The sequence below is a fragment of the Phascolarctobacterium faecium DSM 14760 genome, assembly GCF_003269275.1.
In the GTDB taxonomy this organism is placed as follows: Bacteria; Bacillota; Negativicutes; order Acidaminococcales; family Acidaminococcaceae; genus Phascolarctobacterium; species Phascolarctobacterium faecium.
The window spans coordinates 1-57,671 of the sequence record NZ_QLTS01000010.1 but is presented as its reverse complement, the minus strand read 5'-3'; the positions used below and the strand labels follow the sequence as shown (position 1 = coordinate 57,671).

General features: G+C 42.4%; 58 protein-coding genes and 1 rRNA gene (1 of these 59 running past the window's edge). 12 read left to right on the top strand and 47 right to left on the bottom strand.

Annotation, left to right across the window (positions count from 1 at the left end; all coding sequences use genetic code 11):
* From C8D73_RS09985 to C8D73_RS09915, 14 genes are all read right to left on the bottom strand, one after another.
* Positions 1-912 carry the 5' portion of a 3'-5' exoribonuclease YhaM family protein gene (locus tag C8D73_RS09985; RefSeq protein WP_021717398.1) on the bottom strand. Its footprint begins 12 nt before the window's first position, so the window shows 912 of its 924 coding nt (coding positions 1-912); it begins with the start codon at positions 910-912; its stop codon lies beyond the left edge, outside the window.
* Positions 913-941: 29 nt separating this feature from the next.
* Entirely contained in the window at positions 942-1,736 is a 795-nt protein-coding gene (locus tag C8D73_RS09980; protein ID WP_046430728.1) for a Nif3-like dinuclear metal center hexameric protein, read from the bottom strand.
* Entirely contained in the window at positions 1,717-2,415 is a 699-nt protein-coding gene (locus C8D73_RS09975) for a tRNA (adenine(22)-N(1))-methyltransferase (protein ID WP_113078102.1), read from the bottom strand. The genes C8D73_RS09980 and C8D73_RS09975 overlap by 20 nt, the downstream gene beginning before the upstream one ends.
* Before the next feature lie 126 nt (positions 2,416-2,541).
* Positions 2,542-3,789 (bottom strand): peptidase T, encoded by a 1,248-nt coding sequence (gene pepT / locus C8D73_RS09970; protein ID WP_113078101.1) that lies wholly within the window; start codon positions 3,787-3,789, stop codon positions 2,542-2,544.
* A gap of 22 nt (positions 3,790-3,811) precedes the next feature.
* Positions 3,812-5,362: an AbgT family transporter gene (locus C8D73_RS09965; protein ID WP_113078100.1), complete on the bottom strand. Its 1,551-nt coding sequence runs from the start codon at positions 5,360-5,362 to the stop codon at positions 3,812-3,814.
* Positions 5,363-5,524: 162 nt separating this feature from the next.
* On the bottom strand, positions 5,525-6,304 hold the full coding sequence (gene trpA / locus C8D73_RS09960; protein ID WP_113078099.1) for a tryptophan synthase subunit alpha: 780 nt from the start codon (positions 6,302-6,304) through the stop codon (positions 5,525-5,527).
* On the bottom strand, positions 6,297-7,481 hold the full coding sequence (gene trpB, locus C8D73_RS09955; protein ID WP_113078098.1) for a tryptophan synthase subunit beta: 1,185 nt from the start codon (positions 7,479-7,481) through the stop codon (positions 6,297-6,299). Before trpB ends, trpA begins: the two co-directional genes overlap by 8 nt.
* Positions 7,474-8,100: a phosphoribosylanthranilate isomerase gene (locus C8D73_RS09950; RefSeq protein ID WP_113078097.1), complete on the bottom strand. Its 627-nt coding sequence runs from the start codon at positions 8,098-8,100 to the stop codon at positions 7,474-7,476. Before C8D73_RS09950 ends, trpB begins: the two co-directional genes overlap by 8 nt.
* Positions 8,093-8,881, bottom strand: coding sequence for an indole-3-glycerol phosphate synthase TrpC (gene trpC / locus C8D73_RS09945; protein ID WP_227203001.1), 789 nt, complete (start codon positions 8,879-8,881; stop codon positions 8,093-8,095). Before trpC ends, C8D73_RS09950 begins: the two co-directional genes overlap by 8 nt.
* Before the next feature lie 5 nt (positions 8,882-8,886).
* On the bottom strand, positions 8,887-9,894 hold the full coding sequence (gene trpD, locus C8D73_RS09940; protein WP_021717406.1) for an anthranilate phosphoribosyltransferase: 1,008 nt from the start codon (positions 9,892-9,894) through the stop codon (positions 8,887-8,889).
* A gap of 15 nt (positions 9,895-9,909) precedes the next feature.
* Positions 9,910-10,476, bottom strand: coding sequence for an anthranilate synthase component II (locus C8D73_RS09935; RefSeq protein WP_021717407.1), 567 nt, complete (start codon positions 10,474-10,476; stop codon positions 9,910-9,912).
* A 14-nt stretch (positions 10,477-10,490) separates the two neighbouring features.
* Complete coding sequence (trpE, locus tag C8D73_RS09930; RefSeq protein WP_231997898.1) at positions 10,491-11,951, bottom strand: anthranilate synthase component I; 1,461 nt, start codon at positions 11,949-11,951, stop codon at positions 10,491-10,493.
* A 466-nt stretch (positions 11,952-12,417) separates the two neighbouring features.
* Positions 12,418-13,170 (bottom strand): SH3 domain-containing protein, encoded by a 753-nt coding sequence (locus C8D73_RS09920; RefSeq protein ID WP_113078095.1) that lies wholly within the window; start codon positions 13,168-13,170, stop codon positions 12,418-12,420.
* 120 nt (positions 13,171-13,290) lie between these two features.
* The gene (locus tag C8D73_RS09915) at positions 13,291-14,082 is read right to left on the bottom strand and encodes a transporter substrate-binding domain-containing protein (protein ID WP_113078094.1); all 792 of its coding nucleotides are present in this window, start codon (positions 14,080-14,082) and stop codon (positions 13,291-13,293) included.
* Positions 14,083-14,242: 160 nt separating this feature from the next.
* On the opposite strand from C8D73_RS09915, the gene C8D73_RS11505 reads away from it, so the two are divergent.
* From C8D73_RS11505 to C8D73_RS09900, 3 genes are all read left to right on the top strand, one after another.
* Positions 14,243-14,365, top strand: coding sequence for a CD1871A family CXXC motif-containing protein (locus C8D73_RS11505; protein ID WP_262406354.1), 123 nt, complete (start codon positions 14,243-14,245; stop codon positions 14,363-14,365).
* Positions 14,358-15,215: a 4Fe-4S binding protein gene (locus C8D73_RS11500; protein ID WP_113078093.1), complete on the top strand. Its 858-nt coding sequence runs from the start codon at positions 14,358-14,360 to the stop codon at positions 15,213-15,215. Before C8D73_RS11505 ends, C8D73_RS11500 begins: the two co-directional genes overlap by 8 nt.
* Positions 15,216-15,327: 112 nt before the next feature.
* A complete protein-coding gene (locus C8D73_RS09900; protein ID WP_113078092.1) occupies positions 15,328-15,834 on the top strand; it encodes a TlpA family protein disulfide reductase in 507 nt (168 codons plus the stop codon).
* A 57-nt stretch (positions 15,835-15,891) separates the two neighbouring features.
* Here C8D73_RS09900 and C8D73_RS09895 read toward each other — a convergent pair whose 3' ends face one another.
* From C8D73_RS09895 to C8D73_RS09885, 3 genes are all read right to left on the bottom strand, one after another.
* Entirely contained in the window at positions 15,892-17,370 is a 1,479-nt protein-coding gene (locus C8D73_RS09895; RefSeq protein WP_113078108.1) for an aldehyde dehydrogenase family protein, read from the bottom strand.
* A gap of 202 nt (positions 17,371-17,572) precedes the next feature.
* Positions 17,573-18,712 carry a DNA polymerase IV gene (locus C8D73_RS09890; protein WP_113078091.1) on the bottom strand — a complete coding sequence of 380 codons (1,140 nt, stop codon included), beginning with the start codon at positions 18,710-18,712 and terminating at the stop codon, positions 17,573-17,575.
* Between the two features lie 11 nt (positions 18,713-18,723).
* Positions 18,724-19,845, bottom strand: coding sequence for an SLC13 family permease (locus tag C8D73_RS09885; RefSeq protein ID WP_170123207.1), 1,122 nt, complete (start codon positions 19,843-19,845; stop codon positions 18,724-18,726).
* Between the two features lie 148 nt (positions 19,846-19,993).
* Between C8D73_RS09885 and C8D73_RS09880 the strand changes: the two genes are divergently transcribed.
* Both C8D73_RS09880 and C8D73_RS09875 read left to right on the top strand, forming a co-directional pair.
* Positions 19,994-20,353, top strand: coding sequence for a DUF134 domain-containing protein (locus C8D73_RS09880; protein WP_021717416.1), 360 nt, complete (start codon positions 19,994-19,996; stop codon positions 20,351-20,353).
* Positions 20,354-20,375: 22 nt separating this feature from the next.
* Positions 20,376-21,221, top strand: a complete 846-nt coding sequence (locus C8D73_RS09875; RefSeq protein ID WP_113078089.1) for an Mrp/NBP35 family ATP-binding protein — start codon at positions 20,376-20,378, stop codon at positions 21,219-21,221.
* Between the two features lie 39 nt (positions 21,222-21,260).
* On the opposite strand, the gene C8D73_RS09870 is transcribed toward C8D73_RS09875, so the two are convergent.
* Positions 21,261-21,485, bottom strand: a complete 225-nt coding sequence (locus tag C8D73_RS09870) for a hypothetical protein (protein WP_021717418.1) — start codon at positions 21,483-21,485, stop codon at positions 21,261-21,263.
* A gap of 240 nt (positions 21,486-21,725) precedes the next feature.
* On the opposite strand from C8D73_RS09870, the gene C8D73_RS09865 reads away from it, so the two are divergent.
* The 3 genes from C8D73_RS09865 to C8D73_RS09855 are packed head-to-tail and all read left to right on the top strand — an operon-like array spanning position 21,726 to position 24,189.
* Positions 21,726-22,493: an ABC transporter permease gene (locus C8D73_RS09865; RefSeq protein WP_021717419.1), complete on the top strand. Its 768-nt coding sequence runs from the start codon at positions 21,726-21,728 to the stop codon at positions 22,491-22,493.
* Positions 22,483-23,190 carry an ABC transporter ATP-binding protein gene (locus C8D73_RS09860; RefSeq protein WP_021717420.1) on the top strand — a complete coding sequence of 236 codons (708 nt, stop codon included), beginning with the start codon at positions 22,483-22,485 and terminating at the stop codon, positions 23,188-23,190. The genes C8D73_RS09865 and C8D73_RS09860 overlap by 11 nt, the downstream gene beginning before the upstream one ends.
* 21 nt (positions 23,191-23,211) lie before the next feature.
* On the top strand, positions 23,212-24,189 hold the full coding sequence (locus C8D73_RS09855) for an ABC transporter substrate-binding protein (protein ID WP_021717421.1): 978 nt from the start codon (positions 23,212-23,214) through the stop codon (positions 24,187-24,189).
* 59 nt (positions 24,190-24,248) lie between these two features.
* Here C8D73_RS09855 and C8D73_RS09850 read toward each other — a convergent pair whose 3' ends face one another.
* The 20 genes from C8D73_RS09850 to C8D73_RS09755 all read right to left on the bottom strand — a co-directional run bounded on the left by C8D73_RS09850 (position 24,249) and on the right by C8D73_RS09755 (position 42,657).
* Positions 24,249-24,656: a C-GCAxxG-C-C family (seleno)protein gene (locus C8D73_RS09850; RefSeq protein ID WP_021717422.1), complete on the bottom strand. Its 408-nt coding sequence runs from the start codon at positions 24,654-24,656 to the stop codon at positions 24,249-24,251.
* Between the two features lie 20 nt (positions 24,657-24,676).
* Positions 24,677-25,165, bottom strand: coding sequence for an anaerobic ribonucleoside-triphosphate reductase activating protein (gene nrdG / locus C8D73_RS09845; RefSeq protein WP_021717423.1), 489 nt, complete (start codon positions 25,163-25,165; stop codon positions 24,677-24,679).
* Between the two features lie 16 nt (positions 25,166-25,181).
* Positions 25,182-27,122, bottom strand: a complete 1,941-nt coding sequence (nrdD, locus tag C8D73_RS09840) for an anaerobic ribonucleoside-triphosphate reductase (RefSeq protein ID WP_113078088.1) — start codon at positions 27,120-27,122, stop codon at positions 25,182-25,184.
* A complete protein-coding gene (nrdR, locus tag C8D73_RS09835) occupies positions 27,119-27,601 on the bottom strand; it encodes a transcriptional regulator NrdR (protein WP_021717425.1) in 483 nt (160 codons plus the stop codon). Before nrdR ends, nrdD begins: the two co-directional genes overlap by 4 nt.
* Before the next feature lie 167 nt (positions 27,602-27,768).
* Positions 27,769-28,914, bottom strand: a complete 1,146-nt coding sequence (ftsZ, locus tag C8D73_RS09830) for a cell division protein FtsZ (protein ID WP_021717426.1) — start codon at positions 28,912-28,914, stop codon at positions 27,769-27,771.
* 108 nt (positions 28,915-29,022) lie between these two features.
* Positions 29,023-29,355, bottom strand: coding sequence for a small basic family protein (locus tag C8D73_RS09825; protein ID WP_021717427.1), 333 nt, complete (start codon positions 29,353-29,355; stop codon positions 29,023-29,025).
* Entirely contained in the window at positions 29,352-30,068 is a 717-nt protein-coding gene (locus tag C8D73_RS09820; protein ID WP_021717428.1) for a DUF881 domain-containing protein, read from the bottom strand. The genes C8D73_RS09825 and C8D73_RS09820 overlap by 4 nt, the downstream gene beginning before the upstream one ends.
* A 27-nt stretch (positions 30,069-30,095) precedes the next feature.
* The gene (locus C8D73_RS09815) at positions 30,096-30,857 is read right to left on the bottom strand and encodes a cell division protein FtsQ/DivIB (RefSeq protein ID WP_021717429.1); all 762 of its coding nucleotides are present in this window, start codon (positions 30,855-30,857) and stop codon (positions 30,096-30,098) included.
* A 42-nt stretch (positions 30,858-30,899) separates the two neighbouring features.
* Positions 30,900-31,844 (bottom strand): D-alanine--D-alanine ligase, encoded by a 945-nt coding sequence (locus C8D73_RS09810; RefSeq protein ID WP_113078106.1) that lies wholly within the window; start codon positions 31,842-31,844, stop codon positions 30,900-30,902.
* Positions 31,845-31,846: 2 nt separating this feature from the next.
* Positions 31,847-33,226 (bottom strand): UDP-N-acetylmuramate--L-alanine ligase, encoded by a 1,380-nt coding sequence (gene murC, locus C8D73_RS09805; protein ID WP_021717431.1) that lies wholly within the window; start codon positions 33,224-33,226, stop codon positions 31,847-31,849.
* A 16-nt stretch (positions 33,227-33,242) separates the two neighbouring features.
* Positions 33,243-34,346 (bottom strand): undecaprenyldiphospho-muramoylpentapeptide beta-N-acetylglucosaminyltransferase, encoded by a 1,104-nt coding sequence (gene murG, locus C8D73_RS09800; protein WP_021717432.1) that lies wholly within the window; start codon positions 34,344-34,346, stop codon positions 33,243-33,245.
* A gap of 18 nt (positions 34,347-34,364) precedes the next feature.
* Entirely contained in the window at positions 34,365-35,711 is a 1,347-nt protein-coding gene (murD, locus tag C8D73_RS09795) for a UDP-N-acetylmuramoyl-L-alanine--D-glutamate ligase (protein WP_113078086.1), read from the bottom strand.
* Positions 35,711-36,691: a phospho-N-acetylmuramoyl-pentapeptide-transferase gene (gene mraY / locus C8D73_RS09790; protein ID WP_113078085.1), complete on the bottom strand. Its 981-nt coding sequence runs from the start codon at positions 36,689-36,691 to the stop codon at positions 35,711-35,713. Before mraY ends, murD begins: the two co-directional genes overlap by 1 nt.
* 26 nt (positions 36,692-36,717) lie before the next feature.
* Complete coding sequence (locus C8D73_RS09785) at positions 36,718-38,103, bottom strand: UDP-N-acetylmuramoyl-tripeptide--D-alanyl-D-alanine ligase (protein ID WP_113078084.1); 1,386 nt, start codon at positions 38,101-38,103, stop codon at positions 36,718-36,720.
* Positions 38,104-38,107: 4 nt separating this feature from the next.
* On the bottom strand, positions 38,108-39,589 hold the full coding sequence (locus C8D73_RS09780) for a UDP-N-acetylmuramoyl-L-alanyl-D-glutamate--2,6-diaminopimelate ligase (protein WP_021717436.1): 1,482 nt from the start codon (positions 39,587-39,589) through the stop codon (positions 38,108-38,110).
* 100 nt (positions 39,590-39,689) lie between these two features.
* Positions 39,690-40,085, bottom strand: coding sequence for a septum formation initiator family protein (locus tag C8D73_RS09775; RefSeq protein ID WP_021717437.1), 396 nt, complete (start codon positions 40,083-40,085; stop codon positions 39,690-39,692).
* 15 nt (positions 40,086-40,100) lie between these two features.
* Complete coding sequence (gene rsmH / locus C8D73_RS09770; protein WP_021717438.1) at positions 40,101-41,030, bottom strand: 16S rRNA (cytosine(1402)-N(4))-methyltransferase RsmH; 930 nt, start codon at positions 41,028-41,030, stop codon at positions 40,101-40,103.
* Positions 41,031-41,048: 18 nt separating this feature from the next.
* On the bottom strand, positions 41,049-41,486 hold the full coding sequence (mraZ, locus tag C8D73_RS09765; protein ID WP_021717439.1) for a division/cell wall cluster transcriptional repressor MraZ: 438 nt from the start codon (positions 41,484-41,486) through the stop codon (positions 41,049-41,051).
* Positions 41,487-41,636: 150 nt separating this feature from the next.
* On the bottom strand, positions 41,637-42,191 hold the full coding sequence (gene rbr / locus C8D73_RS09760; protein ID WP_021717440.1) for a rubrerythrin: 555 nt from the start codon (positions 42,189-42,191) through the stop codon (positions 41,637-41,639).
* Positions 42,192-42,252: 61 nt separating this feature from the next.
* Entirely contained in the window at positions 42,253-42,657 is a 405-nt protein-coding gene (locus C8D73_RS09755) for a Fur family transcriptional regulator (protein ID WP_021717441.1), read from the bottom strand.
* 308 nt (positions 42,658-42,965) lie between these two features.
* Between C8D73_RS09755 and C8D73_RS09750 the strand changes: the two genes are divergently transcribed.
* Positions 42,966-43,205 carry a FeoA family protein gene (locus C8D73_RS09750; protein WP_021717442.1) on the top strand — a complete coding sequence of 80 codons (240 nt, stop codon included), beginning with the start codon at positions 42,966-42,968 and terminating at the stop codon, positions 43,203-43,205.
* Positions 43,202-45,217, top strand: a complete 2,016-nt coding sequence (feoB, locus tag C8D73_RS09745) for a ferrous iron transport protein B (RefSeq protein WP_113078082.1) — start codon at positions 43,202-43,204, stop codon at positions 45,215-45,217. Before C8D73_RS09750 ends, feoB begins: the two co-directional genes overlap by 4 nt.
* Positions 45,218-45,529: 312 nt before the next feature.
* On the opposite strand, the gene C8D73_RS09740 is transcribed toward feoB, so the two are convergent.
* From C8D73_RS09740 to C8D73_RS09715, 6 genes are all read right to left on the bottom strand, one after another.
* Entirely contained in the window at positions 45,530-48,784 is a 3,255-nt protein-coding gene (locus C8D73_RS09740; RefSeq protein WP_113078081.1) for an autotransporter outer membrane beta-barrel domain-containing protein, read from the bottom strand.
* A gap of 376 nt (positions 48,785-49,160) precedes the next feature.
* The gene (locus C8D73_RS09735) at positions 49,161-50,243 is read right to left on the bottom strand and encodes a copper amine oxidase (RefSeq protein ID WP_113078080.1); all 1,083 of its coding nucleotides are present in this window, start codon (positions 50,241-50,243) and stop codon (positions 49,161-49,163) included.
* Between the two features lie 25 nt (positions 50,244-50,268).
* A complete protein-coding gene (fsa, locus tag C8D73_RS09730; RefSeq protein ID WP_113078079.1) occupies positions 50,269-50,910 on the bottom strand; it encodes a fructose-6-phosphate aldolase in 642 nt (213 codons plus the stop codon).
* Positions 50,911-50,945: 35 nt separating this feature from the next.
* A complete protein-coding gene (locus C8D73_RS09725) occupies positions 50,946-51,536 on the bottom strand; it encodes a DUF3221 domain-containing protein (protein ID WP_021717448.1) in 591 nt (196 codons plus the stop codon).
* Positions 51,537-51,670: 134 nt separating this feature from the next.
* Positions 51,671-52,972: an amidohydrolase gene (locus C8D73_RS09720; RefSeq protein WP_021717449.1), complete on the bottom strand. Its 1,302-nt coding sequence runs from the start codon at positions 52,970-52,972 to the stop codon at positions 51,671-51,673.
* 26 nt (positions 52,973-52,998) lie between these two features.
* Positions 52,999-53,196 (bottom strand): TFIIB-type zinc ribbon-containing protein, encoded by a 198-nt coding sequence (locus C8D73_RS09715; protein WP_113078077.1) that lies wholly within the window; start codon positions 53,194-53,196, stop codon positions 52,999-53,001.
* 161 nt (positions 53,197-53,357) lie between these two features.
* Between C8D73_RS09715 and C8D73_RS09710 the strand changes: the two genes are divergently transcribed.
* Positions 53,358-53,684 carry a hypothetical protein gene (locus C8D73_RS09710; protein ID WP_113078076.1) on the top strand — a complete coding sequence of 109 codons (327 nt, stop codon included), beginning with the start codon at positions 53,358-53,360 and terminating at the stop codon, positions 53,682-53,684.
* Between the two features lie 43 nt (positions 53,685-53,727).
* Here the strand turns inward: C8D73_RS09710 and C8D73_RS09705 are convergent, their stop codons facing one another.
* A complete protein-coding gene (locus tag C8D73_RS09705) occupies positions 53,728-54,441 on the bottom strand; it encodes an SIMPL domain-containing protein (protein WP_021717452.1) in 714 nt (237 codons plus the stop codon).
* 182 nt (positions 54,442-54,623) lie between these two features.
* Between C8D73_RS09705 and uraA the strand changes: the two genes are divergently transcribed.
* Positions 54,624-55,874: a uracil permease gene (uraA, locus tag C8D73_RS09700; protein WP_021717453.1), complete on the top strand. Its 1,251-nt coding sequence runs from the start codon at positions 54,624-54,626 to the stop codon at positions 55,872-55,874.
* A gap of 59 nt (positions 55,875-55,933) precedes the next feature.
* Here uraA and C8D73_RS09695 read toward each other — a convergent pair whose 3' ends face one another.
* Together C8D73_RS09695 and rrf are read right to left on the bottom strand one after the other, a co-directional pair.
* Entirely contained in the window at positions 55,934-57,424 is a 1,491-nt protein-coding gene (locus C8D73_RS09695) for a 4Fe-4S dicluster domain-containing protein (RefSeq protein ID WP_113078075.1), read from the bottom strand.
* Positions 57,425-57,577: 153 nt separating this feature from the next.
* A 5S ribosomal RNA gene (gene rrf / locus C8D73_RS09690) occupies positions 57,578-57,671 on the bottom strand; the annotation flags it as partial.

Sequence of the window (57,671 nt, the reverse complement as noted above, 5' to 3'; positions counted from 1 at the left end):
CAATAAAAAACGCTGCAGCATTTTATTGTATTCCCAAGGATTTTTTCCTTCATTTTTACTGAACTGATTCATAATCGCATCAATTTCATCAGCATAATGCACAATAAAGCTTTCTTTCGTTGCACATGCAACCGGCGAACCTTTTTCCTGTTCACCATGGTGTGATAAAACAATATGCAACAGCTGCTGCAGCTTAGGTCCTGTTACTTTTGCCTTGCCAGCTGCCTCCTGCACCATCACCGCCGACATAGACACATGCCCCAGCAATCTTCCTTCCATCGTATATGGAAAACCTATATCCGAAGAAATTTCTCTAATCTTGCCAATATCATGCAGCAATGCTCCTGCAACGATCAAATCCTTATCCACGCCACCAATACGATCTGCCAACGACTGAGCAATACCGGCAACATCAACAGAATGCTGCAGCAAACCTCCGATATAAGCATGATGTAAACGCATTCCCGCCGGATTGATCAAAAATTTATCATATAAAGTCCCGCTGAAAATATTTTCCAAAATCAATCTTATTCCCGGGGTCATAACTCCTTTGATAAGTTTTTGCAGCTTATTTTCATATTCCTGATGATCAAAATCACCATTAGGCAGCAAATGGGTAATATCATCTTCTGGCATAATCTCTTCCATCCGTTGTAAAACCAGCTGCAGCGTCATATCATTAGAAAATTTATTAATATCTACCATGCCGCCAACCATCATTACTTTAGGACCTTCCATAGACCTCATCTTATCTACAATGCCAGCTTCAAAAACAATAAACGGCATTTTGCCGCTGTTATCTTCCAGTAAACCGCGCGCAAACACACCGCCATTAGACGAATTACCAATTTTCTGCACACGCAGCAATACAGCTTGACACACTTTAGTGCCAGCCTTAAAATCACTGATCATATTTGTCACCATCCTCTAAAGCATACCGGTTACAGGTATTGCAAAATTTTGCTTTCCTTCGCTACCAAAACCTGAGCATTGAATCCGCCTGACGTTAGACGCAGTGCAATTCTGTCAGCAAGCGTATTTATCATAGGTAATTCAGTTCCCTGATGTGTAGCATCAATTATATTCAAGCCGCTGTATACTGCGTTCTGTGCAGTATGATATTTCACATCTCCAGTCACAAAGGTATCTGCTCCGGCAGCCAGTGCCTCATCAATGAATTCAGCACCTGCTCCACCACATACAGCAACCTTGCTTACCCTGCGTCCAGCGTCACCTGCAATTATATTGTCTAACTTTAAGACGGTTTTAATTTTTTCACTGAACTCCTGCAGAGTCATCGGCTCATGTAAACATCCAACCCGTCCTAAACCTGCTTCTCCACCGGCAGCAGGAACTAAAACTTCAGTATGCAACAACCCAATTTTCTCTGCCAAAACATCATTAACACCGCCCAATACACTATCAAGGCTGGTATGTGCACTATAAACAGCAATTTTATTTTCAGCACAATCTAGAAGTAATTTATGCTGCCAGCTCCTGTCGGTCATCTTTTTTATTGGATCAAAAATAACCGGATGATGTGTTACAAGCATTTGTACTTTATGTTCAACGGCCTGCTCTACTACTTCAGGTGATACATCCAAAGCAACCATAAGTTTTTTTACCGTATTACTACTGCGCCCAACCAACAATCCAACATTATCCCAAGGTTCTGCTAAATTAGGCGGAGCTATGCCATCCATTACTTTAATGATATCATTTACCGTAGCTTCCATCGCCTAATCCCTCCAGTTCCTGCAATAAAGTGTATATTTCCTGATATTTTTCACTTTGCCTTGCTTCTGCACTGCGGCACATATTCAGCAGCATCTTTTGATATTGACCGCATACTTTAGCAAAATGTTTTTTGAAAAGCGGCGGCCTTTTTTCCAGCAAGCGCGGCCCTATTTCACATTCCAAGGCGGTAAAAGCAGCCTCAGCGCCACGTTCCAGAACAATGATTTCATAAAGATGCCGTCCTTCTTCAACAAGAACTTCATCATCAATACGCCAGCCGTTGGCATTGGCCCAACGCCTTAAAGAGGATGCTCCAGCCATCGGCTGCAATATCAGTTTTCTGGCTTCCTTTGTAGTGTCCCTGGAAGCTTCAAGGATTTCAATCATTGTACCGGCACCCATACCCGCAATTATAATAACATCTGTTTCACCAGGCTCTATAATGCTTAAACCATTACCCATCCTTACTTCTACTTTATCATTCATGCCATACATAGCAACTGTATTACGTGCAGCAGCACAGGGCCCCTCAGTAATATCACCAGCAACTGCTTTGATAATCACTCCACGCTCTGCCAGCCATGTCGGCAGATATGCATGATCTGTTCCTATATCTGCTATGCTTACGTTCTGAGGAACTAATCTTCCAATCGCTTCCAAACGCGCACCAATGTTCATATTGCCTCCCACATCATTACTTTATCATACAAATTATAACATATTCCTGTCTTCCAGTTGGTTATTTCTTTGTGAAACTCAGAATGCCTTCCCTTAAAATCTTTAAGGGAAGGCATTCTGAATAACTTAACCTTTAGCAATCAATTCAATCAGCTTCAATGTCATCTGACAGGATTTTTCTAATGCCAGCAGTGGTAAAAATTCACAGTTAGAATGGAAATTATGTCCTCCGGTAAAATAGTTTGGCGTTAAAATTCCCTGCGTAGAAATATAGGAACCATCAGTACCACCGCGCATGGCAATAGTATTTGGTTTTATTCCCAGCTCTGACATCGCCGTATAAATATAATCTATACATTTTCTATTCTCATCATTGACAGCATCTGCAATATTTCCATAAGTATCCGTTATAGTACATACTATTTCTGCACGAGGATATAGCTTCTGCAAAGATTCAACATTTGTTTTTATCAGATGTTTTCTAGCCTCATAGGTATTTTTATTATGATCGCGTATATCCAGCTGAACTACGGCCTCGCTTTGATTGGAAATAATAGACTTCGCCCAGATGTAACCTTCCGTTCCTTCTGTATGCTCCGGTGTCTGCATCCTGTCAAAGCTGTTTATCAAGTCAACAGCAACCAGAGTTGGATTTACCATTACCCCTTTCGCCGACATAGGATGTGCACTTACACCTTTGATTTTTACTACCGCACTGCCGGCATTGAAAGTTTCATAAACAACTTCGCCCAATTCACAACAGTCAATAGTATAAGCAAAAGCTACCGGAAATTTACTGAAATCCATTTTCTTTGCTCCGCGCAATCCACATTCTTCATCAGGCACAAAGGCTACATAGATATCTCCGTGCTGCAGGTCTTTATTTTGCACCAAAGTTTCCAATGCAACCACTACATTTGCTATGGCAGCCTTGTTATCAGCGCCCAATACACTTGTACCATCAGTGCAAACTATATCCTGACCTTTATATTTTAATAATTCTGGATGTTCTGCCTCGCGAAGATAAATCCCCTTTTTTTCATTCAGACAAATATCCCCGCCGCTATAAGACCGTACCACCTGCGGTTTGATATCAGCTGAAAGATTAACATCCACAGTGTCTAAATGAGCAACAAAACCAACCGCCGGAACTTGTTCACCGCTTCCGGCTGGTAAATTAGCCGGAAGTTTACCTGTAAGAACAGAATATTCACTGATCTCAAGATTAACTAAGCCCAGTTCGTCAAGATCTTTTTTTAATAATTCAGCTAAACTTCTCTGACCTTCTGTAGAAGGAACTACTGCCTGAGAAGCATCGCTTTGACTTGTTACTGCTACATAACGTAAAAAACGTTCTAATAAACGTGTCTGCATTCTTCTGCCCCCTTACTGATCGTTAAAACCGTCTCGGATAAACATAATCTGCCTGGAACCCCAGTGGTATATCCAGCCACCAAAATAAGTATAACATAAAGGTAAGAGAAACCAATAATGCTATAGTATACGGCAGCATCATGGAACTTAATGTACCAATACCAGCATTTTTTACATATTTCTGGCAATACAGAATTATTAAAGGATAAAAAGCAAACATTGGTGTTACAACATTGACCGCAGAATCACTGACTCGGAAAGCAACTTGTGTCAGTTCAGGCGCAATTCCTACCGCCATCAGCATCGGCACAAATATCGGAGCCAGAATAGCCCATTTTGCTGAAGCAGAGGTAATTATAAGATTAAGCAGAGCAACAAAAACAATAATACCGAAAACAGTTACCTGCGGCGGTAAATTCAATGATTTTAAGAATTCTGCACCGGATACAGCAATCAGTGCTCCCATGTTCGATGCGCCAAACGCATATAGGAATTGAGCAGCAAAAAAATAAAATACGATCAGCTGCACTAAAGTTTTCGTAATCTCTTCCATTGCCGCCGTAACATCTTTAGGCGATTTGAATTTACCGCAGGCAATACCATATACTAAACCAACCAAAGCTGCAAAAATAAAAATCAGCGACACTATCGACTGCATTATCGGAGCCTTAAAGCTGGCAATAACGCCATCAGGAGCACGCAGGATAGAATCTGCCGGATACAGTGCTGCGGCAAGCCCGGTCAACATCAACAGCAATACTGCTGTAGCTATTTTAAAAGCCCTGTTCTCCGAAGGCGTAATCGAGCTGTTATTTTCGTTGCCCAAGTCCAGATCGTCATCAAGCGGACAAGCCTTCCAAAGCCATGGGTTAGTAATCTTTTCCGTTACCCACCAGCAAGCACCAATAACTATAAACGTAGAAGCAAACGCATAAAAATAGTTGCATAATACGTTTACCTGATATCCCGGATCAATAATCTGGGCCGCACTTTGAGTAAACCCCTGAATAACAGGATCAATAGCCGAAGGCGTATAGTTGGCAGCAAACGCGCCGGCAATACCTGCAAAAGAAGCAGCAATACCTGCTAAAGGATGCTTACCTACTGCATAAAACATATAAGCGGCTATCGGGATAATGATGACATAACCAGAGTCGGGCCCCAAATGACTGAGCATCCCTACCAGAATAACTACCGGTGTGATCAGAACTTTAGGTGTTATAGAAAGTATCTTTTTCAACCCTGTATTAATGTAACCAGACCCATCGGCAATACCAATACCAAGTGTTGCTACGATAACCATACTTAGCGGTGGGAAATTTGCATAATTAGTGACCATTTTACTCATTAAATCAACTAGCGCCTTACCGCTGAGCATATTAGTTATTTCGATAGGCCTGCCGGTCGCCGGATGCACATAATTGAAATGTATCTGCGCTAAAACTGCCGACACTACACAAACCAAAATAAAGGCACTGATGAAAAGAATCGTAATATCCGGTATTTTATTACCGATACGCTCTATAAATCCTAATATGCCTCCTACCTGCTGTTTACTTTGACTTTGCTGCAATTTTGAAGCCTCCTAACTAATTTTATCTGAGAAATATCATGATTTAATATTATAGCAAAAGTCAGTCGGCAATACCACTTACTGCAGTAACCTTTATAAAAAATTTGTACTCTTTTCATAAAAAACTGCCGCAAGCTTTTCGCTCTTGGCAGATTCTTTTCTTTACGCTTTTCTCACTGCAGCAACCATCTCTTCAACATATTTTTTTACCGGCCCTGCGGCATCTTTTCCATATTGCTCAACAATCTTCACAATCGCGCTGCCAACTATCGCTCCATCACTTAGCCCAGCCATTTTTTCAGCTTGTTCCAGCGTAGCGATCCCAAACCCTACTGCAACAGGAGTATCGGTGACTTCACGAATACGTTTGACTATCGCTCCAATATCTGTAGTTATATTACTGCGGATACCTGTAACTCCCAATGAAGAAACAACATAAATATACCCCATGGCCTCTCTGGCGATCATTTGAATACGGTCATCAGACGTTGGAGCTATCAGTGAAATAAGATCAACATCGTATTTCCTGCAATTAGAAAGCAGTTCATTTTTTTCTTCATAAGGCAAATCAGGTACGATAACGCCATCAATTTCCAGCTGACGGCATTTTTCCATAAACCGCTCAGTTCCGTAAATAAAAATCGGATTGACATAAGTTAAAAATACCAGCGGTACCTGAGTGACATTTCGTACTTCTGCAAGCATATCAAAAAGCTTATCCGTAGTAGTACCTGCATTTAACGCTCTGACATTGCCCCGCTGAATAACTTCTCCTTCTGCAACAGGATCAGAAAAAGGTATGCCTATTTCAATAATATCGGCACCTGCTGCGGCCATTGCCAATATCAGTTCTTTGCTAACTTCAAGATTGGGATCTCCTCCTGTAATAAACGGGATGAAGCATTTCTTTTTATTTTTAAAAGCCTGCCTTATTTTACTCATGTAAATCTACCCCCATATATCTGGCAATCGCCGCTACATCTTTATCTCCACGTCCAGACAAATTGACGACAATGATTTTCTCCTTTGACATTTCAGGCGCAACCTTCATCGCATAAGCCAGCGCATGCGCACTTTCGATAGCAGGGATAATTCCTTCCGTTTCAGATAAATAACTGAATGCCCGTACTGCTTCAGTGTCTGTAATGGCTACATAGCTGGCACGTCCGGTATCATATAAATGTGCATGTTCAGGTCCGATCCCCGGATAATCAAGTCCAGCTGAAATTGAATACACCGGTGCTATCTGACCATACTTATCCTGCATAAAATACGATTTCATCCCGTGAAAAATTCCCAGGCTACCACGATTAATCGTAGCCGCAGTCTCTTCCGTTTCAATGCCGCGCCCTGCAGCTTCAACGCCAATGAGCTGAACATCCGTCTCAGAAATAAAATCATAAAATAAACCCATCGCATTAGAACCGCCGCCGACACAGGCCATCACAATATCGGGTAAACGCCCCTCTTTAGCCAGCATCTGTTCTTTTACTTCTTTTCCTATTACACGCTGAAAATCACGAACTATTTCCGGATAAGGATGCGGCCCCATCACACTGCCTAAAACATAGTACGTATCATTAACATTCGCAGTCCACGAACGCAAGGCTTCATTGACAGCATCTTTCAAAGTCATCGTGCCAGTTTCAACCGGCACTACCTTTGCTCCCAGCAGCTCCATGCGAAAAACATTCAATGCCTGCCGCTCTGTGTCTTCCTTTCCCATATAAACAACACATTCCATATCCATCAAAGCTGCTGCTGTAGCCGTAGCTACACCATGCTGCCCCGCCCCAGTTTCAGCAATCACACGTTTTTTCCCCATTTTTTTAGCCAGCAGCACCTGCCCTAAAACATTATTGATTTTATGAGATCCGGTGTGATTCAAATCTTCACGTTTTAAATATATTTTAGCTCCACCTAAATCACGAGTCATTTTTTCAGCGAAATATAATAATGAAGGCCTGTTAGCATATTCGCGATATAAAGCCTGCAATTCCTCCATAAACTGCGGTTCGTTTTTATAATAATCATATGCACGCTCTAATTCCAAAACCGCATTCATCAGGGTTTCCGGAATATATTGTCCTCCATGCCTGCCATATCTTCCTTTAGTCATTTTCTCTGCTCCCTTTCACTGCGGCAATAAATGCACGCATTTTTTCAAAATCTTTGCTGCCGTCAGTTTCCACCCCGCCGCTCACATCAACCGCATATGGTTTTGCTTCTAAAGCCTCATGTACATTTTTCGCATCCAAGCCACCAGCAAGAAAAAACGGACGCTGCAATTTAATATTTTTTAAAATCTCCAAGTCAAAGCGCTGACCGCTGCCGCCATAGGCAGTCTTTGTATAAGTATCAAGCAGCAGATAATCACATTCATAATCAATCGTACTCTCAAAACTCTCTATATTTCTCACGCGAAGAACTTTTATCACAGGCAAATTTATTTTACGGCGCAGCTCCCTGCAATACTCCTGACTTTCGTCACCGTGCAGCTGCACCACATCAATAATGCGTTCTGCCGCCAGCCTTTTGATAAAATTAATATCTTCTTTTACAAAAACACCTACAGTCCGAACCCTCAAATCCAATTCTGCCCGCAGTTTTGCAGCTTGCTCGGCCGAAACCTGCCTTGGACTGGCCGCAAAAACGAACCCGGCATATTCCGGCAACAGTATGTTGGCAAATTCAATATCTTCTTTACGTTTTAACCCGCATATTTTAACTTTAGTCATTTATCTCACCTGAAAGCCGCTGTAAATCTAAAGTAATATTATTGCTTCTCATCAGCATTTCACCAATCAAAAAACCATTTACACCAGCGGCACGCAGCAGTTTGATGTCTGCTGCACACATGATCCCGCTTTCAGAAACAAATATTTTATCTCGTGGTACAAGCGACCTCAAACGCAGGCTATTCTGTAAATCAACACTGAAATCTTTCAAATTACGGTTATTGACGCCGATGATTTCTGCTCCCGCATTCAGTGCAGACTCCACTTCTGACTCATCATGTGCTTCGACTAAAACATCCAAACCCACACTGGCGGCAATATCTAAAAATTCTCTGATCATGGACGTTTCCAACAGTGCACAAATCAGTAGTACAGCATCAGCACCAATAGTTTTCGCTTCATAAATCTGATATTCACTGATTATAAAATCTTTGCGTAAAACCGGTAATTTCACTGCAGTACTGATCGCCTGTAAATACTCGTCTTTACCTAAAAAAAACTGCGGTTCTGTTAAACACGAAATCGCCGCTGCACCTGCAGCTTCATAATCTCTGGCCAGTCGCAGATAGTCAAACTCTTTGCTAATAATACCTTTAGAGGGTGAAGCCTTCTTGACCTCAGTAATAAAATTCATCCCATCTCTCGACAAACGAGTACGAAACCCACGGTTATTTTTAGGTAAACTCTCAGCGTCAGATCTAATTTTATTTAAATCTTTTATTCTTTGCAGTTGCTCTACTCTGAGCCGTGTAGCCGCTGCAATTTCATCTAAAATCATCATCCACCTCAACCATTGCTCAGAACGATCAGCTGCTGTAATTTCTGCAATGCTTTACCATTGTCAAGCGTTATCCTGGCAAGTTCAATACATTCTTTAATTGAACCTTTGCCTCCCAAATACAAACTCAACCCAGAATTTAAAACTACTGCATCACGTTTTGCGCCTTGTTCCTTACCACTCAAAATATCATAGGTTATACCTGCATTGATTTTTGCATCACCGCCCATAAGATCACTTTTTTTGCATGGGGTAAACCCAAAAGCCTGTGGGTCAAGTGTATAAGTCGTGATTTCACCATCATTAATCTCTGCTATCGTATTCGTTGAAGAAACAGTTACTTCATCAATCCCATCATTGCCGTAAACAACAATGCCACGCTTAACACCCAAGTTAGCAAGTACTTTCGCTAAAGGTTCTACCAACTCTTTTTTGTAAACTCCCAAAAGCTGCAGACTGGCAAAAGCTGGATTTGCCAAGGGGCCAATAATATTGAAAACCGTGCGGATTCCAAGCTCTTTACGCACAGGACCGGCAAATCTCATTGAAGCATGATACGCCTGCGCAAACAAAAAACATAAATCGATTTCCTGCAGCAGCTCTTTATTACGTTCAGCCGAAAGATCTATTTTCACACCCAGTTCTTCCAAAACATCTGCAGCTCCGCTTTTGCTGGAAACGCTGCGATTACCGTGTTTTGCTACAGGAACCCCTGCCGCCGCAATCACAAAAGAACTTGTTGTAGAGATATTAAAGGTATTCGCACAATCGCCTCCAGTACCTACAATATCCAGTACATCTTTACCCGGATCGATATGTGTGCATTTCTCACGCAAAACCTTTGCACATGCCGTTATTTCTTCAATAGTTTCACCTTTCATACGCATAGCCGTAATAAACGCCGCAATTTGAGCATTAGTAGCTTCACCGCTCATTATTTCCCCAAAAGCACCTATGGTCTCTGCTCCAGTAAGATTTTGTTTTTCTGCTAATTTATTTATTGCTTCATTGATCATTATTTTCACTCCTTACTATATTGCTAAAAAATTCTTTAAAATACTTAATCCGTCAGGTGTCATAATAGACTCTGGATGAAACTGGACGCCATAAATATCATAATCGCAATGTTTCACAGCCATAATCTCTCCATCGTTCGTAGTCGCTATGACCTCCAGGCATTCGGGCTTGGAATACTTATCAATTATCAGAGAATGGTACCGTGCGGCAAGTATTGTCTGTGGCAACCCTTCAAATAATCTGCTGTTCTTGTCTATTTCGATCATACTCTGTTTGCCATGTACCAGCTCACGGGCATGCACAATTTTCCCGCCGAACACTTCACCGATCGCCTGATGGCCCAGACACACACCTAAGATCGGCATCTTCCCCTGCAACTTTTCTAAAACAGTTTCGCATATTCCTGCATTTTCAGGAAAACCAGGTCCTGGTGACAGAATAATATGCGAAGGCTGCAAAGCTTCTATAGCTTCCACAGTTATTTGATCGTTACGATATACTTTAACCTCATCAGTCAGCATCCCAATAAACTGAAACAGATTAAATGTAAAACTGTCATAATTATCAATAATAATTACCATTACTTTGCTCCTTATTATTCTTTTGCTGTTTCTCGCAGCGCCTTCATACAGGCCCCTGCTTTATTTACTGTTTCTGCGAACTCATTGTCAATCACAGAATCGGCTACAATCCCACCGCCGGCCTGTATATAAACTTTACCAGCACGTTTTACCATAGTCCTTATCGTGATACAAATATCCATATTACCGCCAAAATCTATATAGCCCATACCACCGCCGTAAATTCCTCGACGCTGAGGTTCCAGCTCATCAATAATCTGGCAGGCCCTGATCTTCGGAGCACCGCTTAAAGTTCCGGCTGGAAATACGGACTGCAAAGCATCCAGGCAATCTTTATCTGCTCTCAATCGTCCAGTAACACGGCTGGTTATATGCATCACATGAGAAAATTTTTTAATTTCCAGATAATCAAGTACTTTAACAGTGCCAAATTCACTTACGCGTCCCACGTCATTTCGGCCTAAATCTACCAGCATATTATGTTCGGCTATTTCTTTGGCATCAGCCAAAAGTTCTTTTTCCAATGCCTGGTCCAGTTCTTCTGTCGCCCCTCTTGGTCTTGTACCTGCAATCGGCATCGTCGTAATCTCGTGTCCATTCACCTTCACAAGAGTTTCCGGCGAACTTCCTGCGATTTCAACATCATCATTTTTCATCAACACCATATATTGAGATGGGTTCGTCGTCCGCAAGATACGATAAGCATTAAAAAGATCCTGATCGTAGTCTGCTGTAAATTTCTGTGAATAAACTATTTGAAATACATCGCCATTCTTGATATATTTTTTGCATTTCTGCACATTAGCTGCATATAGATCCTTACTTTGATTAGATTTTACTTCACCAAGTTTGGCCGCTATAAATGGCCTCTGAGCAACCGAGCTAGACAAAAGCGCTTCAACGGCCGTAATTTCCCGCTCAGCTTTTGCATAATTCACCTCTAAATTATCTGTGCGTACATTCACAATAATAAAAAGTTTCTGTTTTAAGTGATCAAACGCTACTATTTTATCAAACAACATCAAATCAAAATCAGGAAAATCTGTCGCTTTTGTCGGGTCAAATTGCAGACTCGGCTCACAATACTGAACAAAGTCATAACCAAAATAGCCTACAAAACCTCCTGTCAAAGGCGGTATCCCTCCGATTTTAGGAACCCTATATTCTGCCAGCACCTCTTTAATACAATTTACAGGATCCTTGGTCTTGAATTTTACTTTAGCACCGTTAATAACTTCTACAACTTTATCTTTAGCTCTCAGTTTGACGATTGGATCATAGCCGACAAAAGAATAACGTCCCCAGCGCTCACCGCCCTCCAAACTTTCCAGCAGAAAATAATCGTTGCTGCTGTTTTTTACAGCTGCTAAAAATGCCAGCGGCGTTGTCATGTCAGCCAGACATTCTTTCGCAACTGGAACTGCTGTATAGTCTTTTTGATAGGCTTTAACTTCTTCCAGCGTAAGATTAAGCACTGTTTTCACTCCTTCATCGTTAAAATAAATAAAAAACCTGCCCTTGTTATAACAAGGACAGGTTGAAAAAACATATACCTGCGGTACCACCTTGATTCACGAAAATAAATCGTGCACTTAAAGCAGAGTGCCAACACACCCCTCGCCCTTAACGCAGGCGTTGCGTTGCAGAGTACTTTCGGCAAGCCGATTTGACTGCACCCTCAGCGGTCCATTTATCAAACTGCATTTCTATCCGGTTCCCAGCTCCCCGAACTCTCTGTAAGCGCATTTTTTGACTTGATCTCCGCCTCTACGGTTTTGTGGTCGTTATTTAATTGTTGTAAGTTTAGCATCATGTTTAACAAGCGTCAACAAGTTTTTCAAAAATCGCTAAAAAATTTTTTCAAATTTTCAATTTTGTCAATCAGTTTACACTTTTAATAAATTCACAGAAAATTCCTGTTATTTTAATATTTATACAAATTCACTCTTCGCCACTCAAAACAATTCTACACACATCACCATCACTGCTAATATAAAAATCTAAACTTTTCCCGATTTTACTGTTTTTGGGAAAATTATAACCATACATAATCACAGCGCCGTCTTTATCATCTTTCAAATAAACGACCCTTGCCGGAATCCCATACTGGCCTATAACACGGGCACCGTCGTCACCTGTACCAATACCACGCATTGTATAGATTACAGGAGAAGCTGTCATAAGCTCAACGATTTTCTTATTACCACGTCTGGCTTTAACCTGCAGCTGCTGAAAATCATAAACCTGACTGCTCCCATCTTTACTTTCTTTTTTTACTTTTCCCAACGATTTTGCCGCTGAACTGTCAAAAATCTGACCCAAATGCCAATCCCCCAACGAATTATCTTCATCGATCAATTCTTCAGTCTCTGGCTTTTCCAGATACTCGGCAAAAATATAACCATTTTTACCATTCCATTCAACTTTTTGCCACTCCCCGCTTTTACTACCGCTCAAACGCAAAAGTGAATGTCTTGGCAGGCATGCTAAAACATCAGCAGTAGTTGAAGGCCCCGAACGAAAATTCACATCATCATCAGCTAAAACTGCAAATTCACCTTTTTTATAATCAGAAATTTTCTGCGTTGTATAATAAGCTTCGCTTTTTGCAGCCAGTACAGTTCCTGTCTGCAAAAGCAAGCTCGTCCCCATCATAATGCCCAGCGCAACAGCTGCAAACCTTTGTATCAGCATTGCAGTTCCTCCTTCTTAATTCTTACGTTTTATTATATGCTAAAGTTTCTGGGAATACAAATCTGTAAAATTGAAATAAATGTAAAAAGCCTGCCTGTTAAGGCAGGCTTTTTACATTTATTATTTTATATACTTAGCGTCTAAACGGGCAAATGTTCCATTCAACTCCATTTCTTCTATCCACATATTCACATAGTTAAGAAAAATCTGATCACCTTGCTGCATCAGTATGCCAAAGTTGTTTTTTGTAAATGGTTCCTCGATCAAAGGAGCCGCAAGTTTTGCATTATCACGCACATAACGGCGTGCTTCCATCGTCTCTGTAATCATAATATCTGCTTTTCCTTCCGCAATCAAACCTGGGATCTCTGCATTTTGCTGATGTACGATCAATGTACAGTCAGGCAGATTAGCAAGGGCAAATTTTTCATTAGTACCTCCCGGATTAACCATTACACGCACATCTTTTTTATTCATATCCGCCAGTGTTTTAAATTTTTTAGCATCGTCCTTACGACACAGAATAGTTTTACCAAATACCAGATAACCATTGCTTTGCGCCATTTTTTGTTCTCTTGCCAAAGTGCGGGTGATACCGCACATTGCAATATCAAATTTACCAGCTAAAGTATCGGCAGTCAACGTGCTCCAGGTAGTTGGTATAAACTTCACCTGTACCCCAAGCGATTGTGCCAGAAGTTCGCTTGCTTCTGTATCAAAGCCTTCATATCTTCCTGTCTCCCGATTTAAATAACTCATCGGTTTATAATCGCCTGTAGTTCCAACCAAAAGACAGCCCCTACTTTGAACTTCGTCCAGTTTTGAAGCCTCTGCATGGGGGAACAAACCGCCAAGTCCAAGCATCGTTACAGCTACAAGGGTCACCATTACAATTTTCTTTACACTTACCATACTACCATCCTCCAATTTTAAGATCACTACCTTTTAATTGTAACTATAAAAAAGCTTTTTGTCTACGACATATTTTTTTCATTTGTTTTCAAGCTTTCTTTCTGCTATCATATTAAATATAATATCTTTTGTACATATTGAAGAAAGTCTGGTACTGCTTATGAAAAAATATCTATGGCTGATAGCTCTGATTTTTTTAAGCATCGGCATTTGGCAACAACAATATCTTAGCGTGCTTCGTAAAGCAGCTATGATCTGTCTGGAGTGTATCGGCATTGGCTAAACGAACCCTCATTCAAATCCTTACCGCATTTCTTTATAATGGCAATCTGCCGGGATTCCTTAATGGTCGAATCTGGCAGGGTCCAAGTAAAAGTATTTGCGTCCCCGGGCTTAACTGTTATTCTTGCCCAGGTGCTTTAGGAGCCTGCCCTTTAGGAGCGTTACAAAGCTCTTTATCAGGAGTGCTCCTACGCTTTCCGTTCTATGTTTTAGGACTTATGCTTCTCTTTGGGCTACTGTTTGGGCGGACTGTCTGCGGCTGGCTCTGTCCATTTGGATTCATACAGGAACTACTTTATAAAATTCCGTCGCCAAAGTTTACTAAAAATAAAGCAACGCGGACTTTGACAAAGCTTAAATACATTATTGGTTTGCTTTTCGTTATTATTTTGCCAGTAATTTTTTTCTATGTCGTTGGTGTTGGCGCACCAGCCTTTTGTAAATATATTTGTCCTGCCGGTACTTTGGAAGCAGCATTACCGCTTTTAAGCACCAATCCCTTCCTCAAAGAAAATCTTGGTATGCTTTTTAACTGGAAATTATTTCTACTGCTCGTCACTGTTATTGCCAGCATCGTCATCTATCGACCTTTCTGCCGCTTTATCTGCCCTTTAGGAGCCTTTTATAGTTTATTTAATAAACTTTCTTATTTTGGGATCCAGGTAGATAATGTCAAATGCATTGGCTGCGATGCCTGTATACGCAAATGTAAAATGGACTGCGCAAAGGTGGGAGATCGTGAATGTATTAACTGCGGCGAGTGCATCGATACTTGTCCTGTAAACGCAATCTCGCTTGGATCTAAAGTGAAAAAAGCAGATACTAATGTTGCCGAAGCAACAAATAATTAACTTTTGTAACCATTTATAAAATTAGTATAACAAACGTTACAAGTATAAACTTTGTTATACTAAAATAAAGTTTATTATGATATTCTAAAATTTTACAAAGCGAGGTACTGTTATGAGCACACTCAAAAAAGTTCTCTTAGGCGTAATCTTACTTACTGCCGTCGCTGTAAGTGGCGTACATTTTTTCGACCTCCCGCATATTGCCAAAGCAGAAACTAACGCAGCTCCGCCTTTTACTGTAACAGATATGAATGGACAGACTGTTTCCCTTGCTTCTCTAAAAGGTAAGCCTGTTTTTCTTAATTTTTGGGCTACTTGGTGCCCTCCCTGTGTTGGAGAAATGCCTGATATCCAAAGAATGTATGCTAAATATGGAGATAAAGTTCATTTTGTTATCGTCAACATAGACGGCACAAAACCTGATGTAACTGCATTTATGGAAAACCATGCTTTCAGTTTCCCCGTTGCACTTGATACGAACGGTTCAGCTGCTTCAGCCTATGCCGTTCAGGCCATACCAACAAGTTATATCATTGATGCTGATAGCAATGTCGTTGACAGCCATATCGGCGCATTAAGTGCCGGTGATATGGAAAGTTTTGTTACATCAGCTTTTTAAAATCTTAAAACCAAATAAAAAAAACGACTGCTATGCAGTCGTTTTTTTTATCACGCTTTATTCATATAAACCTAAAGTATTTTCTGAAAGATTAATCATAATATTTTTGGTCTGGCTGTAATGATCCAGCATCACCTTATGAGTTTCTCGCCCTATACCAGATTGTTTATATCCTCCAAAAGGCGCCCCTGCCGGAATAGCATTATAGGTATTGACCCAAATTCTACCAGTCTGTACAGCTTTAGCCACGCGCATAGCACGATTGATATCCTGAGTCCAGACAGCACCGCCCAGACCATAGACACTCTCGTTTGCCATACGGATAACATCCGCTTCGTCCTTAAATTTAATCACTACGGCAACAGGTCCAAAAATTTCCTCCTGAGCAACACGCATATTATTAGTAACATTAGTAATCAGAGTCGGAGCAACAAAATTACCCTTCTCTAACCCATTATCAGTCAATTTATAGCCACCGCAGGCTATAGTAGCACCTTCCTGTTTGGCAATATCAATGTAGCTCAAAATCTTTTTGACCTGATTTGCATCAATTTGTGCACCCATTTGTACGCCTTTATCAAGAGGCAGACCTACTTTTACTTTTTCAAAACGTTTAACAGCTTCTTCTACAAATTTATCGTAGATAGCTTCATGTACAAAAACGCGTGATCCAGCACAGCAAACCTGTCCCTGATTGAAAAGAATCCCCAGCAGTAAACCTTCCATAGCCAGGTTCCAGTTGCAGTCGGGGAAGAAAATATTAGCTGATTTGCCACCCAGTTCCAAAGTAGCAGGAATCAATTTCTCAGCGGCAGCCTCGGCAACAGAACGCCCGACTTCAGTAGAACCGGTAAATGCCAGCTTAGCAAAACCAGGATGTTCAAGAATGTCGTTACCAGATTTTGATCCTTTACCGGTAATAATATTCAGAACCCCTTTCGGCAGTACGCCTTCAAGCAATCTTGCCAGTTCAAGAATACTAAGCGATGTCTGGCTGGAAGGTTTAATGACAATAGTATCGCCTGCAGCCAACGCCGGAGCTAATTTCCACGCGGCCATCAAAAAGGGGAAATTCCAGGGAATAATTTGTCCCACAACTCCCAGAGGCTCGTGCAGCACCAAACTCATCGTATTATTATCCAGCATGGTCGCAGTACCTTCCTGCGTTCTGATCGCAGCGGCAAAATAACGGAAATGATCAGCAGACATTGGAATATCGATTCCAGAAGTCTCACGGAAAGGTTTACCGTTATCCATAGATTCAACCTTTGCCAAGTGTACGGCATTTGCGTCAATAATATCAGCTATTTTATTTAAAATCTCAGCTCTTTGCTGTGCAGTGGTATCTTTCCATGTTTCAAAAGCTTTCTGCGCCGCTTTTACTGCATTATCTACATCCACCTTAGTTGCTTCAGCACATACCGCCAAATGTTCGCCAGTCGCAGGATCTGTAGAACTAAACGTAGCTCCATCTGAAGCCGGCCGCCATTCGCCATTAATATATAAACCATATTCTTTCAATAAATTTTCTTGCATCATTTACACTTCCTTTATTGTTTTTTATTGCCGGCAGTTGATTGTCGTCGGCTCTTTTATATATGATTATAGTAGATTTTCGGCATATGTCAATAAACTTTTATGTAACATCTACTACATTTTGTTGTTTTCTAATTTATTTAACAATATATTTTGTATTTTAAAACATATGCCGTTTATCATCATATTATAAAACGCGGTTTTAAAAACCGCGTTTTATAATATCTTCACCAAATTTAGCTTTTAATATATCGACCGCCTGATTACGTTTACCCAATCGCTCATCTTCGGCAAAATTTAGTACAGGCACCGCATCGGCAGGTTCTAAATGCGCTACGCTGACGCCTAATAACCTTACGCCTTCGATCCATTTTACAGACTGCATCAGCTTCTGCGCCAACGCAAAAATTTCTTCATCATAAGCAACAGGACCTTCAGCTGTAATACTGCGGGTAATGATTTTGAACGACGCAAACTTCACCTTTAAAGTTACAGTATAGCCAACAACGCCACTGCGCCGCAGCCGCCAACCAACACGTCCGCATAGATCAAGAACGGCATGACGCCGCTCATCTTCCGTATGAAGATCTTTTTCAAAAGTACATTCTTTCCCAATAGATTTAGCAGCATAATCATTAACAACAGGTCTGTCATCCAAACCATGTGCCAGTTGTTTTACCACAGCAGCATTATTCCCCAGAGCTTTATGCAAAATACCCAAATCAGCATCTGCAATTTGCCCAATAGTCGCTATGCCAAACTGCAGCAGACTTTTTTCAGCACTGCGCCCAATTCCAAAAATACGCCGCACCGACATTGGCTTTAACATGCCTTCAGCCTCTTCTGCCCTTATCACAACCAAACCATCCGGCTTCTGCATATCCGAAGCCAGTTTGGCCAAAAATTTATTGGGAGCGATACCAACTGAAGCAGTTAAACCAGTTTTTTCTTTTATCGATCTTTTTACTTTAAAACCGATATCACGTTCAGAACCAGCCAATAGCTCCATTCCTGAAATATCCAAAAACGCTTCGTCCACCGAAAGCTGTTCAACCAAAGGAGAAAAGCTGTCAAAAATATTCATTATCTGCCGTGATACTTCCTGATACCGCTTCATTCTTCCCGGCAAAAAGACTGCCTGAGGGCATAAACGCCTGGCTTCTATCATAGGCATTGCCGAGTGTACACCATACACACGTGCTTCATAAGAGCAAGTAGATACAACGCCACGATCAGACTGTCCCCCGACAATTACCGGCAGTCCCATCAGATCAGGATTATCAAATTGTTCGACGGATGCAAAAAACGCATCCATATCCACATGCATGATCCATCTCTGCATAAACAACCCTCTCAATACAGCATTAAAAAGTATACCGCCGGCACTAATAAAAACAGACCTATCACATTATAGTACAGAAACATCAGCAAATAATGTCTTACCTGCGCAGGGTACGCCTCTGCAAACAGCTTGTAAGATATCACACTCGCCATCGAAGCGATCAGAGTTCCCAGTCCGCCGACATTGACCCCAAGCAGCAAAGCTTCACGCTGCTGAGAAAACGCAGCCAGCAGCATTGCAGCAGGGACATTGCTGATAAACTGGCTGACAGCAATTGCAGAAAAATATGTACCGGTCGCACTTCCAAAAAAACTGTCTCGGATAATATTTAAAAAATCAAATTGTGTTAAATTACCAATAAAGATAAAAAAACCGGCAAACGTGAACAAAAGAGAATAATCAATTTGCCTGAATAAGCCACGATCAAGCACCAGCATTACCGTTACCGTTATCATCAGCAGCAACCAATGATCAAACCAGTGAAAGACCGTCACCACACACAGCAAAAACAGTAAATTTAAAACTATCAGCCCCCAGCCACGTTCTACATTCACAGAGGTCAAGCTTACTTTTAACTGCCTGTCCTGCTGGCGCATTAAAAATACTGCCAGCAAAGCCACTGCTAAACATGTCGGTATCCATGTGACCTTGAAAAAAGCAATAATATCAAAATTATAACGGGCATATAAAAACAAATTTTGCGGATTTCCCATCGGTGTCAGCATACTGCCAAGATTAGCTGCCAATGTCTGCCAAACAATTATTTTTCCAACATCAACTCCTGCTTCTTTGCCTATAATCAAAGTCAAAGGGACAAAAGTTATTAAAGCCACATCATTTGTTACAAGCATTGAACTGATAAAAGTTATCAGCAGCAGTGCGGCAGTTATCTGACGCAGCGAAATACATCTCTGCAAAAGCCGTACGGCACAGTTATCAAGTACGCGACGCTTTTTAAACCCGCCTACAACTAACATCAGGCAATATAATAAAACTAAAACACGCCAATCTATATACTCTGCCTTAGGAACAACTGCAAGCGAAGAAGCAACAGCCAGAACACAGGCCAGCAATAATATACCTTCACGCTTTACAAAGCTTTTTGAAAACTTCCAAATCTCTTTTGTATCCAAATTTTTCACCATGCCTTTGATATGGTAAATTATAACATAAACACACGTTTTTGAAAATCACTTTGCCGACTGCTTTTATTGACATAAGACAGTAATAACGTTATGATATTCACAATAATAAACCCCTTGAAGAAAGGAGGCTTCTACTATGTCGAGACCTATTAAATGGCGCAAGATCTGCTGTATGCCGCTCAATAAAACTTTTGCTCCCTCCGGCAGCAAACCGCAGGGGAAAATAACCATGACTATTGATGAATACGAAACGATCAGGCTCATGGATCTGGAAAACTGCACACAGGAAACCTGCGCAATGGCAATGAATGTAGCCAGGACCACTGTTCAAAAAATCTACGAAGAAGCACGTTATAAATTAGCGGATGCTCTTATTAACGGCAAGGAATTATCGATCGAAGGCGGGGAATTCCGCCTTTGCGACGGCCATAATCAAAACTGTGTCCGCGCTTCCTGCCGTCTATTGCAGCGCGGAGAACTTTTGCAAAACAAATAATAATCTACCGGAGGCGTATCCCATGTCCGAACAAAACCGTCAATGCTCTGATACTGGCTGTGACAAAACATCCTGCGAAAGTTGCGACCATGCTAATACTGCAATAAATTTTTCCGCTCCACTCCATGAAATGAGTACTGTAAAAAAAGTTATTGGTATTGTCAGCGGTAAAGGAGGTGTCGGAAAATCTATCGTCACTTCGCTTTTGGCTGCAGCCATGCAGAAAGCGGGTAAGAAAACTGCTGTTTTAGATGCCGATATCACCGGCCCATCAATTCCTAAAGCCTTCGGACTGCACGGAAAAGCCAATGCTACAGAAATTGGCCTGCTGCCAATGCAGACAACAAGTGGTATTGAAATCATCTCTACTAATCTTCTCTTGAATAATGAAACTGATCCTGTCGTTTGGCGCGGCCCGATTATTGCCGGTACTGTTAAACAATTCTGGAGCGACGTTATCTGGACGGACATAGAATATATGTTCATCGACATGCCTCCAGGTACCGGTGATGTTCCGCTCACTGTTTTTCAGTCACTTCCCGTCGACGCTATCATCATCGTTACATCTCCTCAGGAATTAGTTTCTATGATCGTCGGTAAAGCTGTAAAAATGGCAGCCATGATGCAAATTCCTATTTTGGGACTGATCGAAAATTATTCTTATTTCCAATGCCCAGACAATGGTAAAAAATATCATATTTTTGGTCCCAGTCACTTACAAGCCGCCGCTGATGCTTATGGACTTAAAATTCTGGCTGAACTTCCCATAGATCCCGATTTAGCTGCAGCCTGTGATTCCGGCAATATTGAAAATTATCAAACAAACATCCTTGATAACGTAATCAATATATTAAAAAATACTAAATAAAATAGAAAACTGGCATCAGGTACTGATGCCAGTTTTCTATCATTCACGTAATTCTTTTATCAATTCCAAAGCTTCAGCTTCACTGATATCTGTCAATTCTCCACGCATATCAAAAAATTCTTTAAAATATTCAGCCCCGACATTATTAAAATAACACCAGCATCGTTCCTTCCGACGCCATAATTCAAAACCATCCCTGTCAGCATGTTTTCTGATCAGCAGCAGGCATTGACCCATACCGGTGGTCAGTTTTTGATAAATCATATTACTACCTCTCTTAACATACTTATTTTTTCTATTTATACAATTATTATAGCACAGCAGTACCCCCCCACAAGACATAACAACTTTAGCGCAACAGTACTTTGGACGTTTTTGCAGCTCAGTTTGATATTCAACTCTGCTAGAACTATAATCTCTCTCTCCTTCTATCCATAAATATTGACAAGCAGGTCAATTTGTCTTAAAGTAAAATCAACAATAGGTATTTATTAGGAGAAATTTATGCGCACATGGAAAAACGGAATACTTTTACCGTTTTTATTAGTTTTACTTTGGTATATTATAAGTAAATTACAGATCTTCAGCTCTTATCTGCTGCCAAGTCCAGCTGCAACAGCCATTACAGCAGGAGAACTGATCCGCAGCGGTATGCTGTGGCAGCATTTACTGATAAGCCTGCAGAGAGTAGCCGGTGGCTTCCTCTGTTCAGTCGTTGTCGCTTTACCTTTGGGTATCCTGTGCGGACGCAGCAACTCTTTTCAGTCCTATTGCTGGCCTATCCTGGAATTCCTGCGTCATGTGCCGCCTTTGGCTGCAATACCGCTGATAATCCTCTGGTTTGGCATTGACGAAGGCTCTAAATTAGTCATTATTTTTCTGGCGTCCTTCTTTCCGCTTTTTCTGAACACCTACAGTGGTATTAAAGGCTGCGACCGTAAGTTGCTGGAAGTCGGCCGTTCACTGCATTTCACTGCCTGGCAACAGGCAAGGCTTATCCAGTTGCCTGCAGCGCTTCCCGCTATTGCCGTAGGTTTGCAGCTTTCGCTGGGTTACAGCTGGCGGGCTCTTATCGGCGCCGAGTTAATAGCTGCTTCGTCCGGGATCGGTTATATGATTTTAGACGCTGAACAAATGTCACGTCCGGATATCGTATTAGTAGGTTTATTCGCCATTGGCATCGTCGGCAGTCTTATCGACTGGCTGTTCTTAGCACTGACTAATAAAATACTGCCCTGGAACACAGAAACAGGTGATAAATATGCTGCTTAATATAACCGCACTCACTAAAACCTATACCATTTCCGGAAAGCTTATTATAGCACTTAACACTGTTGATTTAACTTTCTCTGAAAACAGTTTCACCTGTATCGTCGGAAAAAGCGGCTGCGGTAAAACAACATTACTGAGGTTATTATCCGGCTTGGAACCTGCCACTTCTGGAACCATCGATTATGGCAAAGCTGCCAAAATAGGCTTTGTTTTTCAGGAACCACGGCTGATGCCCTGGCTGACTGTCAATGCCAACATAGCTTTTGCCGCTAAAAATGATCCCAGCCTGCCGGCAGCGCCAGACGAAAAGCTTTTAGAACTCTTGGGTCTTAAAGCATTCCAACATTCTTTTCCGGCGCAACTTTCTGGAGGTATGGCACAGCGCACAGCTTTAGGACGTACTCTGTTTCAAAATCCTGATCTTATTTTGATGGATGAACCGTTCAGCGCTTTAGATTACTTTACACGCCGTAGTCTTCAGCAAATGCTTTTAAACTTATTTCAACAACAGAAAAAAAGCGTTATTTTCGTCACCCATGACGTTGAAGAAGCACTACTGTTAGGGCAGCGTATTTTAGTCATGCAGGAGGGCAGGATAAAAATAGACCAACGCATTGATATGGAATATCCTCGTCAGCAAGCATCTCTTTCTTTCCAGCAACTACGCCTGCAAATACTGAGCGCAATAGAAAATTAATCAGATAAGGTGGTAATAGAAATGCTTTCCAGTAAAATCATCAAAAAAATAACAGCCTGCTGTTGTATGGCGGCTGTTATGCTTGCTGCATCCGGCTGCAGTGACAGCAAATCTTATGTTTCCAATTCCAACGAACCCAAAGAACTTAAGATTACCTATGTTAAATCGCCATTGAACATTCCTTCGATTATTGACAAAAATCTGCAAACTGTCAGCAAAGAATTTGCAAAAACTGATACTAAAATTTCTTATCCTGAAATCAATTCCGGTGCCAAACAAACTGAAGCACTGGCAGCTGGAAGTCTTGATATCTGCAGTGCCCTCGGCGGCACTTCTGCTATTTTGGCAGCTTCCAACGGAGTTGATCTAAAAATTGTCGGTATCTACAGCCGCGCACCCAAAGCCTTCACCATCATGGCCAAAGATCCGAATATCACAACAGTATCAGACCTGACAGGAAAGAAAGTTGCCGGTCCTAAAGGAACAATCCTGCACCAGATACTTGTTGCCGCTTTGGCCAAAAACAATCTAAAGCCAGATAGTGTGGAACTACTCTCCATGGATATTCCTCCCTCTGTCAACGCTATGCTGAACGGAAATGTCGATGCCGCACTCGTAGCAGGCTCAGATGTTCTGCGTGCTCAAAAAGCAGGCGCCCACATCATAATCAGCGGGGAAGGCCTTGTTGACGCCACGATCGTCATCGCCGCACGCGGAGATTTAGTAAAAAACAATCCTGATATTCTTAAACGTTATCTTTCAGCTCATCGTAAAAATATTGACTATATGAATCAGGAGCAAGCTAAGGCATACGATTTTACCGCTCAGGCAACAGGGCTTGCCCCTGAAGACGTTGTAACCATGGCCCCATGGTATGACTTCGATCCTGAAATAAAAACTTCTGATATCGAAGATTTGAATGCTACGCAGGAATTTCTTTTAGCAACAGGCCTGCAAAAAAATAAGATCGATCTGACACCTTATATTATCAAACTTTAAAAATAAAAACTTTAAATAAGTAAAAACTCCGCCAGCAGAGGCTGGCGGAGTTTTTATATTTAATTCAGGCCTTCACGTTCAACTATACGGTCTAAAATTTCACCGGCCTTAAAAATAACCAGATTACATTTTATTTCATCATTACGATATTTCGCTTTGAGATCAGAACAGTCTATTGTTCCCATTTCCTTCGTAAAGGTTTCAATAAATTCCTTTTCCAACGCTTTGATACGGCCGCTTTCATGCCCGTTACGGCTTACATACAGGCTGCTCAATACCATAACGCCGCCGGTTATAACGCCACAGCTGCTTTCTACCCCCATACCACCGCCAAACCCGGCAGCAAGTTTTAAGGCCTCACCGGGCAGCTTCATATTATAAGCCCAATTCGCACCATAAAGAATTTTTTCCGCACAATTCAAATCCATAGCGCTTCCAAAACCATCCTGTAATAACTTTAGCAGCATCTCGACCCCTCCAATATGCCTTATAAATTAACTTCAACTATGCTACCTGACTTTCTAGTCGCTGTCAGGTCGATTAAACGCTGGTTATCTGACCCGCGAAACGGCAGATCAAGATTACGCTGCGCCAAAATAAAAGGCCCGTCAACCAAAACATCTATTTCCTGCAAAACAGGAGAATCCTTTACCTCGTCATACCAATAACCAGTGTAACACCAAATTGTAAGTTTTGGGTTTTCTCTACGCACCAGCTTCAGAAACTCTAAAATGTCGTCCGCCTGCGCCAACGGATCCCCGCCGCTTAAAGTAATACCTCTGTGCAGCGGCGTCAGCTTTGGAAAAACTTCGTCGGCCAGCTGCTGCGGAGAATACTCCGTACCTCCCTCAAAAGGTAACAGATCAGGATTATGGCAGCCTTCGCAATGCCGCGGGCAGCCCTGAAAAAAAATCACAGACCTGATCCCCGGACCATCCACAATAGACTCTTCTAAAATAGCGGCAACTTTAAGCACAATAGACGCCTCCTATTCAGTACAACAGGTTTTCCCGACAATATTTTTGGGTCAGAGTCCTTTCGCAAACAGGACAATAATCACTGTCAATGATACCAGTGTAGCCGCATTCTTCACAATAATCAATCGGGAAATTAATACCTACATAACCACAGTCACATTCCAGCATATGTCTAAGAACATCTTCCACTGCCCCTAGATTATGGACAGGAGACGAGGCAAACTCAACATAACTTATATGGCCACCGTTTGTAAATTTATGATATGCACCTTCTAAGCGCATTTTCTCAAAAGCACTGATCGGATAAGATACCGGTACATGAAAGGAATTAGTGTAATAAGCTTTATCCGTAACACCGGGAATAATACCATATTCCTTGCGGTCCATACGAATAAAGCGCCCTGACAAACCTTCGGCAGGAGTTGCAATAAAGCTGTAATTCAAATCATATTTATCGCTCATAGCATCCACTTTTTCACGCATATGACCAATGATATCTTCACCAAGCTTTTGTGCTTCCTCACTTTGTGCATGATGGCACCCCAGCAAAGAAGTCAGTGTCTCAGCCAAGCCAATGAAACCAACGCCCAAAGTACCATGCTTGATAGCCTCTTCAATCCTGTCGTCACTGGCCAGTTTATCACTGTCCAAATATAATCCCTGCCCCATTAAAAACGGTAGATCACGGACTTTAAGATTTGCCTGCACTTGATAGCGATGATAAAGCTGATCTCGTACAAGATCCAGCAAATCATCCAACAGTCGGTAAAAGGTGTCTATGTTGCGCTCAGACTTAATTGCCAAACGCGGCAAATTAATTGTAGTGAAGGACAAATTACCGCGGCCTTCTGTAATTTCAGGCCCGCGACGATTAGCAATAACACGTGTACGGCAGCCCATATAAGCTACATCCCCGCCATAAGGTTTATTAAAGCTAGTATCCATAAAACTAAAAGTCGGATTCAAACGCTTGGCTGCAACTGAAATAGCCAGCTGGAATAAATCATAGTTAGGATCACCTTTGTCCAGATTTATACCGCGTTTAACACGGAAAATAACATTCGGAAAAATAGGATTCTCCCCGCGTCCAAGACCTTTAGCATATGCATTCAATAAATTACGCGTCACCTTGCGACCATTTTCAGAAGTATCAAGACCCAGATTTAAACTCGAAAACGGTACCTGCGCACCAGCCCTGGAGTGCATACTGTTCAAATTATAAACAAGCGCTTCCATCGCCTGAAATACTTCTTCCTCAGAAGCACCTTCCATAAAAGGCGCTATATCAGTATCAAAATAACCAAAAGACTGTCCACCGAACATATCATTCTGAGAGCTTTGCAGAATAATTGCCGCTAAAGCTGTCGCAGAACCTGGACGTCTGGGAGGACGGATAAACCCATGTCCATTATTAAAACCTTTGGCCAGCAACCGACCTAATGGAATATTGAGGCAATTTAATGTTTTTCCATAAAAATCAAGATCATGGATATGGATATCACCTCGCTTGTGAGCCGTAGCCATTTCTTCAGGGATCAACCGATTCAGATAAAATTCCCGACTGGCAGCCGATGCTATCTGAAGCATTTTTGCAGAAGGAGAGTTAGAAATATTAGCATTATCGCGGTCAGTTTCCTTTAATATCTCTGCCACAGTGTCCATCAGCTCACTGCGAGAGCTGCGCATACCAGTTCTTCTAGCTCTGTACAGAATATATGATTTAGCCGTACGGGCATGTCCGCTTTCAATCAGTACTTTTTCTACAATATCTTGAATATGTTCAACATCAACAGTCTGCTTATTTTCATTTTTTAAGGCTTTTAAAACATTCAAAGTCAATTCCATTGCCAGCTGCCTGTCGGCGCCGCCTACTGATTTAGCCGCTTCAAAAATAGCATCCGTGATTTTTGTTTCATCAAACTCCACAACCCTGCCGTCACGCTTACGGATCATCATTCCTTATCACTCCGATCAATACTTTCATTGTTTTTCATAATACGTTGTAATTCCTGCATAAAATTATTAACGTCAGCAAACTGCCTATAAACAGAAGCAAACCGTACATAAGCGATCTGGTCAGTTTTCTCTAAATGATTCATTACCGCTTCGCCGATAACTTCGCTCCTGATCTCTGCTTCTCCGCGCATCCTCAGTTCCCGTTCGATATGCTCAGCAATTTCCTGGATTTTCTCATAAGAAATAGGCCGCTTTTCAAAAGCTTTGATCAATCCACTCAAAAGTTTTTTAGCGTCGAACAACTCCCGACGTCCATCTTTTTTACTTACCATCAAAGGAGTTTCCTCATATTTTTCATAAGTAGTGAACCTGCGTCCACAATCAGGACATTCTCGACGACGCCGAATAGAAACGCCATCATCCACAGCACGGGAATCAACAACTCGACTGTCACGATAAGAGCAAAACGGGCACTTCATAACGTCACTTCCTTTTACAGCTTTATTTATATCAGCGCTTTTATTATATCATAACTTTCAGTTTATTCAAACAATATCTTGTGTTTTTCATCCACATTTCTATCATATATGCCCAAGATATAGAAAAACTCCCTTTGCATAAGCAAAGGGAGTTCGCATTTGTAAGTTTAACCGCGAATCCAAGGCGGAATTTCAGTATCGGAGGTTGGCGGTTTGATAACACCAGAACCATACGAAGGAGCTTGTCCCGGCTGCGCAGGAGCAGCAGCCTGTTGTTTTTCACTGCTGTGCTGCTGTGCATAGCTGTTGTTATAACTTGGACGGGAAGCGCCACGCGCTCCGACAGCAGGATTTCTGCGCTCAAAACCGGTAGCAATAACCGTAACACGGATCTCATCTTCCAACTCTTCATTAATAACAGCACCAAAAATGATATTAGCTTCAGCATCAACAGCTTCAGTAATAATATTAGATGCTTCAGTAACATCGAACAGTGATAAATCTTTACCGCCGGTAATATTAAAGAGTACACCACGTGCCCCTTCAATAGAAGCTTCCAAAAGCGGACTCTTGATTGCAGCTTCAGCTGCTGCACGGGCTCCGCCCTCACCTTTGGCCGTACCGATACCCATTAAAGCAGACCCTGCATCAGACATGATAGTTTTCACGTCAGCAAAGTCGGCATTGATAAGTCCCGGAACTCCGATCAGGTCAGAAATACCCTGCACACCCTGACGCAGTACGTCATCAGCAATACGGAAAGCATCAAGCATCGAAGTACGACGATCAATTACCTGCAGCAAACGATCATTAGGTATGGTGATCAAAGTATCAACTTTATCTTTCAAATTAACTATACCGTTTTCAGCCTGCGTCATGCGACGTTTGCCTTCAAAAGAAAACGGTTTGGTAACTACTCCGACTGTCAAAGCGCCAACTTCTTTGGCACACTCAGCCACAACATGCGCAGCGCCGGTACCTGTACCGCCGCCCATACCTGCTGTTACAAAAACCATGTCAGCACCGCGCAGAGATTCCAGCAACTGATCTCTGGACTCCTCGGCCGCTTTTTCACCAACTTCAGGATTGGCACCGGCCCCAAGACCTTTGGTCAGTTTTTCGCCGATCTGAATACGGTTGGGAGCTTTCGAAAGCAACAAAGCCTGGGCATCACAGTTTACGGAAATAAATTCCACACCCTGAACACCGGCTGAAATCATCCGGTTGACAGCATTGTTACCGCCGCCGCCGACACCGATAACTTTTATATTGGCTAAATTTTCAAAACTTTTCTCTTCAAATTCTTCAAACATCGTATTGTGCTCCCCCTTATGTATTTGGGTCAAAATGAAAAATCAAAACCATTGACATTTTACATTCAACATTAATAGTCTTTTTTCCTGCTTTTTATAAAAATTTTTTTATTTTTTCAAAAACAGATGTCTGATCGCCGCCAGATTTTGGAAAATGCGCATCCCAAAAATCAGGATACCAACCAGATACAAGTCGATACCAAGAATCATACCAACGTAGCACAAAAAAGCCGCCAGCACAGCGTTAGTAAAAAATCCCGTAATAAAGACCGTATTATCATAAGACCCTTCCATGCTGGAACGAATCCCGCCGAAAGCAGTATCCAATGCCGCCATCAAAGCTACAGAAAGCATTTTACCATATTCAGGCGGTATATAAACCGGGAAATACAATCCGGCACAGATGCCTGCCGCCAAACCAGCAAGAACATAAAAAATCATTTTTCTGCCGCCTCCTTCTCTGCATCGGAAGCTTGCCCTTCTGCTATTTTGGCATACTCAAAACTTTTACGGCCTTTAAAAGCCGGAATAACGATATCATCAGACTGACTTAAATCGGCCTGGATACCCCAAAATTTGAAGTTTTCCAGAACGCCGCCGCGCAATTTGAGCGCACTTTCTAAATTGTTAGGATTCCCAATAGCTTTTATCTCATAAGGCGGTGCCGAACGATTGTTATTTACCGATAAAGTCGGACCCGCACAGCGGATCTCGCTCATCGCTACAATCCTTTCGCCGTTGATGGCAATAGCCTCAGCGCCTGCGGCACGCAGCTCATTGATAACTCTTAATAAATCATCATCATGAATAATATACAAGTTAGGATTTTCTCCAGGTTTGCTGGCAATCTTACTGTCGTCCAAAACCAGTTTGATACCCTTACCATGCATTTCAAAATCACCTGCAAAAGCTTTTAACCGAACTATTTCTCTGGCAACAACCTCGTCACCTGCTTTTGCCTGCAGCTTTTCCATTTCTTTAGATAATTCATCTCGTTCTTTTTCTACTGCTTTCAAACGGTCAGACAAATCCTCGGCACGCTGAATATTAATAGTTTTTTGTCGTTCTGTAGTTTTAAACTGTGTAGCCAACATAAAACCGAGTACGGCGCAAACCAGTGCAATTAAAATTTTTGCATGTTTGTTCGCAAACATTTTATCCTCCGTGTAATTCTTGCTATGTTACTGTTTCAATTTAATATATGGCTTCGTAAATGTCAAGTCAATAAATTCAGCTTGTATGTTTTTTGCTTTTATTTCATTAAAAACAGTAACAAATAAATTAAGTTTATCCATAATCTTATAAACATCACCCAATAAAATCGGATAACCATATTGCAGATAGAACTTAACATTATTCTGCTGGTCTACAGCAATTTCGGAAATATGCGCCACAGTATCACGATCCAATTGACTCAAAAATTCCAAAATCAGTAAAACCTGCTTTTCACCGATTCTGTCTCCAAAGTAAATATTACCTGTAACAATACCTGATAATACAGGAGCGTTGGCATCCTTGATTCCATCACTGACTTCCATCACCACGCCTGTATAATCTACCTTTGCATATCCGTTATAAGAGCAGGCCAGATATACTGCCGGCCGCCGTTCTGTGATCTTCACGCGCATCACACCAGGCCAACTGTAAGAAACATCAGCCTTCTCGAATCTTACGTCATGAGTCAGCGCCTTCTGTACCTGCCACGGTGATATCACAAACAAATTAACAGGCTCCTGCACACCAGAGATCTGCAGAATATCTTTAGCCGTAACCTTATCGCTGCCTTCGACATTAATACTGCCAAAAGCAAAACCCGGCTGACGAACCCAATGCCAGCCAGCAGCCAGCAAAGCAGCACATATTATGCAAAAACAGATGAAACGCAAAAGGCGCACCCGACGCCTTCTCCGCTCTTTTCGCAAACGTTCACGTGTCGACTGCACCTTTCTCACCTCACTTCGTCAATATCAGCAGTATCGATCTTACTATTTATCGTTCAAAGATGCCGACAAAAGAATCTTCTCACACAAGTCAGGGAAAGATATCCCCACAGCAGCTGCTGCTTTCGGCACCAGGCTGGTAGCAGTCATTCCTGGAACTGTATTAGCCTCCAGGACATAGCCTTTACCTGCTTCATCAAGCATCACATCCACACGCGCAACACCACTGCATCCCAAAACCTTGTAGGTTGCAACAGCCAGTTCCTGCACATGCCTTGTCGTTTCTTTATCAAGCGGCGCCGGAACTAAATATTCAGTTTCACCTTTGGTATATTTAGAATGAAAATCATAAACCCCGGAATGCGGTACGATATTGATAACAGGCAATGCAACAGCCACGCCCCCATCCTGCATAATGGCAACAGTAAGCTCTTTGCCATGAATAAACTCTTCCACAACAACCTCACGGGAATAAGTAAAAGCCTTCTCCATAGCAGAATTAATATCAGTATCATTTTTTACGATCTCAACACCAATACTGGATCCCTGTGTCGCCGGTTTAACAACAACAGGCATCTTTTTAAAAGCAGATAGAATCTCACCGCAAAAATCATGCGTTTCTCCCTTTACAAAAATCAACGATTTAGGAGTAGCAATACCTGCGGCCTGCATGATGCGTTTAGATGCCGCTTTATCCATACCCAACGCACTTGCAAGCATACCTGAACCAGTATAGGGAATTTCCAGCATCTCCAGTAAAGTCTGCAGCCGACCATCTTCACCATACATTCCATGTACAGCATTAAAAACTACTTTTGCACTGCATTCTTCCAATTGCAGTGCCAGTTTTTTCGGTTCCAGATCTATTTCGGCAACATTGTAGCCTTTTTCACGCAGAGCCCCAGCAATAGCGGCACCAGTAACCAGAGAAATTTCTCGTTCAGCCGACGGACCTCCCATTATTACTGCAACAACATCGTTTTTATTCATCATTATCTACCTCTCTCAAGCTCGGTAACAAGCTCTTCACCGACCTTAAAAATATCGCCGGCGCCAACAGTCATAATCAAATCTCCCGGCTCGGCAATTTTAAACAAGTACTCCTCTAACTTCGGCAAAGTAGGAATAAACGTAACCTGCTGCTGTGTCGCCTCAGTCACAGCTTCTGCCAGTGAAGCCCCACTTACACCATCAATTGGGAATTCACCTGCAGAATAAATATCCGTCAATATCAGCTGATCGCAATCAGCAAAGCATCGGCTGAATTCATCAAATAATAATTTTGTGCGGGTATAACGGTGCGGCTGAAAAGCACAAATCAACCTTTTAGGCTGGGTCTGCCTGGCCGCTTTTAACGTAACACCGATTTCCGTCGGATGATGCGCATAATCGTCAACAACCCAGATCCCATCAATGCGGCCTTTTGTTTCAAAACGTCTTCTAGCACCGCTGAATTTCTTCAATGCAGGTAAAATCTGCTGCATCGGTATCCCCATTGCCTGTGCCGTCGCTATTGCTCCCAAAGAATTAAGCACATTATGCTGTCCTGGTACGATCAGCTCCACGGTGCTGACAAAAACTCCTTCTACATATAAATCATAACAGGTACCATTGACACTGTATCGGATGTTTCTCGCCTGATAACGAGCGTCTTCATGCTCCAGGCCATAGCTGATAACAGGAGTTGTCGTTTCTGATGCCAGCTTGCGCAGTTTTGGACTGTCCATACATAAAATTGCTGCGCCGCCGTCTTTGACATTAGACAAAAACTCTGTAAAAGCCAGATAAATATTTTCTTCGCTGCCATAATGGTCCATATGATCGTTTTCAATATTTGTAACAATGGCATACTTAGGATAAAACTTTAAAAAAGAACCGTCGCTTTCATCAGCCTCAGCTACCACATATGGTCCTGCCCCATTACGGGCGTTACCGCCCAAGCTGCCAACCTCACCGCCAATAATAATGGTCGGATCGATATCCGATGCAGCAGCAATACAGGAAATCATTGCACTGGTAGTAGTTTTGCCGTGAGCACCTGCCACAGCCACCCCATCAGCATGATTAAGAATCTCTGCCAGCACATCTGATCTGTGCAGAATAGGTAAATTACGTTTTTTCGCTTCCATCAGTTCGGGGTTATTTTGATGGATAGCACTGGATATAACTACGGCGTCGACATCGTCGACCTGACATTCGGCATGACCCATGTAAACCAAAGCGCCCTCTTGAGCAAGCTTAGCTCCCATATGACCGGCATTAAGATCAGAACCTGATACCTGATAACCGCGTTTGAGCAAAACATGCGCAATAGCACTCATTCCGGCTCCTCCAATACCGATAAAATGAATGTTTTGCAGACCTTTAAGCACTAAAAGCCCTCCTCCGTCATTTTCTTACTAAGTTCAACGCCTGCTGCGCGATTTCTGCCGCCGCCTCAGGTCTTCCCAAACTTTTTGCAGCTTTTTTCATAGCCTGCAGTTGGTTATCGTTGATCAGTAATTTTTCTATCTCTTCCAACAATTTTTCGCCTGTCAGTTCTTTATCCAAAATAACCTTAGCTGCTCCGGCCGCCTCTACGGCCTTAGCGTTAAATTCCTGGTGATTGGCTGTAGCGTAAGGATATGGTACAAGCACAGCAGGAACACCCTTTGCTGTCAACTCTGCCAAACCGATAGCTCCGGCCCGAAATACAGCCAGATCGGCAGCTGCCAAAGCAACCGGCATATTATGCAGATATGGCCTGATCATAATGTTATCGTCCAATGATCCGGCCTTCCTCATTTCAGCCATATAATATTCATAATTAACTTCACCGGTAGCATGCAGCACCTGCACATCTGAGCGTCCCGACAGCTCGCGCTCTACATACTGCATGGCATTATTGATGCTACGGGCCCCTCGGCTTCCACCTGATACAAGAATAGTTTTTTTGTTTGCATCAAGCCCAAGCTCAGCAACAGCATCCTTACGTTTTTTCTGCATGATCTCGCTGCGAATAGGATTCCCTGTAAAAATCTTTTTTGACGAACCGCCAAAATATTTTTCGGCCTCACTATAACCTAAAAAAACCTTTCTCACATAACGCGCCAGAATTTTATTAGTTACACCAGGCATTGCGTTCTGTTCCTGAATACATGTGGGAATACCTTTTAAAGAAGCTAAAAACACGATTGGACCACAAACATAACCGCCAGTACCAATAACTAAATCCGGCTTCAACTTATCAAGCAGGCTGTAGGCATCTTTAAGCCCATGCAGCAGTTTTATGCCTGAACGCAATGTGTCTAAACTTAAACTGCGTTTAAAACCTGCAACATCAATAAATTCCAAATTATAACCGTAACGTGGAATAATATCTTTTTCCAAACCTTGCCTTGTCCCGACAAAGGTAATTTCCACATCAGGACGGATAGCCTTGATTTGATCGGCAATAGTCAGCGCCGGATAAATATGCCCGCCGGTACCGCCGCCAGAAAGTATAACTTTCACAGTTTTTCCTCCTAGCCTTTACTTTGGCAATGCCGCAACCAAATTTTTAAAATAACGGCCGCGTGCAGGGAAATTTTCAAACATATCATACGAAGAACAGGCAGGTGACAGTAATACTACCTGTGGCGCAGCAGCCAGCTTATACGCCAGCTCAACAGCCTCATCCATTGTCTCTACTTTTCTGATATCGCCTACGCCTGCTGCTGCGGCGGCTTCATAAAAACGTTCTTTCGCTTCACCCAATAAAATCAGCACATCTGCCTTGGCCTGCACTAATTTCATCATCGGTTCCAAAGATGTCATTTTATCATGTCCGCCTGCCAGCAAAATTATATGCCCGTCAAAAGCTTCCAAAGCTTTTATTGTCGAATCAGGATTAGTTGCTTTCGAATCATTATAATATGGTACACCGTTAACTGTCATCACATACTCCAAACGGTGCTCAACACCTGTGAAATCCAGCAAAACCCTGCGCATATTTTCAATAGTGACCCCGGCAAAAAAACATGCCGCAATAGCCGCCAGTACATTTTCTTCATTATGACCGCCAAATACACGCAAGTCTTTTTTATGACAAACAGTATAAAGCTGTCTGTCCCAGGCAATAGTAAAATTACCTCCGTTTAAATATACGCCCCGATTAAGCTGTTCCCTGCGGCTGAACCAGCAAACCCTTGAAGGGGCCAATTCGCCCCAGCCGCGTATAATAGGATCATCATAATTTAAAATCACGATATCATTCTCACGCTGTTTTTTAAATATATTACACTTCGCCGCACCATAAGCTTCCATCGTATGGTGGCGATCTAAATGATCGGGAGTCAGATTCAAAATTACTGCTACATCTGGGCGAAACTCACGCACACCTTCCAGCTGAAAACTAGACAGTTCCGCTGCAAGCCAGGCGTCAGCTCCTAAATTCTCAACTTCCTTAGACAATGCCTGTCCAATATTACCGCCAACGGCCGTTGGCACAGGCAAAGTTTTCAGCATTTCTCCTACTAAAGTAGTAGTTGTTGTTTTTCCATTCGTACCCGTAATTCCTATAATATGCCCATGATAACTGCGGTATGCCGCTTCTACTTCACTTATGACCTCTATTCCCATCTGCACGGCCATATCAGTCAAAGGATTAGCCAAAGGAATACCAGGCGATAAAACTATCTGTTCTACTTCCTGCAGCAAAGTTTCCCCATTGCCGCAGTACAGGCCGCCACCTTGCTTTTTCAGCAGTTCCAGCAAAGCATTATCTATCTTTGTTTCCTTATCGCTATATAGAAGCACCCTGCAGCCTTGTTTCGCCAAAGCGTCAGCAGCTCCGCAGCCACTGATGCCAGTACCGTATACTAAAACCGTCTTTGTCATTAGCAGCCGCCTCCGTTCCCCAAACACCATAACCCGATACCGATTAAACCAAGCAGCAAACTACTGCCCGCAAAAACTTGCACAATCTTTGTTTCTTTCCACCCGCCCAATTCAAAATGATGATGAATAGGCGTCATACGAAAAATACGCTTACCGCCTGTTTTCTTAAAATAACCTACCTGAATAATAACCGAAGCTGCTTCCATAACATAAATCCCGCCAAGAATAATCAGCAACAGCTCTGTCCGTGTCAACAGGGCCAACGCAGCAATTCCTCCGCCCAGTGCCAAAGAACCTGTATCGCCCATAAAAACTTTAGCCGGATAACGATTGAACAGTAAAAAGCCCAAACAAGCACCCGTCAATGTCAAAGCAAAAATACTGAGGTCCATACTGCCTGACTGATAAGCAATATAAGCATAAGCCAACGTTACCGGTACTGTTACGGATGCAGCCAGGCCATCTAACCCATCAGTAAGATTGACAGCATTCGTAGTACCTACCAGAAGCAAAAACGCCAGTACGTAATATAGGCTTCCCAAGGGAACTGACAATGAGGTTCCTGGAATATTCAACCCCAAATTTACATGCGGCTGCAATTCAAGATAATAAACATAGGCACCAGCCAGCAAGAATTGTAAAAACATTTTCTGTTTAGCTGTAAGCCCAAGATTACGTTTCATTACCACTTTAATATAATCGTCAACAAAACCAATCAGCGCATGCCCAAAAGTCAGAAGCAATGCAATCAAAACTGCCGGCGTCAGCTTGCACCATACCAGCACTGCAACCAGAACTGCAGTCAGTATCATCAACCCGCCCATTGTCGGTGTGCCACTCTTTTTTTGATGTGCCTGCGGCCCGCAGTCACGAATGCTCTGACCAAATTTCAATTTATGAAGCAGCGGTATCAGCACAGGTCCACTGGCTGCGCAGATCACAAAAGATGTCGCCAATGCTCCCCAAAGGCTGTAATCCATTTTCTATCAATCTCCAAACCTTATAGCTATAGCTGTTTATTTTTTAAAACTAACTCCAAAAGAGAATCCACCTGCATCGAATGCGAACCTTTTAAAAGCACAATGTCGTGCGACTGCAGAAGGCTATCCAAAAGCTTGGCCGCTTCATCTCGGCCAGCACACCAATATGCTTTGCCTCCCAAAGCTTCAACTGCCGCGGCAATAGCTTTTGCTTCATCACCATAAGCGATTACCATATCCGTCTTTTCGCGAACAGCAAACTGACCAACTCTGCGATGAGAATCGAAAGAAATATCACCCAGCTCCAGCATATCAGCCAACACTGCAATCGTGCGGGCGCCGTGGGCAGCTTTCTTTGCTTCATGTAAAGTTTTTAACGCTGCTTCCATTGAAGCAGGGCTGGCATTATAGGCATCATTGATTACCGTCATAGTACCTATATGCACTATTTCCTGACGGCTGCCTGTCAGTTTTGCTGTCATTAAAGCTTTAGCACTATTATTTAATTTTACACCAAAAGCAGCACCCACTGCAATCGCTGCCAAAGCATTTTGTACATTGTGTTCACCAATAAATGGCATATTCACTTCCGTACGTTCTCCTGATCTGCTGTCAATGCAGGTAAATACACTCCCACGAGCAGTTGTTACCACATTATCACCGCGGAAAGTAGCTTTACCTGAATACCCATAAGTAACAACCTGTGCCTTAGTTTTATCCGCCATTGCTGCAACATATTCATTATCAGCATTCAGCACGGCCAATTGTTCCTGTGTCAGATCTTCAACTAGCTCACTTTTTGCTCTGGCAATATTTTCCATACTTCCCAGAAGCTCCATATGTGTTTCACCAACATTAGTCACAACCGCTACATCAGGTTTTGCAATATCGCATAATTCCCTAATCTGACCCAAGCCGCGCATTCCCATTTCGACAACAGCAATCTCTGTATCAGCCTTAACGCTCAACAATGTTTTTGGCAAACCAATTTCATTATTAAAATTTTCCTGAGTTTTGATCACCTTAAACTTAGTCGACAAGCAGGCAGCAATCATATCCTTAGTAGAAGTTTTACCATTAGAACCAGTAACAGCAACCACCTTTAAATTTTTATTACTCATTCTGTATGCATGCGCTATCTGCTGATAAGCAAGCAGCGTATCCTCAACAGTAATAATTACAGTTTCAGAGGGCAGTTCAGGCACAGGCTTTGACACCAGCACTGCCGCCGCTCCATGTTCCAACGCCATTTTACAATAAGCATGACCGTCAAAACGCTCACCACACAAAGCTACGAACAATTCACCACTGCTTTCAATCCGCGAATCAGTCGTAATCCCTGTGAAAATAAGCTCCTGCATATTTTCACAATGTCCACCTGTTGCCGTTATTATTTCCTGCAAGCTCAACATACAATCACCTTTTCTTCCAGTATTCCTGCACTACTTCACGATCATCAAAGTGAATAGTTTTATCTGCCAGAATTTGATAGTTTTCATGGCCTTTACCGGCGATCATAATTACATCATTCGCAGCAGCCTCAGACAAGGCGTGATAAATAGCGTCTCTGCGCTCTGCAATCAATTCCACACTCTTCCCTTCCGGAACATCCTTCAGCGCCTCTGCAATCTCGTCAATGATAACTGCCGGATCCTCAGTACGCGGATTATCAGAAGTAACTACGACCCTATCTGCCAGCTCCAAAGCGATCCTTCCCATAATAGGCCTTTTTTTATTGTCACGGTCACCACCGCAGCCAAATACTACCCACAGTTTGCCTTCCGTAATACTACGAGCAGTTTTCAGCACATTTTCCAAACCATCAGGAGTATGAGCATAATCAACAATAACAGTATACGGCTGTCCTGCTTCCACTAACTGGAAACGTCCAGGAACACCGTCGAAACCATTTAAAACATCAACAATAGTTTTTTTATCAATTTGTTCTGCCAACGCAATAGCCACAGCCGCCATAACATTGTAAACATTAAATTCACCCGTAATTTTTAAAAGCAGATCCATCTCGCCCACCGGCGTATGCAGCTGTAACCGCATTTGTTTAGCCTCAACTTTAAAAAACAACGGATAAATATCATTATTACGTCCTTCGCCATAAGTCAGTATTCTTGTTTTTGTGCGGTCGCATAAAATCGGCGAACTTGCATCATCCATATTAAAAACTGCTGTTTTATTCTCTTTTTTACCTTCATGCAAATGTTCAAACAACAGCCCTTTCGCATCGCGATAGTTTTCCAGTGTTTTATGAAAATCCAAATGATCCTGCGTTATGTTGGTTAAAGCAGCAGTGTCATATTCACAGCCGGCAACACGATTAAGTGCCAGTGCATGCGACGAAACCTCCATGACCACATACTCGCATCCGGCTTCTTTCATTCTGTATAAAGCACGCTGCAGATCTACTACGTCTGGAGTAGTATTATGAGCTACAATAGCCTCGTCCTCGATCATTATATTGATAGTTCCTATAAGCCCAACCTTAAATCCGGCCTTACGTAAAATAGCACGCACAATATTGGTAGTAGTGGTTTTACCATTCGTTCCCGTTACCCCTATCATCCGCATAGTTTTACCTGGATAATCATAGAAAAAGGGAGCGATAACTTCCATTCCCAATCGGGTATCAGCCACCTTTAAAAGCGTCAATCCATCAGGACATACCTCTGGAACATCCTCAACCAAAGCTGCACCGGCACCAGACGCAGCAGCCTGCTCCAAGTATTTATGCCCATCCACATGTGCCCCTTTCAGACATATAAACAAACTGCCTTCTCTCACTTCGCGCGAATCAGCAGTTATATCCTTAATGATTTTATCGCAGTCACCAACAACCTGTACTTCAGGCAGTACAGCAACGATTTCTTCTAACAGCTTTTGCATATAGCATACCTCCAAAAGTGAAAGGGCAGCCTATATACAGGCTGCCTTCTAAAATCTTCATATATTATAGCATATTTTTAATAAGAAGGCTATGAAACGATTATTTTGCATAAGCATAGCCGTCATAAGCAACTTTACGGCTATCAGCCTTCACATAGATATTATTACGGGCAACTGTCATACCCAATTGTTTTTCAGCTATACTGGTGACTCTTTCCGGCCCCTTCAGCTGCTCAACTTCAATTTTTATTTCCGAATTTTTTAAAAGCAACGTAGCTTCCTGCTGCTTCAATGCAACAAGCTCATCACCTGTACGGACCAGGCTTTCGCTGCGTGCGACCGCAGCAAAATAAGCCACCATCACGAGCAGTACTAACACGGCAGCACGGCGACGCACAAGTTTATAGTCAACTTTTTTGACTTTGCGAACCCGCTCTACAGGTCTCTCATATTCAATTTCTTCCCATGCGTAGTTATCATACTTACGTGCTAACATGCTCCACCCTCCAAATCAGCGTTTGATCGCATAACGTAACCGTGCGCTGCGCGAACGCGGATTCGCCTCTATTTCCGCATCGCTGGGAACTATATTCCCCACTTTTTTTACAAGCGGCTTTCTGCCGCAAACACAAACTGGAAGCTGCGGCGGACATATACACCCTTTCGCCAGCTGTGCCAGTGTTTGTTTCACTATCCTATCTTCTAAAGAATGAAATGTAATCACTCCTATACGCCCGCCGCTTTTCAAACGTTCGACCGCCTGCGTTACAACATTTTCCAAAATATTCAATTCATCATTCACTTCAATACGGATTGCCTGAAACGTACGTTTTGCAGGATGCGGACCATCCTGCCGCGCTCCCTTGGGAATTGCCTTTTTGATCACATTCACAAGTTCAAAGGTAGTTTTAATAGGCTTTTCAGACCGTTCCTTAACGATAAACTGAGCTATTCTTTTACTCCAGCGTTCTTCACCATAACGGTAAATAATATCCGCCAGTTCTTCTTCTTTGTAACGGTTAACTATATAATAAGCATCTTTTTTACTTTCTTTATCCATCCTCATATCCAAAGGACCATCATGCATATACGAAAATCCACGCTCCGGTGTGTCCAGTTGATAAGAAGATACACCAAGATCAAAAAAAATTCCGTCAATCTTATCAATATCCAAGCCATCTAAAACATCGTCGAAATTCTTAAAATTTGACTTAGCGATTTTTATTTTACAAGGCAGTCCCTGCAATCTAACACTTGCAGCTGCAATCGCGTCATCGTCCTGATCAATAGCGACCAGCGTGCCCCGCGAACTGAGCTGCATGGCAAACCCTTTGGAATGTCCCGCACCACCCATGGTGCAGTCCACATAAATTCCATCTTTGTCAGTTATAAGCCAGTTGATGCTCTCTTCCAGCAATACGCTTTTATGTACAAATTCCATTATCATGGCCGCCTGTCCTTAGATTCCTAAATCAAGATCTGCCAACTGTTCCGCTAATTCGCCCACATCTTCGGCATTTTCTTCGTTATATGCGTTCCAGCGTTCTGCGTCCCAGATCTCAGCCCTGTTGCCAACGCCGACAATAACGGCATTTTTATCCAGTCCTGCAAACTCGCGCAGATTAACAGGTAAAAGTACCCGTCCCTGTTTATCGCACTCACCTTCGGCAGCACCGCCAAAAAAGAAACGGTTAAAATCACGGGCACCCTTACGGGTCATCGGTAAAGAATTGAGCTTTGCTTCTAAAAGCCGCCATTGCTCAAGATCATAAACAAATAAGCAGCCGTCCAGCCCTTTTGTTAAAACAAACTTTGTTCCCAAAGCCTCGCGGAGCTTTACAGGCATAAAAAGGCGTCCCTTTGCATCAAGGTTATGTTGAAACTCGCCCATTAACATTTTGAGACACTCCTTCCTCCACTTTGCTCCACTTTTCACCATTATAACCTCATTTTTGTGAAATTACAACATTTTTTTACTAATATATAAGAAATTATATAAAAAAACTTCCGCAAGCTTTAGCTTGCGGAAGTTTAAATCTTTTTAGTATCAGTAATTGGTGCTTCTCAGTTCAAAATAGCCCTGCGGATGGTCGCAGACCGGGCATTTTTCCGGAGCTTTTTCAGCAACAACAATTCTGCCACAGTTGCTGCAGATCCAAACCTGTTTTTCTTCACGTTTGAATACTCTGTCATTTTCGATATTGGCGAGCAGTGCCAGATATCTTTCTTCATGCTCTTTCTCGATTTTGGCAACTTCTTCAAAAAGGAAAGCGATTTTATCAAAGCCTTCTTCTCTTGCTTCCTTTGCAAAACCTGCATACATGTCGGTCCATTCATAATGTTCACCGGCTGCAGCGTCTTTCAGGTTAGCCATAGTATCGGGCAGGCTGGCATGCGGAATACCGCCGCTCATTAAAATTTTGAACCAGATCTTAGCATGCTCTTTCTCGTTACCTGCAGTTTCTTCAAAAATAGAAGCGATCTGATTATAGCCTTCTTTTTTAGCGATACCAGCATAATAAGTGTATTTATTTCTCGCTTCAGACTCACCTGCGAAAGCGGTATGCAAATTAGCTTCTGTTTTACTTCCTTTAAATTCCATTGGAAACTCCTCCTTTAAAACAATAATTTTTTTATATACAACCCGTTGCGGGCGTACGTTCTTAGTTCTTCTCCTTGGCTTCCAGCTTTTGACACTCAGGACAGACGCCGTTAAACACGATGTCATGGTCTTCCATTTTAAAACCGGTGACTTCGCCTACTTTTTCGTCCAGCCCTTCTATATAGTCCATATCCTCAACATTCATAAACATACCGCAATGAGTACATTTTATGTGATAATGCCTGGTCAGGATATGGTCAAAACGATCAGCGCCGCTTGGTACGGAAACCTTGCCCAACAGGCCGCTTTCTACCAGCGAATTAAGATTTCTGTACACAGTGCCTTTGCTTATATCAGGATATTCCATAGTAATACGGTCATACACTTCTTCGGCAGTGGGGTGATCTGCTAAAAATCTTACGGCAGCTATAACTAACTGCCTTTGGATAGTGTTTCTCTTAGTCATATATACCTCTCCTATCGAAACTTATTCTTAATTAGAATTATACACCCAATTAAATCATTGTCAAGCATTTTCACTGTTTTTTCACCTGCACAAACAGCATTTTTACCAGTCCGGACAGTAACTGTTTTTGCAAATTGCGAAATCAATATCGATAAGTTTTTTTCATAAAATAGTACTTAAACAAATCAGATAATTCATAAAGGAATCAGCTTCATTGACAACCGGGAAGCAGGCGACGTATAATTTAGGCAGCAGTTAACCGCTCCAACACAAGCAGCTTCAATAATAAAACATCTATCGAGGTCCATATGCAAACACTAACATTAGACAAACTTGCCATTGGTCAAAAAGCAACTATCACTACTGTCGGCGGTGAAGGAATCCTGCGCCGCCGTTTTTTAGATATGGGGCTGACCCCCAAAACCAAAGTCATGGTACGTAAAAAAGCCCCCTTAGGCGACCCGATCGAAATTTTTCTGCGTGGCTATGAGCTCACTCTAAGGCTGGATGACGCCAATAAGATCACCGTTGCACCGGAGGAACCATGAGCCTTACCTTCGCCCTCGTCGGCAACCAAAACTGCGGCAAAAGCACACTTTTCAACTATCTGACCGGCAGCAATCAGCACGTCGGCAACTTTCCCGGCGTCACGGTCCAGAAAAAAGAAGGCCGCCTGCTGAACAATAAAGATGTCACCGTCATTGATCTGCCGGGCATTTATTCGCTGTCGCCCTATACCTCGGAAGAAATCGTGACCCGTGACCTGCTTTTACGCAGCAAACCTGATATCATCATCAACGTTATCGACGCTACCAATATTGAACGCAGTCTCTATCTTTCCCTGCAGCTCATCGAACTCAACACCCCGATGATCATGGCCCTGAATATGATGGATGAACTTACGGCCAGCGGCGGTTCTATCGATATCAAAAAAATAGAAGACCGCCTTACCGTACCGGTCGTCCCAATCACAGCCAATTCAGGTGCCGGCGTTGACGAACTGCTTTCACGCGCCCAGAAAACCGCTCATGATAAAAAAATGCCTGAACGACTCGACTTTTGTTCAGGCGTCACTCATATGGCAATTCATTCTATCGCCCACCTGATCGAAGCCAAAGTCCGCAGCAAAGGACTGCCGCTGCGATTTTCGGCAACAAAACTCATTGAAGGCGATGAACCACTGGTAAAAGAGCTTGAACTGACAGCCAACGAGCTGGATATTATTGACCATGTCACCAAAGACTTGGAAATAGCTTTAGATACAGATAAAGAAGCGGCGCTGGCCGATATGCGCTACACTTATATTGAAGAATTATGTTCCTACGCCGTACATAAACCACAAGAAACAATTGCTCAGATGAGGTCAGTCAAAATCGACCATTATCTGACCCATAAATATTTTGCAATACCTATTTTCCTGCTGACTATCTTCACCATTTTTTGGCTCACCTTCGATGTTATCGGCGCCGCATTAAGCGACTGGCTCGAAATCGGCATCAGTTCCGTTACTGAAGCCGCCGATCTGGGTCTTACTGCAATCGGCCTCAGTGCTCCTATCCATTCCCTCATTATTGACGGTATTTTTACAGGTGTAGGGAGCGTCCTTTCCTTCCTGCCAACTATTGTTACACTTTTTTTCTTTCTATCCATGCTTGAAGACAGTGGTTATATGGCCCGGATTGCCTTTGTTATGGACAAACTGCTGAGAAAAATTGGCCTATCCGGTTCTTCATTCGTTCCTATGCTGATAGGATTCGGCTGCAGCGTCCCGGCCATTATGGCCACACGTACCCTTGCCAGCGAACGTGACCGCAAAATGACCATGATTCTCACACCATTTATGTCCTGCAGTGCTAAACTGCCGATCTACGGTGTTTTTATATCAGCCTTTTTTGCCGATAACAAAGCCGCGGTTATGATGTTCCTGTATTTATTGGGAATCTTCATTGCAATCGCTTCAGGACTGCTTTTAAAAACCTTTGTTTATAACGGTCAGCCAGTTCCTTTTGTTATGGAGCTGCCCGCCTATCGTCTGCCAACAGCCCGCAATATCATGCTGCATATGTGGAGCAAGGCCAAAGACTTCTTATACAAAGCCTTTACTGTTATCTTCGTTGCCAGCATCGTCATCTGGCTGCTGCAAAGCTTTGACACCAGATTCTATATGGTAGACAATCCCGAAAACAGTATGCTGGCCGGTATAGGCAGTTTTATTGCACCATTCTTCGCTCCGCTTGGATTCGGCGACTGGCGTGCTGCAACGGCACTTGTTACCGGTCTAACAGCCAAAGAAGTTGTCATCAGCACTCTATCTGTCCTGATGGGAGGAGACGGCGATATACCCGGTACAGCGCTACAAAGTATCTTTACACCACTGACTGCTCTAAGCTTCCTAACTTTTTCTCTGCTTTATCCCCCCTGCATAGCAGCTCTCGCCGCAATCAGACGCGAAATGAATTCTACGGTGGAGACATTTTATATCATGTCCTACCAGATAATCACCTCCTGGATCGTCGCTTTCATTGTCTATAATCTTGGTAAAATACTTGGATTTAAATAAAAAAGATCCAGCTTCTTAAAAGGAGCTGGATCTTTTTTATTATCTAACACTTACTCTGTTTAAAACAACTATAGCTGCAATAATATTTGTGCTTACGTCCTGCATAAACGGCATATTCCTAATAAATACAACTAAAGGAACCGTTTCATTACTGAATTTTTCTCTGAAAACTTCCGCATCGTTTCTCAGTTACGTTTTTATAAACAAAGCCAGGGCCGTTATTAAATAACAGCCCTGGCTCGGGGAATATTTCCAAACAGAACAGAGGGTTGCAATGTTCTGCCGAAAAGCAGATATTATTTTAACAAATTGTTAGAAAGTCCAGCGTGCACCAACATTCCAGCTCCAATCTTTTTTGAAATCGCCGCCGGCACTGCGTTCAAAGTCCAGATAAACATGATTATTCGTGCCTGTCTGGATAGCCGCTCCAATGCCATACTCAAACCATGTATCTTTAAAACTGCGGTCTATCTTTATCCGACTGCCGCTGCTATCAGTCATCGCAGCGTGGTAACCACCGCCGAATTCATGCAGCAGATTGGCTTTTAAATAAATATTCGTTTTCTCATCGATATCCTTGCCCAAGTTAAAACCTATGCGCCCTAAAGCACTGCGAATTCCACCCTGGCGTACTGCTATGCCATTACTGGTAGTATAGTTATCACCGCCTAAATAACCAAGGGTCAGCTGCCCCTGTGGTTCTATATACCAACCTTTATCATCAATCATTTTCTTACGGCCATATTCACTGCTCAACGAAATACCGACATTGTGCATATCACCGCGTATTTTTTTACCATTTTCATCAAACATTTTAAAATTGGTATCCATATGGTGGAACCTTAATACTACATCCAGATAATGTCCTTTATTACCCATTTCGGTAACATAAAAATTCATGGCCCGACTATGATTATCACCACTACCGCGGGAGTAACTGGCACCACCATCAGCATAGCTAATAGATACACCACCGTACCGCGTATAATTTGGCTTTTCCTTCATTACTTCATCGTAGCCTAATTCATAATGAGTATATTTATTTTTGAAGCCAAAATTACCGCTGCGCCCTATTTTTGCGCCCTTGACCCTGAGCCAAACACCTTTTTCATCCACGCCATTATGACGTAAGTCTCCCAACCTTTTCATCAACTGATCATGATCAAGCCATGTATAATAAGCTAAGGCTCCGGCTGATACCGCACCATCTACACCCGGTGTCGGCTTTTCTTCAGGATCAACGGTCGTCACAGCTTTTAAATACCAGTCAGTAGTATAATTAGAGTCATACGTATTATCTTTTTTATCCAGCTCGTAACGCTGATAGTACAGTGTACCTTCTCCATCAACTGCAGTAAATATCCCGTTATTGTTTTTTACGCTTGCCAGTACCGTATTTTCAGCCTCTATACCTGTATAAAGACCGGTGATTTCATTTAAGGCGATCGCATGCGTACCATCAAAAGTATCGGTCACATAAATACGATCGCTGTTATTGACATTGGTCGTTCCATCAATATCCAAAACAAAATAACCGCCATTACCACTGAGATTTTCAGTAGTGAGACTGCTGAACGCACCTCCGTCTTTCGTCATATCCACTACTGATTTATTGTTAGTAAAATTTGTCAGTGAAGACGATCCTGTCATACGCCACATGCTGTCGGTCATATCAAGGTCTATAATGCCGGAATTTTCTGTTTCCGACTTACCTGCGAACAGCGAATTCGCCGCCATAGACAGTTCTATACTGCCGCTGTTATCAGCAAGCATATTACCAAGAACAGTAAATCTGCTGTCAGCGGTAATCCCTTCTATTTTCCCACCGTTATCAGCATAAACAGCATAACTGTCCGGATCTGCTGCACTGATATCAGCTCCGCCGTTAAATTTGATACTGCCGTCGGCAGAGTCGGCATAGGCAGCATGAGAACCTGTTCCCTGTGCACTGAGCCGTAATCCGTCTCCTGTTTCAATAACACCACGGGAGGCATAAATACCATGTGAGCCACTGCCTTTAGTAGTTACGCTAATATCATCACCTAAAGAAATCTCCGCATCCAGCATATCGGTATAAACACCATGTGACTGATTCCCTTGAGTATAAACGGTAGAATCACTACCAACCTTCACTTTGGCTGCTTTTTCTTCACTGCCTTTAGATGATGCGGCAGCATAGACTTCGATACCGTGTGCCTTGTCACCAGATGTTGTAAGGTAGTTGCGTCCATTCAATGTTGTCGTACTTGCACCATCCACTTTAACTGCCGACGCCGCGGTACCAGCAGTAAAAATATTAACATGCGATTCAGCATTTACAGCAGCTTTATTATTATAAATACCATGGGCATTATCTTTAGCTGTAGTAATAACAGCCAGTGCCTCTGTGCCGTCACTGTAATGATTAAGATTAACCTGCCCGCTAAGCGCATGAATTGCCGTTGCGTCCTGCCCTGTAGTATCTATAAACAGGTTACCGTGGAAATTTGTAGTGCCGGATTTATTATAAACGCCATGCGCTCCTATATCACTACCGCTTCCTCGTCCCCATTTCCCACTGTCACCGGCAGTAGTTATTTTAGTAGTACCAAAAAATTCTGTAGTACCGCCTGCCAGTTCAGTTACTACTGCAGCGCTGCCAGCTCCGGTTGTATTGATCTGAGTGTTACCGGTAAGCTTAACATGTGCGCCGGTAGTTGGAGTAACGCCATAGGGGGTAGCGCCGTTCCAAATGCCGAATGCTGGCACATAACGATCTATATATGCCACATCACCGCTTAAATTGATAACCGTATTACCATTGAATTCAACCGTACCATTGATAGCACGTAATCCAGAACCACCGGCGCCGACCATATTTATATTTGTATCGCCGTTGATAACAGTGCTGCCATGATCGTGACGAATGGCATAGGCTTCTGCCGCAGAAGCCGAATCCGAGAAATTTGTATTACCATTAATAGTTATCTGAGAATTTGTAGCTGAAGCTCCTGTCCAAATGCCGTAACCGCGATTATATCCATTGTTTTCAAAATTGATATTATCCGCATTTATAACAACGTTCTGATTATTGTTGGCAACATAGATCCCAGCTACTTCATCATATTTAGTACTTTGCCCGCCAGCAGCATCCAAAGCCATGGTAACGTTATAACCTGCTTTGTCTATTAGGAGGCTGGCACCATCGTTATGCAGTCTGACTGCATTGGTATGTGCATAAGAATTATCATTGTAAGTGCGAATTTCTACATGTCCGTCACCGTCAATAATAATAGCTTCATCGGTCCGTATACTTAAAGCACTGCCATGAGCACCAGTCTGATTATCGGCATCATTGATAACTTTAACTGTACCTGTGATACGGCTGCCACCAGTAATATTGACATATTCTGTATTCGTTTCCAGACCTGACGGCATATCCCCATTGATGACTTTTTCACTGGCAACAGCCGCTACTGCAGTACTAGCAATGCCTATACTGCAAAAGAAACCGGCAGCCAACAATGAATACATTACTTTTTTCTGCAATAAATCTTGTTTTTTGTTGTTAAACTGTGTTTTTTTCATAACCCTCTCACCTTTCTTGAAATAAAAGTTGCAACATATAAAAAAATTTCCCCAAATTTTTTGCTGCCATTGTAAGATTTTCAGTTATTTACTGTAATAAGTTTTATTTTTTATTCCTAATATTTTAAACCATTCTCTTTATGTAATTTATTAATCTTTATATTTAATATTATGTCTATAAGTTATTTTTGATATAATATCATATTCGTCCCCCCCGCAAGACATTTTTACTTTTGCTATATATTTTAGTTTGAGAAGTCTTGCAAAAACTACTTTCACTAAAAAAGCTGCCGATTTCACCGGCAGCTTGGATAAATGATACCATTTAAAATATAAAAAAGCGCAATGTTATAAACATTGCGCTTTTAGCTTATTCTCAATCATGTAGGTATGGCGCTTCATAATCCGAAGGTAACCAGAAAAGCCTGATCGGCAAATTTGATGCACCAGGCGGTGACCAAGTGAAGCGACCTTCACTATTTGGTTCAAGTCGGGCTATGCAAAATCCTTCTTCTCCTAAACGACCAAAGGCTGGGCTCTCTGGAATATTAATGATTTTCCTTTGGCCGCCCTGCTCTAAAACCCCTACGCCAGCGAACATCCCTCCCCAGGGATTGAGCCAAAGTTCATAGGGCTTATCGCCTTTTAATTTATAATCAATATTATAAATTACTCCATAATTACCATAATTTTCAGCAGGCAGGCCGGTAGTTGCATCAGTACCGCGCAGATATTCGCCGGTCTGGCTGTCTGCCAAAAGCAGAGCATAACCGGCGCCGGCTTCAGTATCAATAGAATGCTGAAGTTTATAGTTTAGATCAGCTTTGACAAAAGTACCGCGCAGCGGATGCTCATCCATCGGCAGCTGTTTAGCCAAAGCAGAAAAAAGTTCAATATCTGTTTTCGGATCGCACATCAACACTGTTACTTCAACCGGTCGGTCACTAAAAAAGTCGATAGTACCGGTCAACAGTTGATCGGTGGGCAACAACATGCCTTCGCCACCTAAAAGCTCCAGCGTTTTACCAAAGCCAAGTGTACTGTTTTTTGATTTTTGTTCCTCGAAATAATATTCCTGAGATTTTTTGCCAACCGCCTGGTAGTCATGACTGGGACCGTCTATACCACTGCGTGTCACTGTAAAATTTACAGGTCGCAGCCCGTTATTTTTAACAACGATCGCAAGCTTTTTCAATTTACTTGTACCATTGACATGATGAAAAAACAACCGACCTTCACCTTGCAGTGTATCACGATATAAAATACCAGTCTCATAAACCATTTCCGGGCTGTCAGAAAACAGTAACTTCGGGCCCTCAGCTTTCACCTTAGCCCGCAGTTCCTGATGCTCTGGAACTCCCTGTTCAGGCCAGACAGCCTGAGTAAAACCTGTCGCCGGAACATTCACAAGAAAGCCGCACATGCATGCGGCTAAAAGATTTCCTAAAATTTTTTTCATAAGTATAATTCGTCCCCGACAGTTATCACAAACTGTTTTCATAATCTTGCAAAAATTTTTCCAGACCTTTATCTGTAAGCGGATGCAGCAGCATTTGTTCCAGCACATTGGTAGGAATTGTCGCAATCTGCGCACCTGCCAGCATAACCTGATTTACATGGTCAAGATTGCGGATACTGGCCGCAATGATTTCTGTCTTCAAGCCATACTGCTTAAATATTTTCACCATATTGGCAACCAGCTGCACGCCGTCTTCACCGATATCATCTAATCGGCCAATAAAAGGGCTGACATAAGATGCTCCGGCATTGGCAGCCAATATTGCCTGCGACAAACTGAAAACCAGCGTAACATTAGTTTTGATCCCTTCGGCACTTAGTATTCTTACTGCTTTTAAGCCTTCAGCAATACATGGAATCTTAACAACGATATTATCGGCTATCTGAGCTAACAGACGCGCTTCGCGCACCATACCAGCACATTCGGTACTGATTACTTCAGCGCTGACAGGACCCGTTACCAATTTGCAGATTTCAGGGATTACTTCAGCCTGTGTATGACCGCTCTTGGCAATCAGGCTGGGATTAGTGGTAACACCATAAACGATACCCAACTCCGCCATGCCGGCTATTTCATCGACATCAGCGGTATCCATAAAAATTTTCATCAATAAACCCTCTTTCCTACTGAAACTGTACAATTTTAAGGTAATACAATTACCTTGGTAGCATTGGTCTGACCCGGCAGACTCATGGTCATGATACTGTACCATGCCATGATACGGTCACCTTCTTTGATATTCTGATAATCTTCATAAACATCTTTGCTGACCGTTACGATGATATCGCGGTTTGAATTAAGCAAACGCACAGATTCTCCGTTTTCACTTGGAGTAACTTTTTCAACATGCATATACTTACCTTGTTTTTCATTGTTTTTCCCAAAAACAATAGCAAATCCTTCCGCTTGAGGCGGATAGCTGCGGGTCATTTTACTGGAATAATAAGCTGTTACTTTACGGCCTTTTTTCAGGGCGCGATCACCTTTCAGATCTCCGTCTTTACCATCGATAAGCAATGTCTTATCCGTTACGATAACTGTGGCTACAGGATAATTGCCATCGCCTTTTACTGTCACTTTATCACCGTCAACAGCAATTATTTCACCGGTAGTGGCCATCACGTCACGTACCGGACTAGGATAAATTTTTTCCGGCTCTGTCGCACTGACGATCCCTAATCCCAGTGTAAATAAGCAAACTAAAGTTAAAATAAATGTGCGTTGTAATTTCATGATCACAACTCCTCTCATAGGTTCGTACTTTTTATATTATAGCAAACCTTTGTGACAAATGCGTGTTATTTTAATAACTTAATCACGATAAAAATCTTACCTATATTAAAAGAGCCCGCTATGCGAGCCCTTTCTTATTTGTTAGTATAGGCAATAGCAAGCTCCGTAAGCATGGCCACCGCTTTATAAAGGCACTTTTCATCAAAATCAAAGCAGCTGTTATGATGTCCGGCTGCAATTTCAGTACCATACATCAGGTAAGCTGCACGTCCGCCGTTCTGCTGTACTCTTTCCATAAAATAAGAACAATCTTCACTGCCACCTAAATCCATATAATCAACGACTTGACCATACTGTCCACAAGCTTCAGCAAGCGCCTTGATTTCGGCTCCCAATTCATGGTCAGCCACACAGGCTGGCGCACCTCCCGCTTCACTTACAGTTACGTCGACATTATACATATCGGCAGAAGCTTTGATCATACGACGGGCTTCAGTTACCATAAATTCGTTAATTTCTGTATTGGCACCGCGAGTTTCCATCTTTATAAGCCCGACATCAGGAAGAACATTACGTCCGGTTCCAGCCTGCAAGACACCTACATTAATCCTGGATGCCCCCTGCCCATGACGGGAAATAGAGTGCAGCGCAATACATGATGCAGCAGCTGCTAAAAGGGCATTCCGTCCTCTTTCAGGCGCTGCACCAGCATGGCTTGATTCACCTTTGAAACTGGCATCCAGCTTTGTAGTTGCCAGAAAACCTCCTGTCAGGCAGACCAGAGAATCAGATTTTGTGGCTTTGAAGCCGATATGCCCGCCGAACATATAATCGACATCATCGACAATACCTTTGGCTACCATAGCGCGAGCACCACGTACACCTTCTTCAGCAGGCTGAAAAATAAGTTTAATCGTACCTGCCATTTCTTCCTTATATTCCGATATCAGTTTGGCCAAACCCAATCCAATAGTAACATGGCCGTCATGTCCACAAGCATGCATTTCTTTTGCATGTAATGACTGAAAGCCGCTTTCTAAAGGCCGGTGATCAGCAGTATCACACTCTTCGACATCATTACAGTCCATGTCGAAACGAAAAGCTACTATTTTACCAGGTCGGGAAAATTTCATCACACCCACGACACCGGTTTTACCACCCCGCATCTTTTCAACTAAGTCTGCATCGGCACCTTCACTGACAGCACGTACCATAGCCTGTTCCAGCACTTCTGTTACGGGCAGCCCCATCATTTCCTCTTCAACCAAGGCGTCATCGCCCATATAAACTTCATACCCCAGAGCCTGTAGCTCCTTAATTACTATTGAAGCCGTTCTGAATTCCGTCCAGCCAGTTTCCGGATGACGGTGTAGATCACGACGGCGTTCGACTAATTCGGTCTGCAGCGCTTCTGCTTCCTGCCAGATTTTTTGCATACTTTCATGTCCCCTCTTTCAAAAATCTAAAAAAGTACCAGTTGATCGCTGTCAATAGGCATCAAAGCATCGGCCGGTGTTTGTTTTCTGTTTTTATCTGTTACCCATTTGCCGCAACCAGGGCAGCTCATACTAGCTGTCCGGACAGCCCAGGCCAGATGTTTGCCGCACTTAGGGCAAATAAATTCGACCTGCATTATTTCGCTTGCTTTGCGCTTTTCCATGGCTATTGCTTCGCACCTTTCATTTGTACTCTTTGGTTTATTATACTATACTGCGCCGAACTTTGCAGGCATTTTTATCAGTAACATACATAGACAAATACTGAAAAATGGGCTATTCTATAAATAAGATGATTGTAGAAATAAAAAAGCGAGGTAATATCATGGCTGGGTTAGCAAAAGAATTTGAACAGCTTGGTTGCTGGGAATCGGCAACAGAGGAAGAAAATATTGTTATTTATGGAATGGATTTCGAAGACGAAAAAGTTTTTATTGTCTTTACGGATGATATGGGAAAAACCCCTGTCGATGCAAAAGCTTCTCTTGTTGCCGCCTGCTATAGCGAAGATGATTGTTTTTACTGGGGCAAAGAACTGGAAAACTTCGCTGCCTGGCAACATATGTGCAACGAATACAAACCCGGCTCGTCTGCATTGCTGCATGCTTTGGAAGTCTATGAATTACCTAAAAATAAAAATAAAACTAAATAAATAAAAGCCTGCTGCTTTAAGCGGCAGGCTTTTATTTATTTAGTTAGTTAAGTTTAAAAGTCACTTCAACACTGGCGTCAATTTTTAAAGTTCCCGGCATCAGTTGTGTAGGAGCTGCCACATCGGCCGCTAAAGAACGTTTATAATTCGTTCCAGCCGCAACCATGGTCTCACCGTTATAATCACTGATATCTGCACTAAGCATTTCACCAAGATTACGACCGCCGGCATTAGCTACGATAGCAGCCTTAGCACGGGCGTTATCAACAGCAGCCGCTAAAAGCTGACGCTGCACATTGCTTTCTTCACTTAAAGCAAAGCTTACCTGATTAACATTCGTCACGCCTTCCTGGACTGTTTTATCAATAATATCACCAAGTTTTTTCAAATCGTCAACCTTGATCCGTAAAGTAGTATTCAAAGCATAGCCTTTTTGCTTATTTTTACCGTTGACGTTTTCATAGTCAGGATACAAATTATAGCTTGAGCTTTGGATATTGTTTTCACTGATCGCCATCCCTAACAAAGCCCGACGTACTTTCTGACTTGCTTCTGCCACCTGAGTGCGCACAGACTCAGCCGTATCGCCCTTAACACTAATTCCAAGTGTTAGATAAGCCATATCAGGTGCTACTTCCTGCTTAGCAATACCTCTGACAGATATCGTATTAGCTTCGGCTGCCATAGCGTCCCCCTGCATTGAGAATAAACTTACGGCAACAACTGCTGCAGCTGCCAGTGTTTTTATTTTTTTCATAGTAAAACCTCCCAATTCATTATGCCTTCATTATAGCATTGAATATGTGGCAAAACTATGTTTTTCAGTATTCTTCACCTAGATGTTACTTTTCCATCACAAAATCGTCACTGCTATTGCCAATTTACAAAAAAAATTTTACAATTATATAAGCATTTAAACTTAGAAAAGAGGTCATCATCATGGAACGCAAAGTCATCCAAGTAGAGGAACGCCCGCCGCTTCTGCTCAACATTCCACTCAGTATTCAACATCTGTTTGCAATGTTTGGCGCAACTGTCCTCGTCCCATTTCTCTTCAACGTAAATCCTACTACCTGCCTGTTTATGAACGGTATTGGTACATTACTCTATCTGTTTCTCACTAAGGGTAAAATACCTTCTTATCTTGGTTCCAGTTTCGCTTTTATTTCCCCTGTAATGGTTATTTTAAGTACTTCCAGTTATTCTGACGCTCAATCTGGTTTTATCGTTTTCGGTCTTATCTTTATTTTATTCTCACTTATCATCAAATATACTGGTACAGGCTGGATAGACATCATTTTCCCACCAGCCTGCATGGGTGCTATCATCGCTGTTATCGGACTGGAGCTTGCTCCTACCGCAGCAGGTATGGCAGGTCTTACCGGTGACGTAATAGATTTCAGAAATATTGCCGTTTCCATGTTTACCTTAGCCGTAACAATTATCGGTTCTGTTGCTTTTAAAGGCTTTATGGCTATTATTCCAATTTTATTTGGTGTTATCTGCGGTTACATCTTTTCATTCTTCATGGGCCTGGTAGACTTAGCTCCTGTAGCAGCAGCTCCATGGTTCCAAATGCCGCACTTTTATCAGCCAACCTTTAATCTCAATGCTATCCTGATTATTGCTCCGGCGGCCTTAGTAGTACTGGCCGAACATATCGGTCATTTAGTAGTTACAGGCAATGTAGTAGAACGTAATCTGATCAAAGATCCCGGTCTCGCACGCTCCCTTTTTGCTGATGGCTGTTCCAACGTTCTGTCCGGCTTCTTCGGTGCTACACCCAATACTACTTACGGTGAAAATATCGGCGTTATGGCTATAACCAAAGTTTATAGCGTGTGGGTCATCGGTGGTGCTGCAGTAATGGCAATTTGTCTTTCCTTTGTCGGTAAACTATCCGAACTTATTCGCAGCATCCCAGTACCAGTCATGGGCGGTGTCTGCATTCTGCTGTTCGGCGTTATTGCCGCATCCGGTATCAGGGTTCTTGTTGAAAGCAAGGTCGATTACAGTAAGTCTGCTAATCTCGTAATGTCCTCTGTAATTATGATAGTTGGTCTCAGCGGAGCCAAGCTTACCTTTGGAACGATCAGCGTTCAGGGTATGGTGCTTGCCACACTGGTTGCGATTTTAATGAGCTTGACTTTTAAATTACTTGATTCTTTAGGTTTAATGCGCAATGATTAATAAAAAAATCCTTACCTTTTTAGGTAAGGATTTTTTATCGTTGCCTTCCACACATAGTATCAACGGACTTCCATATCTACTTTTTTTACAGCTTTAACAGCAGTGGTATCTCCATGCACTGTTTTATGCTGTGATTCTGAAGCATATTTTTTAATAAGCACACTGACCAATCCAGATTCTGCCAAAGCTCCAGGACCGTCTATACAGCCGTTAACGCAAGCCATACCTTCAAAATACTGACATGGTAATTTACCTGATGCCAGTTTTTTCATATCGTCTAAACAAGCCTCAAGTCCACTGGCATAATGAGCTTGGACCTGAGTTTCCTCTAACTCTTCCAAGGTATGGTTCAATGCACCCTGGACTCCTTTCAGCAATGGGAAACTAATCCCAAACCCAGAAGCTTGGTTTATATAGCTTTCTGAAGCAAGCGTTGCCGGATCTATTTCAGCACCCGCCATCATACAAGCAAGTTCTTCAAACGTCAGCACATAATCAATAGCATCACTAAACTTCCTTGCTTCACCTTTCTTAGCTATGCATGGACCGATAAAAACTGTAACAGCTTCAGGATATTCAGATTTTACATAGCGTCCGCAAGCAACCATTGGTGAAACAGTAGTAGATACTTTATCCGCCTCATTTGGCAAATGTTTTTGTATCAGTGCAACAAAAGCCGGACAACAGGAATTAGTCATATATTTTTGGCGTGCCGGAACTTTTTCCATAAATTCTTTCGTTTCGTGTAAAGCCGTCATATCAGCTCCGACTGCAACTTCTTCAATCGCGGCGAATCCCATCTTTTTTAATGCTGCCACAATTTGCGGCGGAGTCACTTTAAAACCCATCTGACCAATAAACGAAGGTGCCAGTAAAGCATGTACTCGCTGCCCTGCTCTAATAGCCTGAATGATCTGCACAATATTACTGCGTTCATCAATGGCGCCAAACGGACAAGCACTGCGACAGGAACCGCACTCCACACATTTAGAAGTATCAATCTTTGCTTTTCTGTCTGCACCCGCATGGATAGCATTAAGAGCACAGGATCTCTCACACGGCCGACTGATCTCAATAATAGCTCCATAAGGACAAACTTTTTTACACATACCACATTCAATGCATTTTGTTTTATCTATATAGGCTCGATTTTGATGGATAGTGATAGCCTTCTTAGGACATTTATTCATGCATTTATGGGCTACACAGTGCCGGCAAGCGTCAGTGACCAAAAATTTATCAATTGGACATTGGTCACAAGCTTCCGGCAAGACATCAATAATAGGCAGCGCTTTATTAACAGGCTCTGTTAACGCAATTTTTGATGCCTCGACAATATTCAATCCAACCGTAAGCCCCAGTGCCATATTGATGCGATTTTTCAGTACAGCCCGTTCCTTATGCACACAGCAACGAACACGAGGACTGTCTTCTGTTACAACGCTATAAAGTATATCATAAATATGCTCTGGTAAAGTCCCTTGCCAGGTAAAGCGTGCTAAACCGGTTAATACTGCCCGGCGAAATTTCGTGACTTCAGTCAGTTCCATATGGTATACCTCCAGTGTAAAGTTTTATACATTATTATTGTAACGTTTTTTATCTTAAACAGCAAATAAAAGTACTTAGAAAATTACAATGGAGCCTATAGAAAACTTCTATACAAAAAAAAATAACCATACCGTATGGTATGGTTATTTTTTAACCGGCAGCTTTCTATCCTCCCAGGCCGCTTCCAGCCAAGTACTTTCGACGTTTAAGGGCTTAACTACTGTGTTCGGGATGAGAACAGGTGGA

Coding starts and splice junctions, on each gene's coding strand:
- C8D73_RS09755 (WP_021717441.1), bottom strand. CDS start 42,657: ATGACTAAGAGAAACACTATCCAAAGGCAGTTAGTTATAGCTGCCGTA.
- C8D73_RS09740 (WP_113078081.1), bottom strand. CDS start 48,784: ATGAAAAAAACACAGTTTAACAACAAAAAACAAGATTTATTGCAGAAA.
- C8D73_RS09695 (WP_113078075.1), bottom strand. CDS start 57,424: ATGGAACTGACTGAAGTCACGAAATTTCGCCGGGCAGTATTAACCGGT.
- uraA (WP_021717453.1), top strand. CDS start 54,624: ATGGAACGCAAAGTCATCCAAGTAGAGGAACGCCCGCCGCTTCTGCTC.
- C8D73_RS09870 (WP_021717418.1), bottom strand. CDS start 21,485: ATGATTTATCAAAAACTGACCACCGGTATGGGTCAATGCCTGCTGCTG.
- C8D73_RS09725 (WP_021717448.1), bottom strand. CDS start 51,536: ATGAAATTACAACGCACATTTATTTTAACTTTAGTTTGCTTATTTACA.
- ftsZ (WP_021717426.1), bottom strand. CDS start 28,914: ATGTTTGAAGAATTTGAAGAGAAAAGTTTTGAAAATTTAGCCAATATA.
- C8D73_RS09850 (WP_021717422.1), bottom strand. CDS start 24,656: ATGCTGCTAAAGTTATTACAGGATGGTTTTGGAAGCGCTATGGATTTG.
- C8D73_RS09980 (WP_046430728.1), bottom strand. CDS start 1,736: ATGGAAGCTACGGTAAATGATATCATTAAAGTAATGGATGGCATAGCT.
- C8D73_RS09935 (WP_021717407.1), bottom strand. CDS start 10,476: ATGGTAATTATTATTGATAATTATGACAGTTTTACATTTAATCTGTTT.
- mraZ (WP_021717439.1), bottom strand. CDS start 41,486: ATGTTAATGGGCGAGTTTCAACATAACCTTGATGCAAAGGGACGCCTT.
- C8D73_RS09820 (WP_021717428.1), bottom strand. CDS start 30,068: ATGTTTGCGAACAAACATGCAAAAATTTTAATTGCACTGGTTTGCGCC.
- C8D73_RS09895 (WP_113078108.1), bottom strand. CDS start 17,370: ATGCAAGAAAATTTATTGAAAGAATATGGTTTATATATTAATGGCGAA.
- C8D73_RS09880 (WP_021717416.1), top strand. CDS start 19,994: ATGTCGAGACCTATTAAATGGCGCAAGATCTGCTGTATGCCGCTCAAT.
- trpA (WP_113078099.1), bottom strand. CDS start 6,304: ATGAGTAAAATAAGGCAGGCTTTTAAAAATAAAAAGAAATGCTTCATC.
- fsa (WP_113078079.1), bottom strand. CDS start 50,910: ATGAAAATTTTTATGGATACCGCTGATGTCGATGAAATAGCCGGCATG.
- C8D73_RS09900 (WP_113078092.1), top strand. CDS start 15,328: ATGAGCACACTCAAAAAAGTTCTCTTAGGCGTAATCTTACTTACTGCC.
- C8D73_RS09975 (WP_113078102.1), bottom strand. CDS start 2,415: ATGAACATTGGTGCGCGTTTGGAAGCGATTGGAAGATTAGTTCCTCAG.
- C8D73_RS09705 (WP_021717452.1), bottom strand. CDS start 54,441: ATGAAAAAAATAAAAACACTGGCAGCTGCAGCAGTTGTTGCCGTAAGT.
- C8D73_RS11505 (WP_262406354.1), top strand. CDS start 14,243: ATGAAAAAATATCTATGGCTGATAGCTCTGATTTTTTTAAGCATCGGC.
- C8D73_RS09825 (WP_021717427.1), bottom strand. CDS start 29,355: ATGATTTTTTATGTTCTTGCTGGTTTGGCGGCAGGCATCTGTGCCGGA.
- C8D73_RS09735 (WP_113078080.1), bottom strand. CDS start 50,243: ATGAAAAAAATTTTAGGAAATCTTTTAGCCGCATGCATGTGCGGCTTT.
- trpC (WP_227203001.1), bottom strand. CDS start 8,881: ATGATGATTTTAGATGAAATTGCAGCGGCTACACGGCTCAGAGTAGAG.
- C8D73_RS09920 (WP_113078095.1), bottom strand. CDS start 13,170: ATGCTGATACAAAGGTTTGCAGCTGTTGCGCTGGGCATTATGATGGGG.
- C8D73_RS09810 (WP_113078106.1), bottom strand. CDS start 31,844: ATGAATAAAAACGATGTTGTTGCAGTAATAATGGGAGGTCCGTCGGCT.
- C8D73_RS09875 (WP_113078089.1), top strand. CDS start 20,376: ATGTCCGAACAAAACCGTCAATGCTCTGATACTGGCTGTGACAAAACA.
- mraY (WP_113078085.1), bottom strand. CDS start 36,691: ATGGATTACAGCCTTTGGGGAGCATTGGCGACATCTTTTGTGATCTGC.
- C8D73_RS09785 (WP_113078084.1), bottom strand. CDS start 38,103: ATGTTGAGCTTGCAGGAAATAATAACGGCAACAGGTGGACATTGTGAA.
- feoB (WP_113078082.1), top strand. CDS start 43,202: ATGAGCCTTACCTTCGCCCTCGTCGGCAACCAAAACTGCGGCAAAAGC.
- C8D73_RS09860 (WP_021717420.1), top strand. CDS start 22,483: ATGCTGCTTAATATAACCGCACTCACTAAAACCTATACCATTTCCGGA.
- murD (WP_113078086.1), bottom strand. CDS start 35,711: ATGACAAAGACGGTTTTAGTATACGGTACTGGCATCAGTGGCTGCGGA.
- C8D73_RS09715 (WP_113078077.1), bottom strand. CDS start 53,196: ATGGAAAAGCGCAAAGCAAGCGAAATAATGCAGGTCGAATTTATTTGC.
- nrdD (WP_113078088.1), bottom strand. CDS start 27,122: ATGATGATCCGTAAGCGTGACGGCAGGGTTGTGGAGTTTGATGAAACA.
- C8D73_RS09855 (WP_021717421.1), top strand. CDS start 23,212: ATGCTTTCCAGTAAAATCATCAAAAAAATAACAGCCTGCTGTTGTATG.
- C8D73_RS09915 (WP_113078094.1), bottom strand. CDS start 14,082: ATGGTAAGTGTAAAGAAAATTGTAATGGTGACCCTTGTAGCTGTAACG.
- C8D73_RS09780 (WP_021717436.1), bottom strand. CDS start 39,589: ATGCAAAAGCTGTTAGAAGAAATCGTTGCTGTACTGCCTGAAGTACAG.
- rsmH (WP_021717438.1), bottom strand. CDS start 41,030: ATGGAATTTGTACATAAAAGCGTATTGCTGGAAGAGAGCATCAACTGG.
- trpB (WP_113078098.1), bottom strand. CDS start 7,481: ATGACTAAAGGAAGATATGGCAGGCATGGAGGACAATATATTCCGGAA.
- C8D73_RS09775 (WP_021717437.1), bottom strand. CDS start 40,085: ATGTTAGCACGTAAGTATGATAACTACGCATGGGAAGAAATTGAATAT.
- nrdR (WP_021717425.1), bottom strand. CDS start 27,601: ATGAAGTGCCCGTTTTGCTCTTATCGTGACAGTCGAGTTGTTGATTCC.
- C8D73_RS09865 (WP_021717419.1), top strand. CDS start 21,726: ATGCGCACATGGAAAAACGGAATACTTTTACCGTTTTTATTAGTTTTA.
- C8D73_RS09890 (WP_113078091.1), bottom strand. CDS start 18,712: ATGCAGAGATGGATCATGCATGTGGATATGGATGCGTTTTTTGCATCC.
- C8D73_RS09750 (WP_021717442.1), top strand. CDS start 42,966: ATGCAAACACTAACATTAGACAAACTTGCCATTGGTCAAAAAGCAACT.
- pepT (WP_113078101.1), bottom strand. CDS start 3,789: ATGCAGACACGTTTATTAGAACGTTTTTTACGTTATGTAGCAGTAACA.
- C8D73_RS09950 (WP_113078097.1), bottom strand. CDS start 8,100: ATGACTAAAGTTAAAATATGCGGGTTAAAACGTAAAGAAGATATTGAA.
- C8D73_RS09720 (WP_021717449.1), bottom strand. CDS start 52,972: ATGCAAAAAATCTGGCAGGAAGCAGAAGCGCTGCAGACCGAATTAGTC.
- C8D73_RS09710 (WP_113078076.1), top strand. CDS start 53,358: ATGGCTGGGTTAGCAAAAGAATTTGAACAGCTTGGTTGCTGGGAATCG.
- trpD (WP_021717406.1), bottom strand. CDS start 9,894: ATGATCAATGAAGCAATAAATAAATTAGCAGAAAAACAAAATCTTACT.
- rbr (WP_021717440.1), bottom strand. CDS start 42,191: ATGGAATTTAAAGGAAGTAAAACAGAAGCTAATTTGCATACCGCTTTC.